General features: G+C 40.7%; 55 protein-coding genes and 1 other RNA gene (1 of these 56 cut by a window edge). 37 read left to right on the plus strand and 19 right to left on the minus strand.

The annotated features are described in order from the left end of the window. The 6 genes from BV214_RS09940 to BV214_RS09965 form a co-directional block, all read right to left on the minus strand. Positions 1-301 carry the 5' end (the start) of a rhomboid family intramembrane serine protease gene (locus tag BV214_RS09940; RefSeq protein ID WP_086477406.1) on the minus strand. It extends 581 nt beyond the left edge of the window, so only the first 301 of its 882 coding nucleotides appear in the window; the start codon lies at positions 299-301; its stop codon lies off the left edge, out of view. Beyond that, positions 301-1,047 (minus strand): rhomboid family intramembrane serine protease, encoded by a 747-nt coding sequence (locus BV214_RS09945; RefSeq protein ID WP_086477356.1) that lies wholly within the window; start codon positions 1,045-1,047, stop codon positions 301-303. The genes BV214_RS09940 and BV214_RS09945 overlap by 1 nt, the downstream gene beginning before the upstream one ends. After that, on the minus strand, positions 1,048-2,898 hold the full coding sequence (gene mutL, locus BV214_RS09950; RefSeq protein WP_086477357.1) for a DNA mismatch repair endonuclease MutL: 1,851 nt from the start codon (positions 2,896-2,898) through the stop codon (positions 1,048-1,050). It lies immediately after the preceding gene. Beyond that, positions 2,898-3,188, minus strand: coding sequence for a riboflavin synthase subunit beta (locus tag BV214_RS09955; protein WP_086477358.1), 291 nt, complete (start codon positions 3,186-3,188; stop codon positions 2,898-2,900). Before BV214_RS09955 ends, mutL begins: the two co-directional genes overlap by 1 nt. Positions 3,189-3,326: 138 nt before the next feature. Next, complete coding sequence (gene ribH, locus BV214_RS09960; RefSeq protein ID WP_086477359.1) at positions 3,327-3,809, minus strand: 6,7-dimethyl-8-ribityllumazine synthase; 483 nt, start codon at positions 3,807-3,809, stop codon at positions 3,327-3,329. A gap of 1 nt (position 3,810) precedes the next feature. Beyond that, the gene (locus BV214_RS09965; RefSeq protein WP_086477360.1) at positions 3,811-4,575 is read right to left on the minus strand and encodes a tetratricopeptide repeat protein; all 765 of its coding nucleotides are present in this window, start codon (positions 4,573-4,575) and stop codon (positions 3,811-3,813) included. Between the two features lie 124 nt (positions 4,576-4,699). Here BV214_RS09965 and recF point away from each other — a divergent pair, with 124 nt between their 5' ends. Genes recF through BV214_RS09980 form a run of 3 tightly spaced genes read left to right on the plus strand, consistent with a single transcriptional unit; the run spans position 4,700 to position 6,499 of the window. Next, the gene (gene recF / locus BV214_RS09970; protein WP_086477361.1) at positions 4,700-5,779 is read left to right on the plus strand and encodes a DNA replication/repair protein RecF; all 1,080 of its coding nucleotides are present in this window, start codon (positions 4,700-4,702) and stop codon (positions 5,777-5,779) included. Between the two features lie 4 nt (positions 5,780-5,783). After that, entirely contained in the window at positions 5,784-6,200 is a 417-nt protein-coding gene (locus BV214_RS09975; protein ID WP_086477362.1) for a hypothetical protein, read from the plus strand. Positions 6,201-6,202: 2 nt separating this feature from the next. Then, positions 6,203-6,499, plus strand: a complete 297-nt coding sequence (locus tag BV214_RS09980; protein ID WP_086477363.1) for a DUF721 domain-containing protein — start codon at positions 6,203-6,205, stop codon at positions 6,497-6,499. 72 nt (positions 6,500-6,571) lie between these two features. On the opposite strand, the gene BV214_RS09985 is transcribed toward BV214_RS09980, so the two are convergent. Beyond that, entirely contained in the window at positions 6,572-6,991 is a 420-nt protein-coding gene (locus tag BV214_RS09985) for a nucleoside-diphosphate kinase (RefSeq protein WP_086477407.1), read from the minus strand. 270 nt (positions 6,992-7,261) lie between these two features. Here BV214_RS09985 and BV214_RS09990 point away from each other — a divergent pair, with 270 nt between their 5' ends. Genes BV214_RS09990 through BV214_RS10000 form a run of 3 tightly spaced genes read left to right on the plus strand, consistent with a single transcriptional unit; the run spans position 7,262 to position 9,927 of the window. Further along, complete coding sequence (locus BV214_RS09990; protein WP_086477364.1) at positions 7,262-8,278, plus strand: DHH family phosphoesterase; 1,017 nt, start codon at positions 7,262-7,264, stop codon at positions 8,276-8,278. Next, positions 8,275-8,814 carry a gliding motility-associated peptidyl-prolyl isomerase GldI gene (gene gldI / locus BV214_RS09995; RefSeq protein WP_086477365.1) on the plus strand — a complete coding sequence of 180 codons (540 nt, stop codon included), beginning with the start codon at positions 8,275-8,277 and terminating at the stop codon, positions 8,812-8,814. The genes BV214_RS09990 and gldI overlap by 4 nt, the downstream gene beginning before the upstream one ends. A 12-nt stretch (positions 8,815-8,826) precedes the next feature. Continuing rightward, complete coding sequence (locus BV214_RS10000) at positions 8,827-9,927, plus strand: peptidylprolyl isomerase (RefSeq protein WP_086477366.1); 1,101 nt, start codon at positions 8,827-8,829, stop codon at positions 9,925-9,927. 131 nt (positions 9,928-10,058) lie between these two features. On the opposite strand, the gene BV214_RS10005 is transcribed toward BV214_RS10000, so the two are convergent. Next, positions 10,059-10,517 carry a CBS domain-containing protein gene (locus BV214_RS10005; RefSeq protein WP_086477367.1) on the minus strand — a complete coding sequence of 153 codons (459 nt, stop codon included), beginning with the start codon at positions 10,515-10,517 and terminating at the stop codon, positions 10,059-10,061. Between the two features lie 128 nt (positions 10,518-10,645). Continuing rightward, a complete protein-coding gene (locus BV214_RS10010) occupies positions 10,646-12,106 on the minus strand; it encodes an aminoacyl-histidine dipeptidase (protein WP_086477368.1) in 1,461 nt (486 codons plus the stop codon). Positions 12,107-12,178: 72 nt separating this feature from the next. Between BV214_RS10010 and BV214_RS10015 the strand changes: the two genes are divergently transcribed. From BV214_RS10015 to BV214_RS10085, 15 genes are all read left to right on the plus strand, one after another. Beyond that, the gene (locus tag BV214_RS10015; RefSeq protein ID WP_086477369.1) at positions 12,179-13,246 is read left to right on the plus strand and encodes a DUF3810 domain-containing protein; all 1,068 of its coding nucleotides are present in this window, start codon (positions 12,179-12,181) and stop codon (positions 13,244-13,246) included. A 138-nt stretch (positions 13,247-13,384) separates the two neighbouring features. Next, positions 13,385-16,336, plus strand: coding sequence for an amidohydrolase family protein (locus tag BV214_RS10020; protein WP_086477370.1), 2,952 nt, complete (start codon positions 13,385-13,387; stop codon positions 16,334-16,336). A gap of 13 nt (positions 16,337-16,349) precedes the next feature. Further along, the gene (locus tag BV214_RS10025; protein ID WP_086477371.1) at positions 16,350-17,648 is read left to right on the plus strand and encodes an amidohydrolase family protein; all 1,299 of its coding nucleotides are present in this window, start codon (positions 16,350-16,352) and stop codon (positions 17,646-17,648) included. A 189-nt stretch (positions 17,649-17,837) separates the two neighbouring features. Further along, complete coding sequence (locus tag BV214_RS10030; protein ID WP_086477372.1) at positions 17,838-18,647, plus strand: TrmH family RNA methyltransferase; 810 nt, start codon at positions 17,838-17,840, stop codon at positions 18,645-18,647. A gap of 59 nt (positions 18,648-18,706) precedes the next feature. Further along, positions 18,707-19,939, plus strand: a complete 1,233-nt coding sequence (locus tag BV214_RS10035; RefSeq protein ID WP_086477373.1) for a M48 family metallopeptidase — start codon at positions 18,707-18,709, stop codon at positions 19,937-19,939. Between the two features lie 44 nt (positions 19,940-19,983). Then, positions 19,984-22,188: a RelA/SpoT family protein gene (locus BV214_RS10040; protein WP_086477374.1), complete on the plus strand. Its 2,205-nt coding sequence runs from the start codon at positions 19,984-19,986 to the stop codon at positions 22,186-22,188. 42 nt (positions 22,189-22,230) lie between these two features. Beyond that, entirely contained in the window at positions 22,231-22,686 is a 456-nt protein-coding gene (locus BV214_RS10045) for a Fur family transcriptional regulator (RefSeq protein WP_086477375.1), read from the plus strand. Positions 22,687-22,702: 16 nt separating this feature from the next. After that, a complete protein-coding gene (locus BV214_RS10050) occupies positions 22,703-23,974 on the plus strand; it encodes an adenylosuccinate synthase (RefSeq protein WP_086477376.1) in 1,272 nt (423 codons plus the stop codon). A gap of 113 nt (positions 23,975-24,087) precedes the next feature. Next, on the plus strand, positions 24,088-25,815 hold the full coding sequence (locus tag BV214_RS10055) for an OstA-like protein (RefSeq protein ID WP_086477377.1): 1,728 nt from the start codon (positions 24,088-24,090) through the stop codon (positions 25,813-25,815). A 128-nt stretch (positions 25,816-25,943) separates the two neighbouring features. Beyond that, complete coding sequence (locus BV214_RS10060) at positions 25,944-27,128, plus strand: aspartate aminotransferase family protein (RefSeq protein WP_086477378.1); 1,185 nt, start codon at positions 25,944-25,946, stop codon at positions 27,126-27,128. A gap of 96 nt (positions 27,129-27,224) precedes the next feature. Next, positions 27,225-28,625, plus strand: coding sequence for a tetratricopeptide repeat protein (locus tag BV214_RS10065; RefSeq protein ID WP_086477379.1), 1,401 nt, complete (start codon positions 27,225-27,227; stop codon positions 28,623-28,625). A gap of 28 nt (positions 28,626-28,653) precedes the next feature. Next, complete coding sequence (locus BV214_RS10070) at positions 28,654-29,571, plus strand: DUF368 domain-containing protein (protein ID WP_086477380.1); 918 nt, start codon at positions 28,654-28,656, stop codon at positions 29,569-29,571. Between the two features lie 14 nt (positions 29,572-29,585). Continuing rightward, on the plus strand, positions 29,586-30,605 hold the full coding sequence (locus tag BV214_RS10075; RefSeq protein ID WP_086477381.1) for a DUF368 domain-containing protein: 1,020 nt from the start codon (positions 29,586-29,588) through the stop codon (positions 30,603-30,605). Further along, entirely contained in the window at positions 30,577-31,329 is a 753-nt protein-coding gene (locus tag BV214_RS10080) for a shikimate dehydrogenase family protein (protein WP_086477408.1), read from the plus strand. The genes BV214_RS10075 and BV214_RS10080 overlap by 29 nt, the downstream gene beginning before the upstream one ends. 151 nt (positions 31,330-31,480) lie before the next feature. Beyond that, the gene (locus BV214_RS10085) at positions 31,481-33,664 is read left to right on the plus strand and encodes a DUF349 domain-containing protein (RefSeq protein WP_086477382.1); all 2,184 of its coding nucleotides are present in this window, start codon (positions 31,481-31,483) and stop codon (positions 33,662-33,664) included. Positions 33,665-34,055: 391 nt separating this feature from the next. Here the strand turns inward: BV214_RS10085 and rny are convergent, their stop codons facing one another. The 4 genes from rny to BV214_RS10105 all read right to left on the minus strand — a co-directional run bounded on the left by rny (position 34,056) and on the right by BV214_RS10105 (position 36,441). Beyond that, positions 34,056-35,621: a ribonuclease Y gene (rny, locus tag BV214_RS10090; RefSeq protein ID WP_086477409.1), complete on the minus strand. Its 1,566-nt coding sequence runs from the start codon at positions 35,619-35,621 to the stop codon at positions 34,056-34,058. A 53-nt stretch (positions 35,622-35,674) separates the two neighbouring features. Next, positions 35,675-35,784, minus strand: a non-coding RNA gene (gene ssrS, locus BV214_RS10095) — 6S RNA. A 54-nt stretch (positions 35,785-35,838) separates the two neighbouring features. After that, positions 35,839-36,135, minus strand: a complete 297-nt coding sequence (locus tag BV214_RS10100; RefSeq protein WP_086477383.1) for a cell division protein ZapA — start codon at positions 36,133-36,135, stop codon at positions 35,839-35,841. Between the two features lie 15 nt (positions 36,136-36,150). After that, positions 36,151-36,441, minus strand: a complete 291-nt coding sequence (locus tag BV214_RS10105; protein WP_086477384.1) for a hypothetical protein — start codon at positions 36,439-36,441, stop codon at positions 36,151-36,153. 196 nt (positions 36,442-36,637) lie between these two features. Between BV214_RS10105 and BV214_RS10110 the strand changes: the two genes are divergently transcribed. Together BV214_RS10110 and BV214_RS10115 are read left to right on the plus strand one after the other, a co-directional pair. Then, the gene (locus tag BV214_RS10110) at positions 36,638-38,329 is read left to right on the plus strand and encodes a M23 family metallopeptidase (protein ID WP_086477385.1); all 1,692 of its coding nucleotides are present in this window, start codon (positions 36,638-36,640) and stop codon (positions 38,327-38,329) included. Positions 38,330-38,536: 207 nt separating this feature from the next. Next, positions 38,537-39,190 (plus strand): hypothetical protein, encoded by a 654-nt coding sequence (locus tag BV214_RS10115; protein WP_086477386.1) that lies wholly within the window; start codon positions 38,537-38,539, stop codon positions 39,188-39,190. Here the strand turns inward: BV214_RS10115 and BV214_RS10120 are convergent. Beyond that, the gene (locus BV214_RS10120; RefSeq protein WP_086477387.1) at positions 39,187-40,335 is read right to left on the minus strand and encodes a cysteine desulfurase family protein; all 1,149 of its coding nucleotides are present in this window, start codon (positions 40,333-40,335) and stop codon (positions 39,187-39,189) included. The two genes, BV214_RS10115 and BV214_RS10120, sit on opposite strands and share 4 nt — an antisense overlap. Before the next feature lie 135 nt (positions 40,336-40,470). Between BV214_RS10120 and BV214_RS10125 the strand changes: the two genes are divergently transcribed. Then, positions 40,471-40,980 carry a hypothetical protein gene (locus BV214_RS10125; RefSeq protein WP_086477388.1) on the plus strand — a complete coding sequence of 170 codons (510 nt, stop codon included), beginning with the start codon at positions 40,471-40,473 and terminating at the stop codon, positions 40,978-40,980. A gap of 25 nt (positions 40,981-41,005) precedes the next feature. On the opposite strand, the gene BV214_RS10130 is transcribed toward BV214_RS10125, so the two are convergent. Both BV214_RS10130 and BV214_RS10135 read right to left on the minus strand, forming a co-directional pair. After that, the gene (locus BV214_RS10130) at positions 41,006-41,548 is read right to left on the minus strand and encodes a Smr/MutS family protein (RefSeq protein WP_086477389.1); all 543 of its coding nucleotides are present in this window, start codon (positions 41,546-41,548) and stop codon (positions 41,006-41,008) included. After that, positions 41,538-41,747, minus strand: a complete 210-nt coding sequence (locus tag BV214_RS10135) for a hypothetical protein (protein ID WP_086477390.1) — start codon at positions 41,745-41,747, stop codon at positions 41,538-41,540. The genes BV214_RS10130 and BV214_RS10135 overlap by 11 nt, the downstream gene beginning before the upstream one ends. An 88-nt stretch (positions 41,748-41,835) precedes the next feature. On the opposite strand from BV214_RS10135, the gene BV214_RS10140 reads away from it, so the two are divergent. From BV214_RS10140 to BV214_RS17190, 4 genes are read left to right on the plus strand one after another with little or no spacing between them, the layout of a single operon-like run. After that, positions 41,836-42,108 (plus strand): DUF2752 domain-containing protein, encoded by a 273-nt coding sequence (locus BV214_RS10140; protein WP_086477410.1) that lies wholly within the window; start codon positions 41,836-41,838, stop codon positions 42,106-42,108. A 9-nt stretch (positions 42,109-42,117) separates the two neighbouring features. Next, on the plus strand, positions 42,118-42,456 hold the full coding sequence (locus tag BV214_RS10145; RefSeq protein ID WP_086477391.1) for a CCC motif membrane protein: 339 nt from the start codon (positions 42,118-42,120) through the stop codon (positions 42,454-42,456). Positions 42,457-42,477: 21 nt separating this feature from the next. Continuing rightward, positions 42,478-42,774 carry a CD225/dispanin family protein gene (locus BV214_RS10150; protein ID WP_245806773.1) on the plus strand — a complete coding sequence of 99 codons (297 nt, stop codon included), beginning with the start codon at positions 42,478-42,480 and terminating at the stop codon, positions 42,772-42,774. Further along, on the plus strand, positions 42,764-43,180 hold the full coding sequence (locus tag BV214_RS17190; protein WP_176328493.1) for a DUF2752 domain-containing protein: 417 nt from the start codon (positions 42,764-42,766) through the stop codon (positions 43,178-43,180). Before BV214_RS10150 ends, BV214_RS17190 begins: the two co-directional genes overlap by 11 nt. Before the next feature lie 59 nt (positions 43,181-43,239). On the opposite strand, the gene rocD is transcribed toward BV214_RS17190, so the two are convergent. Then, positions 43,240-44,484: an ornithine--oxo-acid transaminase gene (gene rocD, locus BV214_RS10160; RefSeq protein WP_086477392.1), complete on the minus strand. Its 1,245-nt coding sequence runs from the start codon at positions 44,482-44,484 to the stop codon at positions 43,240-43,242. 369 nt (positions 44,485-44,853) lie between these two features. On the opposite strand from rocD, the gene rlmD reads away from it, so the two are divergent. From rlmD to BV214_RS10175, 3 genes are read left to right on the plus strand one after another with little or no spacing between them, the layout of a single operon-like run. Then, complete coding sequence (gene rlmD, locus BV214_RS10165) at positions 44,854-46,269, plus strand: 23S rRNA (uracil(1939)-C(5))-methyltransferase RlmD (RefSeq protein WP_086477413.1); 1,416 nt, start codon at positions 44,854-44,856, stop codon at positions 46,267-46,269. Positions 46,270-46,279: 10 nt separating this feature from the next. After that, positions 46,280-46,825, plus strand: coding sequence for a DUF6452 family protein (locus tag BV214_RS10170; protein WP_086477393.1), 546 nt, complete (start codon positions 46,280-46,282; stop codon positions 46,823-46,825). Then, positions 46,806-47,612, plus strand: a complete 807-nt coding sequence (locus tag BV214_RS10175; protein WP_086477394.1) for a DUF6048 family protein — start codon at positions 46,806-46,808, stop codon at positions 47,610-47,612. The genes BV214_RS10170 and BV214_RS10175 overlap by 20 nt, the downstream gene beginning before the upstream one ends. A 1-nt stretch (position 47,613) precedes the next feature. On the opposite strand, the gene BV214_RS10180 is transcribed toward BV214_RS10175, so the two are convergent. After that, positions 47,614-47,844, minus strand: coding sequence for a hypothetical protein (locus tag BV214_RS10180; RefSeq protein WP_086477395.1), 231 nt, complete (start codon positions 47,842-47,844; stop codon positions 47,614-47,616). A 32-nt stretch (positions 47,845-47,876) separates the two neighbouring features. Continuing rightward, positions 47,877-49,040, minus strand: a complete 1,164-nt coding sequence (locus BV214_RS10185; RefSeq protein ID WP_086477396.1) for a THUMP domain-containing class I SAM-dependent RNA methyltransferase — start codon at positions 49,038-49,040, stop codon at positions 47,877-47,879. Between the two features lie 90 nt (positions 49,041-49,130). Between BV214_RS10185 and BV214_RS10190 the strand changes: the two genes are divergently transcribed. The 6 genes from BV214_RS10190 (at position 49,131) to istB (ending at position 52,996) form a co-directional block, all read left to right on the plus strand. Next, entirely contained in the window at positions 49,131-49,802 is a 672-nt protein-coding gene (locus BV214_RS10190) for a ZIP family metal transporter (RefSeq protein WP_086477397.1), read from the plus strand. Next, a complete protein-coding gene (locus BV214_RS10195) occupies positions 49,803-50,231 on the plus strand; it encodes a DUF4268 domain-containing protein (RefSeq protein ID WP_086477398.1) in 429 nt (142 codons plus the stop codon). 388 nt (positions 50,232-50,619) lie between these two features. Beyond that, positions 50,620-51,174 (plus strand): hypothetical protein, encoded by a 555-nt coding sequence (locus BV214_RS16965; RefSeq protein ID WP_245806774.1) that lies wholly within the window; start codon positions 50,620-50,622, stop codon positions 51,172-51,174. After that, positions 51,108-51,722: a DDE-type integrase/transposase/recombinase gene (locus tag BV214_RS10200; protein WP_245806775.1), complete on the plus strand. Its 615-nt coding sequence runs from the start codon at positions 51,108-51,110 to the stop codon at positions 51,720-51,722. Before BV214_RS16965 ends, BV214_RS10200 begins: the two co-directional genes overlap by 67 nt. 33 nt (positions 51,723-51,755) lie before the next feature. Further along, the gene (locus BV214_RS10205) at positions 51,756-52,175 is read left to right on the plus strand and encodes a hypothetical protein (RefSeq protein ID WP_140157745.1); all 420 of its coding nucleotides are present in this window, start codon (positions 51,756-51,758) and stop codon (positions 52,173-52,175) included. Positions 52,176-52,240: 65 nt separating this feature from the next. Beyond that, positions 52,241-52,996, plus strand: a complete 756-nt coding sequence (gene istB, locus BV214_RS10210) for an IS21-like element helper ATPase IstB (protein ID WP_086477401.1) — start codon at positions 52,241-52,243, stop codon at positions 52,994-52,996. The last annotated feature ends 353 nt before the right edge of the window (positions 52,997-53,349 follow it).

Raw genomic sequence — 53,349 nt, forward strand, 5'->3', positions numbered from 1 at the left:
TTCTATTATCAAATAAATTTAGAAAAATCCTTCCGGCAAAGTACAACATAATCATATTCCAAAAAATATGTCCAAATCCGGAATGAAAAAAGGAATAGGTAATAAGGGACCAAGGCTGGGTTAGGAACTCAAAAAACTCTTTGGGTAACTGAAACCATTGTTCCACTCCCTTGTCATTGGCAGCCCCGAAGAGCAACACATTGATGATACCTCCAATAATAAAAATTGCAACATTAAATACTATTAGCTTCTCAGCAATACTCAGTCGATTGTAATAATATGAAATGTTTTGGTTTCGCATTATAGATCCCATCTATTTTGATTAAACTGATTTTTTTTCCAATACCACATCATTATAAACCCAAACAAGGCGCCTCCAACGTGGGCAAAATGAGCAATTCCATTTCCAAAAATGGAATATCCCGTAACTCCAGAGAACAGATCTAGCCCAATAAGCACCGGAATAAAGTACTTTGCTTTTACCGGTACCGGTATAAACATTAAGAACAGCTCGCTATTAGGATAAGACATCCCAAAGGCCACCAACACCCCATAAATAGCTCCAGAGGCCCCTACTGCCGGAGTATTGTAGGCACTTAAAAAGTTGTTTATAGTATCCGTAGAGGCTATGTTATACCAGCTGGGACTGTATTTTCCACTACTGATGATTTCCATTATCTGTTCCCTGGGAATACCAGAACTCACCAAGGCCTCCATCCCCTGATTAAAATAGTAATAATTTACCCCAGTATGGATTAAGGCAGCCCCAATACCTGCAGAAAAATAGAAAAACAGGAATTTATTCTTGCCCCACATTCTTTCCAATGGCGAACCAAAGGCCCAAAGTGCATACATATTAAATAATATATGCATCAACCCCCCATGCATAAACATATGGGACAATACCTGCCAAAATTCAAAATTTCCATTTTTTGTAAACCAAAGCGAAAACCACTGGTACATTTGGTCCCCGTATAAATATGTAGCTACAAAAAACAGCCCATTTACAATAATCAAGTGCTTTACAGCGCCCGTAATTCTACCCATCTACAAAAATTTTTTATCAATATCGTCTTCCGTAATGGTGACGTATATAGATTTATTAAAAGGACTTAGTCTAGATTCCTTGCAGGCAAATAAGTCGTTCACCAGTGCCAATTGCGAATCCCTGTCTAGCACCTCCCCCGTTTTAACGGCCAAAGATTTTGCCAGAGTCTTGGACAGCACATCGGTTTGCGAAAACCCGTCTACCTCAAAATCTTGTTGATAATCCGATATCAACTGGTCTAAGATCATCTCCACTTCGCTCTCTGAGACCGATAAGGGAACCCCGGTAATCTTTATTTCCTCTTCCCCTATAGCCTCAAAATCGAATCCCAAGGAAATTAAATTTTCCTGTATCTCCATAATGATATCTCGATCCGATTTGGAGAAAGTTAAAGATAAGGGAAATAATAATTGTTGACTCACCGCTTCTTTAACGGTAATATTCTTTAAAAAGTTCTCATATAGCACCCGCTGATGGGCCCTACTTTGATCTATGACCACCATCCCAGATTTTATAGTGGTCACTATGTACTTACGCCTTAGTTGAAAGGTAGTGGTTACCGCATCTAGGCCAACCTTTTGGTCGTCAAAAATAGAACCGGTTATAGTTTCAGATTCAAAGCTAACACTACTAAAATCGGTGCTACCCACTCCTTCAGATTCCATCCCCGAGTAAAGGGACTCCCATCCTTTGGTGGCAGGTTTCTGAAAACTGGACCGGCCAGAGCTAGTTGCCATTTCATCCTTAAAGGGATTAAAGCCAGCATCCACTACTACACGCGGTTGTTCCACGGATTTGTTTTTATAATCATAGGGAGTCTCTAAATTTTGATCCCGATCAAAATCTAGGGTGGGGATAACATTAAATTGCCCCAAACTGTGTTTTACCGTAGACCTTAATATGGCATACAAGGTATGCTCATCATCAAACTTCACCTCCGTTTTGGTAGGGTGAATGTTGATATCAATGGAGCCAGGATCTACCGTTAAGTACAGAAAGTACCCTGGATGACTCTCCTTTTTTATGAGTCCGTCAAATGCCGCTACGATAGCGTGATGCAAATAGGGACTTTTTATATATCTATTATTAACAAAAAAAAACTGTTCTCCTCTACTCTTTTTTGCAAATTCGGGCTTACAGATAAAACCGTTGATAGTAACTACCTGTGTCTCCTCATGTACAGGGACCAACTTTTCATTGGTCTTCCCCCCAAAAACATTAACGATCCGCTGACGGTCGTTGGATTTTGGCAAGTTAAAGATTTCACTCCCGTTATTATAAAAGTGAAAGCCTATAGACGGATGCGCCAAGGCCACTCGGTGAAACTCATCTATAATATGCCGCAACTCTACCTGGGTAGATTTAAGGAAATTACGCCTAGCCGGAATATTGAAGAATAAATTCTTCACCATCATAGAGGTTCCCTTAGGGGCCACGGCCACTTCTTGAGAAACAACCTTGCTTCCTTCTATTTTAATATGTGTAGCTACCTCATCCTGTTCTGTCCTAGACTGCATTTCCACATGGGCGATAGCCGCTATGGAGGCTAGGGCCTCTCCCCTAAACCCATTGGTGCTAAGGTTAAACAGGTCTTCTGCCTTGGTAATCTTAGAAGTAGCATGCCGCTCAAAACTGAGTCGGGCATCGGTGGGACTCATTCCCACCCCATCATCAATAACTTGGATTAGGGTCTTGCCCCCATCCTTAATAATTAATTTAACGGTAGTTGCCCCTGCATCAATAGCATTCTCCATTAATTCCTTAACAACGGAAGCGGGGCGTTGCACCACCTCCCCTGCAGCAATCTGGTTAGCTACATGATCTGGTAAAAGTTGTATGATATCTGGCATTATTGCGAAATAAAAATAGATAGATCGAAATCTATGATGTAAAGGAACACCAGGACAAGTATCGCTATGATAATCGCCATCCGAATGTTCTGATTCCGATTGCTAGAACTTTTCAAGTCCTCAATGGCTCTGGAGAATTTACCCTTTAGGCCAGAACGACCATCCAAAGAAGGCCTAAACTTGTCAAACTTATGCTCAATCTTAAAGGGGTTCCCCTCTCCCTTATCGTTATAATAACGCGGGGTATAATTGAACTTTTTATTCTTACGTAATCTTGAAAATTTTCCCATATCCTTAGATTCCCAAAGTTACTCAAAATAGAAAAATTTGACGTACAAGTCTTGCTAAAATATGTTAACATTTCTAGGCAAGGACAGCTTTGTACGTTTGGCTGCCTTCTAATTTAAAAAAAGGAGGTATGGGAGGTACTAATTCCCCAAACTAGCCATCTTAATGGCGGCTATGGCGGCTTCTGTACCTTTATTGCCATGCTTGCCTCCACTACGGGCAATGGCTTGATCCATATTATTGTCGGTCAGCACACAAAAAATTACAGGGGTCTCCGTTCTCACGTTCAGATCCATAATTCCCTGAGCTGCGGCCCCACAAACAAAATCGAAGTGCATGGTCTCACCTTTAATAACGCTACCTATTACAATTACAGCGTCTACCTTTTTGGTGTTGATCATTTTTTTTGCCCCAAAGGCAAGTTCAAAACTACCAGGTACGTTCCAGCGAACAATATGCCCTTCCTTAGCCCCGCAATCCAATAAGGTTGCTAAAGCCCCTTCATAGAGTGCCTCCGTAATATTTGCATTCCATTCAGAAACAACAATCCCAAACCGCAAATTTGCTGCGTTTGGGACCGTTGTTTTATCATACTCCGATAAATTCTGCTTCTTAATAGCCATCTTAAATACTTTTAGCTTTTCCAATAAAGGCATCTATTGTCCTAGCCTCTTCAGAAGCTGGGAATTCGTCCTTTATTCTCTGGAAATATTTAAGCGCCTTCTTTTTATTATCCAATTCAAGCGCTGTTACTCCTGCCTTGTATAAAAACTTGGGAGTTGTATATTCATTAGTACTATGGGAAACTGCTTTCTCGTAATAATCCAACGCTTCCTTGGGTTGGTTCAATTGTAAAAAAGCATCACCGATACCTCCTTTAGCAACAGCTCCCAAAATTAAATCCTTAGAGGAGAAACCTTCTAGGTATTTTATAGCCTCGTCATATTTCTGCATGTTCAAATAGGCCATTCCGGCGGAATACTTTGCCAAGTTAGCGGCAGGCGTTCCGTTGTACTCTTCAATAATATCTAAAAATCCGTATTTACCCTCGGCACCATTCAATGCCAAAGTGAACAAAGAATCTTTTTCTGAAGAAGCATATAGGGCTTCGTCAAAGTATTGTTGCGGATACAACATCTCATTGGCAGCACTAGCAGCCCTTGGCTTTTCCACGAACTGAAAATATGCCATATATCCCAAAACAGATACGGCGATAATACCTATCACCCCTAATATATAATTTTGGTTCCTAGATACCCATTCCTCGGATTTGGAAGCACCTTCATCTAAGGAGCTAAACACCTCTGCAGTGGTACTCTCCTGCTTATCCAATAGATTTTCTTCTTCTTTATTTTTCGGTTTATAACCTCTTTTCTTGTAAGTTGCCATTATAGAATTTGATTAGTCGCGCAAAAATATAGATTTTATCCAAATCCCGCCCCCTATTTGTGGTTAATTTTAGATAATTTGCGGTTTGCTTGACTATTGGAAAATAAAAATTTTACTTCGCAGCATGTTTCTAAAGAAATTATCGCTTATTAATTATAAAAACTTCGAGTCACAAAGCTTTGAATTCGATTCAAAGATCAATTGTTTTGTAGGCGATAACGGGGTGGGAAAAACCAATGTTCTAGACGCCATCTATCACCTTTCCTTTGGTAAGAGTTATTTTAACCCCATTGCTACTCAGAATATAAGGCACGATTCCGATTTTTTTGTACTGGAAGGAGACTTCCATAAAAATGACCGGGATGAAAAAATCCTCTGCAGCTTTAAAAAGGGGATGAAAAAAGTGATTAAGCGCAACGCCAAGCCCTATGAAAAGTTCTCGGATCATATAGGATTTCTACCCTTGGTAATTATCTCTCCGGCAGATCGTGATCTAATTATAGAGGGAAGCGAGACCAGACGTAAATTTATGGACGGAGTCATCTCCCAATCCGATAAAGTTTATCTCCAAAATTTAATTGCCTACAACAAAGTGCTGGCACAAAGGAATTCGCTTTTAAAGTACTTCGCCTTTAATCACACTTTTGACGCCGACACCTTGGGAATATACAACTCCCAATTACACCAATACGGTCAAGAGATATTCAAAAAAAGACTGGCCTTTATTGAATCGTTCATCCCAATATTCCAAGAACAATACCTTGCCATTTCGGGAGGTAGGGAACCCGTAAATTTAACATACCAAAGCAAGTTACTGGAAAATAATCTACTAACTTTATTGGAGGAAAATCTGGAAAAGGACAAGGCCTTGCAGTATACCAGCACAGGGATCCACAGGGACGACCTACTATTTGCCATAGATGGTCATCCCATTAAAAAATTTGGAAGCCAAGGACAACAAAAGTCTTTTTTGATTGCCCTAAAATTGGCGCAGTTTCAATTCATTAAAAAACAGGCAGGCACAACGCCCTTACTTTTGTTGGATGATATTTTTGACAAATTGGATGAAACAAGGGTAGCCCATATTATCCGCTTGGTAGACGAGGATAATTTTGGACAAATTTTCCTTAGTGACACCCATTCCGAGAGAACTGAAAATGCCGTTAAACACACAAATCAATCGTATAAAATATTTAAGTTGTAAATAAATGAGAACAAGCTACCTTTTTTTAATTTCCCTACTCTTTATTTCCTGTAAACAAGAAGTGAGCTGGGACCAAATTCATCATTTAAACGGATACTGGGAAATAGATAAAGTAAGCTTTCCAGACGGCACTGAAAAATCATACGCGATAAACACCACCATAGACTATATAGAGGTTGCAGGCAAAGAAGGTTTCCGAAAAAAGGTTCAACCCACCCTCAAAGGCACCTTTGACACCTCCGACGACGCAGAGTCCTTTACCCTATTGGAAAGAAATGGAGGTATTAGCATGCACTATAAAAATGAATTGAGCGAATGGGAGGAAAAGATCAGCAGTTTGGAGCAAGACCGGTTTAGCACCACCAATCAGGAGCAGGTCACCTACCATTATAAACGTTTCACCCCCATTAATCTGGAATAACCATGACAAAAAGAAAAAGCAACAACCTAAACATGGGCGAAGCCCTACAAGAATTTATAAAAGCCAACAAACTCCAAAAAGGGATGGATCGGGTAAATGCCCGGGAGGCATGGAAAAAAATGATGGGCAACGGGGTAAACAACTACACCACCGCCATAGAATTGCGAAACGACACCCTTTTTGTATCCCTATCCTCCTCCGTGCTTCGGGAAGAGCTGAGCCATGGAAAATCTAAGATTGTAAAAATGCTAAACGAAGAATTGGGCCGGGAAATAGTTTCAAAGATCGTACTACGCTAGTACCCCAGCAATAAGAAATAAAAAAGGGCAACTCTGTGTTGCCCTTTTTCTATGCTACTAAAATCTTATTTACTAAAATACTTCCCTTCCTGCAAAATGAAAAGCTCCCTCAATAGCAGCATTCTCATCGCTATCCGAGCCGTGAACCGCATTTTCGCCAATGGAAGTAGCATACAATTTACGGATAGTACCTTCTGCAGCTTCAGCAGGATTGGTAGCACCGATCAAGGCACGAAAATCCTCAACGGCATTATCTTTTTCTAAAATAGCGGCTACAATAGGGCCTCTACTCATAAATTCTACCAATTCGCCATAAAATGGACGTTCTTTGTGCACTGCATAAAACTCCTCCGCGTCCCTTGTGCTCAATTGAGTATATTTCATGGCAACAATCTTGAATCCGGCAGAAGTTATTTTGTCCAAAATTCCACCAATATGTCCGTTTTCAACGGCATCTGGCTTTATCATGGTAAATGTTCTGTTTGCAATCATCTCTTTAAATTTTGGGCAAAAATACATTTTATTCTTCAACTTACAACAACAAAAAATGGGTCCACCCGCAAACACACAGCCACTTACCCCTTATAAAGCGCACCCTTTTTTAACCATTACAAAGCCTAAAACACCCCATATATACCCTCAGAAAAAGCCATAACTACTATTGAAAAACCATGCCTTTTACTCCTAAATCCGTACTAATTTTAGATTCATAATTACAAATCGGGATATTAGTATATATTTACAAATTGTATCTTTGCGCACATGAATTTAGAAATAATAAAAGCAATCGATGCGCTACTTCAAGCTCCACAGCGTATCGTAATAGTCCCTCACAAAAATCCAGATGGGGATGCTGTGGGTTCCACTTTGGCCTTATGCCACTATTTAAACAATTTAGGGCAACAAGCCACCGTAATTGCTCCCAACGACTTTCCAAATTTCCTAAAATGGTTACCCAAGAGCGAGGAAATTGTAATCTTTGAGAAAGACGCCTCCACCGCAAAGGAATTAATTGCCAATGCCACCGTTATTTTCACCTTAGACTTTAATCATTTGGGTAGAATTGGACAGCTACAACCTCATTTAGAAGCCGCTACCGCTACCTTTGTGATGATAGACCACCACCAAGAGCCGGCCGACTATGCGCATATAATGTATTCGGATGTTAGCATGAGTTCTACCTGTGAAATGGTGTTCAATGTACTGGAAGGACTTAATGGATTGGACCGCATAACCCCAGAAATCGCAATCTGCCTATATACAGGCATCATGACAGATACCGGATCCTTTAAATATGCCTCTACCTCTAGTAGAACACATACGGTAGCAGCTAAATTGATTGAAAAAGGAGCCAACAATTCCCTTGCCCACCATAAGGTATATGACACCAATTCTCCCAGCAGACTACACCTTTTGGGATGTGCACTTAAAAATATGGTGATCTTGGAGGAATTCAGTACTGCTTATATCACCCTATCCCAGGAAGAATTGGACGCCAACAACTTTAAAAAAGGGGATACCGAGGGATTTGTAAACTACGGACTTACGTTAGACGGGATTGTCTTTGCGGTTATCTTTATTGAAAATAAGGAGGAAGGAATTATCAAGATCTCCTTGCGTTCTGAAGGGGATTTTTCCGTAAACGAATTTGCAAGAGCCCATTTTAATGGAGGAGGCCATAACAATGCCTCGGGTGGCCGCAGTGAGATGAGCCTAGAAGAAACCACCGCATATTTTACTTCCCTGCTACCTGCATATAAAGACCAATTAAATAAATGAGAAAAATTTATTACCTGTTCTTACTTGTCCTAATGGCCCAATGCGGGGTACCAGAGGCCCGAAAACCCGTTAAGGTTAAATCGGGAAGCATCCTAAAGGCCTCCGTAGAACGCAACAAGGCATTATTGGAACAGGAGGAAGAACTATTCCGTACAATTATGGCCAAGGATAGTAGTAATACCTATCACGCCAGTGGTGGAGGTACCTGGTATCACTATATCAGAAAAAATGAAGGGAGCGACTATTACCCCAAGCCAGATGACTTGGTTACACTGCAATACAATGTGGTAAGCATCACCAACGACACCATTTATACTAGTCAGGAAATTGGTACGGTTACTTATAGAGTAGATAAACAACAGCTATTTCCGGGCCTAAGAAACGGTGTAAAACTGTTAAAAGAAGGGGAAAGCGCCACATTTTTAATACCCTCTTCCCTAGCCTACGGCTATCACGGGGATAAAAATAAAATTGGGACCAACGTCCCTATCAAAACCACAATTACCATCTTAAAAATCAATAAAAGTTCTAATTAAAAACCACAAGAAATGAAAAAAGCATACCTATTATTACTAATCCTATCCTTAGCACTCTCTAGTTGTAAATCTAGTAAGCACGCCGAATTGGGCGATGGGATATTTGCCGATATTAACACTACCAAAGGAGATATAATTCTAAAATTGGAATATGAAAAAACACCGATAACGGTTGCTAATTTCATATCCCTTGCCGAAGGAAACAGCCCATTTGTAAGTGACAGCCTAAAAGGAAAGAAATATTATGACGGTCTAATTTTCCATAGAGTTATAAAGGATTTTATGATTCAGGGAGGAGATCCAACCGGTACCGGTAGAGGAAACCCAGGCTATAAGTTCGTAGACGAGTTTAACGATTCCCTTAAACACGACAAAGCGGGCATCCTGTCTATGGCCAATTCCGGACCTACCACCAACGGAAGTCAATTTTTCATCACGCACAAAGAGACGCCATTTTTAGACGGAAGACACACCGTATTTGGAAATGTCGTTGAAGGCTTAGACGTTATAGATTCTATTGCCAATGTAGCAACTGGAGAGGCAGACAGACCTGTAACCGATGTTGTAATGAATTCCGTAGAAATTATTAGAAATGGCAAAGAAGCCAAGAAGTTTGACGCCGTAAAGGTAATGAGCGATTACTTTGCAAAAGAAGAAGAGAAAATTAAAGCCAAGGAAAAAGTAATTAGCGATATGGTGGCAGAGTTTTCCGAACAAGAGCCACAAGCCAAGGAACTACCCTCTGGATTAAAGGTATATACCATTAAGGAAGGCGAAGGGGAGAAACCTACCATTGGACAAAAAGTAAATGTTTTTTACGCAGGATATTTATCGGACGGTACTTTATTTGATAGTAACTACGAAGAGGTAGCAGTAAAATACAATGCTTTTAATCCTGCCAGAAAACAAGGTGGAGGATACCAAGCCATCCCTATGGATTACAGTCCAGAGGCACCGTTGATTGCCGGTTTTAGAGAAGGTTTATTAAATATGAAGGTTGGTGATAAGGTACGTCTTTTCATCCCCTCCCATTTAGGGTATGGTGAAGCTGGCGCCGGAAATGTAATTCCACCTAATGCAGATTTGGTATTCGATCTAGAAATTACCGAATAATCCAAATAGCCACTAGGCAAAAATATTAAACCGCCACTGGAATGTGATTCAATCCAGTGGCGGTTCTTTTTTATAAATTAATAATGATTCCTCTGGGTGAAAACATATCCCCATCAGGTTCCTAAACGCACTTACCAGTTTTGGGATTTTAATCTTAAAGTAGCTCTTAAAATATCTTTCTGCGAGATTTGCCCCACCAATTTTCCATTTTCAACAATGGGAAATCGCCTGCGTTTTTCATTCAAAAACTTATTGGCGGCATCAAAGATATTCATATCGCCATCAATGGTTTCCACATTTTTTATCATATGGCTTTCCACCGTTCTATTGGCGCTTGGTAGATTGTGGTATCGCTTCTCACTGATATGCTTTATGCAATCTCCTTCAGAAATAATCCCTACCAATTCATAGCGGTCATTTACCACTGGCCCTCCGGAAATCTTATATTTCAACAAAGCCTCAATCACCTCTTCCACGGATTGCTCCGGTTTAAAGGTAATTAACTTAGTGGTCATATAGTGGCGCACACGTAATAGCACCTCTTCCGGTGCTTTTTCGCTTCTAGGTCCTTGATAATTTTTAACTGCCATACTTAAAGTGTTTCTAATGTTACTACACAATATAGCAAAATTCGTCTATAAAACCTAGTTATTAATCGATAAAGGAGCCTCCATAGGAGCCCCCTTTATCATTTATCCTTACTAAGTCTAAACACTGTTTAGCTTTTTGGAATGTCCTCCAAAATACTCAGGGTATACTTCCAGAATTTCTGTACCGATGAAATACTGGCTCTTTCATCTGGCGAGTGGGCACCTCTAATGGTGGGTCCATAACTGATCATATCCACTTCTGGGTAGTGCTGTCCCAATATTCCGCATTCTAGTCCGGCATGGCAAGCCACCACATTGGGCTCTTCCTTAAATAGATCTACATACTTGGCGTGCATTACTTTTAAAATAGCAGAATCCGGATTGGGGTCCCATCCAGGATAGTCCCCACTTAACGTTACTTTATATCCCGCCTTTTCAAAAACCGATTTCAGAGATGCTGCCAACTCTTTCTTCCCAGCCTCTACCGAGGATCTGGTTAGGCATGCTATTTTCAGTTCCCCCTCCTTTACTACCACACTGGCAATATTATTGGAAGTTTCCACAAGGCCCTCCATGAACGAACTCATGGCATACACCCCGTTATGCGCCTCCTGTATGGCATGCAACAGTTGCTCTTGGGCCTTATTGCCCATTACCTTCTGCGGTGATTCTGCAGGTTGTGCAGTTATCGTTAAACTTGGCTCTGTTTCAGCGTATTCTTTGGAGAAACTTTGCACCCAACCTTGAAAATTCTCAGTAAAGGTCCCTACCTCAGCAGCGCTAAGGGTTACCAAAGCGGTGCTCTCCCTAGGAATAGCGTTTCTTAACCCTCCTCCATTTATTTCTGCAATCCTTACACCAACCGCATCGGCAGCTTTCGAAATCAGGGTATTCATAATCTTGTTGGCATTGCCTAAACCTTTATGAATATCCATACCACTATGACCTCCACTTAGCCCCTTTACCGTGATTATAAATGCTTTTGTGTCTGCGTTTACTTCCTCTTCCTTATAGTTGGCTTTGGCGGTAATGTCTACCCCTCCAGCACATCCTATATCTATTTCATCATCTTCTTCCGTATCCAGATTCAAGAGAATTTCACCTTCTAACAATCCTCCTTTAAGCCCTTTAGCCCCAGTCATGCCAGTTTCCTCATCTATAGTAAAGAGTGCTTCCAAGGCTGGGTGGGGAATATCCTTGCTTTCCAAAATAGCCATGATAGTAGCTACTCCCAAGCCATTATCGGCCCCTAGGGTAGTCCCCTGAGCCCTAACCCAATCGCCATCTACATACATCGCTATTCCTTGGGTATCAAAATCAAAATCGGTATCGTTGTTTTTTTGATGTACCATATCCAAGTGGGATTGCAAAATAACCGTTTTGCGATCTTCCATTCCCTTGGTGGCCGGCTTCCTTATAATTACATTGCCCACCTCATCTACAAGGGTGTTTAATCCTAGGTTCTTCCCAAAATCAACCATAAAAGCAATTACTCTCTCTTCTTTTTTGGAGGGCCTTGGCACTGCATTTAGATCTGCAAATTTATTCCATACCGCCTTTGGCTCCAATTCACGTATTTCTTTTCCCATAGTTATCTGTCTAAACCCCAAAAATACAGATAGAAAAATAACTAAGCGAGATTATTGGTTATTTTTGGGCAGATGGAACAGAAAATCAAAAACCTCATCGCCCTATCCCTTTTGCCGCAAATCCTTTTGGTTAAATGGGTGGGCAATTACCCCGGGGTTATAGAAAAATATTACAGTAAAGGCCTATACCCCATACTATCTGGTTTTTGGCGCACCCTTCTGGGATGGATCCCGTTTTCTGTGGGAGACCTACTCTACGCCCTACTCATCTTACTGGCCGTAGGATATCTTATTATAAAACGCAAACAGATCCGTAAAAAGCCACTCCTGTTCTTAAGGGATATAACCATGGTGGCCTCCGTAGCTTATTTTAGTTTTCATTTGCTATGGGGTCTAAATTATTACAGGGAGCCACTGGCCAAAACTTTGGAGCTAAGAGAGCAACACAGCGAACAAGATTTGGTGGATTTTGTAGATAGATTGGTAGAAAAAACCAATGCAATACATTTTCAAATAACTGGTGACACCACCAAAATGGTAGCGATTCCCTATAGTAAAAAGGAGATTTTCGAGATCACTTTAGACGGCTACCGAACATTGGAAAAGGAATTCCCCATGTTCGCCTACCGCAGACCAAGTATAAAAGAATCCATTTTTAGCACTCCCCTAACCTACATGGGCTATGGAGGGTACCTAAACCCCTTTACCAATGAAGCTCAGGCCAATGGAAGACTACCAAATTTTAGATTCCCCATTATTAGCGGACACGAAATTGGTCACCAACTGGGATATTCTGCCGAAAATGAAACCAACTTTATTGGTTACTTAGTAACCGTTAAAAACGAGGACCCCTATTTTAAATATGCCGCCTATGCCTATGCATTAAGTTACTGCCTTAACGACTTAGCCAAACGGGATCGGGATTTATTTGACCAAGCCTATCAACAGTTAAATCCGGGGGTAATAAAAAACTACCAAGAGGTCTCCAATTTCTGGAATACGCATGAGAATCCCCTTGAACCTATTTTCAAAGCAATCTTTAACACCTTTTTAAAAGCTAACAACCAAACCAAGGGTATACAGAGCTACCATGCGGTGGTAACCCTTTTGGTAAATTACTATCAAGACACTCCCCTTTAACACTTCCTTGAAGTGAAAGAAAAAACTCCCTGCCGGGATGGGCAACCCCTTGTAAATGTTAAAAAAAACTAAACATTTGACTTTATCGTAAGGGATGGGCTATTTTTAGCGCTACTAATTTAACTAACACGCTTCATTATGAAATTACGCTTATTTGCCCTCGCCACGATGTGGTGCGGTATTTCCTTGTTTGCACAGGATTATTTCCCTAAAAATGATGGTGTTAAGGCAGAAGACCAAAATTATACCGCCTTAACCAATGCCAAAATTTACGTTACCCCCACCCAGGTACTTAACAATGCTACCTTACTTATCCACAAGGGGAAGGTGGTACAAGCGGGGAAATCTGTGAGTTTGCCCAAGAATACAGTATCCATTGATTTAGAAGGAAAGTCTATCTATCCATCCTTTATCGATATTTACTCCGATTTTGGAATAGAACAACCAAAAAGGGAATCTAGCCGCGGACGAACAGCACAATATGAGCCTTCTAGGGAAGGGTTTTATTGGAACGACCATATTATGCCCGAAAACAATGCCATAGGAGTTTTTAAATACGATGATAAAAAAGCTGAAGAACTTAGGAAGATAGGTTTTGGAACGGTTAACACCCACATTCAAGACGGAATTGCCCGTGGTACCGGCGCCCTCATCGCCTTAAACGGCAAAGGAAATGATGCTGAACGAATTTTGGACGACAAATCGGCTCAGTATTTCTCCTTAAAGAGAAGTGTTGAAAAATCGCAATCCTACCCTAGCTCCCTTATGGGATCCTTGGCCCTTTTGAGACAAATGTATTACGATGCAGAATGGTACGCCAAAGGAAACGTGACTACCAAAGATCGCTCCTTGGAATCTTTACTCAACAATAAAGACTTGGTTCAAATATTTGAAGCGGGAGATAAAGACCATATACTACGTGCCAATAAAATAGGCAACACCTTTAATATCCCCTACGTAATCTTAGCTGGGGGTAACGAATATGAGAACATAGCCGATATAAAGGCCACCAATGCCAGTTTAATTGTTCCCATCAATTTCCCAAAAGCTTATGACGTATCCAATCCTTACCAAGCGCAATTAATTAGCTTAAAGGATATGCGACTTTGGAACCAGGCCCCCTCTAACCCCAAAGTTTTAGAGGAAAATAAAATCACTTTTAGCTTAACCCTGCACGACCTAAAGTCACCCGCAGAATTCAAGAGTAAACTGGCCACTGCTATTGAGTATGGACTTTCTAAAACTAAGGCCTTAGAAGCATTGACTACTATACCAGCAGCCACCTTGGGAAAGTCTGCGGAAATAGGTTCCCTACAGCCTGGCAGTTATGCCAACTTCCTAATAACCTCTGGAGATATTTTTGACAAAGGTACTACGCTGTACGAAAACTGGGTACAGGGACAGCCACACATCATCAATGATAGAAATCTTAAAGACATACGTGGAGATTATAACCTAATTGCTGCAGGTAAGGAGTATAGCCTCTCTATTAGCGGTGAAACCAGCAAGCCTAAGGCAGAAATTAAGCAAGCCGGTGAAAAGCGCACCACCAGCATAGATTACGACCAGCAGTGGTTAAACTTAACCTTCCACAATAAAGAAGGAGACAAAGTACACAGGTTGGTAGCTAAGGTAGATCCAGCTTCCAATGATATTAAAGGCAAGCTTATATTGCCTAATGGAACAGAAACTAGCTTTACGGCCAACAGAACTGCGCCACACTCTGAAAAATCAAAAGAAGAAAAGCAAAATCCAAAACCAGAGGTACAACCCGTAACCTACCCCAATATGGGATACGGCTATGCCAGCAAACCAAAACAAGAAACCATCTTGTTTAAAAATGCCACGGTATGGACCAGTGAAGATGCTGGGATCTTAGAAGCCACCGATGTACTGGTTAAAAATGGTAAGATTGACAAGATTGGAAAAGATCTAAAGGCAAGAGGTGTAACCGTAATAGACGCCACTGGGAAACACCTCACAGCGGGGATTATTGACGAGCATACGCATATTGCGCTCTTATCCGTTAATGAAAGTGGACACAACTCTACCGCTGAAGTAAGCATGGAAGATGTAGTGGATCCAGAGCACATAGGAATCTACCGTAACTTGGCTGGAGGTGTTACCTCTGCCCAGCTATTACACGGTTCTGCCAATCCGATTGGCGGAAGATCGGCTATAATAAAATTAAAGTGGGGGTCTAGCGCCGAAGATATGATCTATGACAACTCCCCTAAATTTATAAAATTCGCATTGGGAGAAAACGTAAAGCAATCTAACTGGGGTAGCTACAGCAGATTCCCACAAAGTAGAATGGGTGTAGAGCAGCTATTCATCAATTATTTTGAGCGCGCCAAGGAGTACGACCGCAAGAAGAAAAGTGGGGAGCCCTATAGAGTGGATGAAGAAATGGAAACCCTAGCAGAAATTTTGAATGGGGAGCGTTTCATTAGCTGTCACTCCTATGTGCAGAGTGAAATTAATATGCTGATGAAAGTTGCCGAAAAATTCAACTTTACCGTAAACACCTTCACCCATATCTTGGAAGGATATAAGGTAGCAGATAAAATGAAGGCCCATGGGGCAGGTGCATCTACCTTTAGTGACTGGTGGGCGTATAAGTATGAGGTGAACGATGCCATCCCGTACAACGCAGCTATTCTACAGAGCCAAGGAGTGACCGTTGCGCTTAACAGTGACGACGCGGAAATGTCTAGAAGACTAAACCAGGAAGCGGCAAAAACCGTGAAGTACGGTGGAATGTCCGAGTTGGAAGCTTGGAAAACAGTAACCATCAATCCGGCAAAACTCTTACACATAGATGATAAAGTAGGTAGTATTAAGGAAGGTAAGGATGCAGATCTAGTGCTGTGGAGCCACCACCCATTGTCTGTTTACTCCAAGGCAGAGAAAACCTTGATAGACGGAGCAGTCTATTTTGACTTGGAAAAAGACAAGCAACAAAGGGAAGCCATTAAGGAAGAGAAAGCCAAATTGATCAATTTAATGCTTAAGGAAAAGAAAAAAGGCAACGCCACCCAAGAACCAAAGAAGAGCAATAAAGAAGAATTTCATTGTGACAGCCTTTAAAAACCGATACAAAATGAAAAATATTAAACTTACTATAATTATAGCACTCGTACTGTGCGCCATTCCCATTTATGCCCAACAAACACCAGCATCCGAGCAAAAAACAGGATTTAGCATTGAGGGCGCCGTTGCCCATTTGGGCAACGGGGAGGTTATTGAAAACTCCTTAATCATGTTTGAAAATGGCAAACTCACCTTTGTGGGCGACGCCAACACAAAAATTGCTAGAACCGGTACGGTGATAGATGCCAAAGGACAACACGTATACCCAGGATTTATCGCTACTAGCACTTCTTTAGGGCTAATAGAAGTAGATGCGGTAAGAGCTACCAATGACCGGACAGAGATAGGGGATTTAACTCCGCACGTTAGAAGTCTTATCGCCTATAATGCCGAATCCAAGGTAGTAGAGAGCATGCGTCCCAACGGAATCCTCCTAGGGCAGGTTGCCCCTAGAGGAGGTACTATTTCTGGATCCTCTTCCGTTATGCAGTTTGACGCGTGGAATTGGGAAGATGCCGTTGTAAAAGTAGATGACGGCATACATCTCAACTGGCCCAACAGCTTTAAGCAGGGCCGTTGGTGGCTAGGTGAAGACCGAGCATATAAACCCAATAAGGAATACCCCACGGAGACGGCAACTATTGTGCGATTCCTCAAAAGTGCCGAAGCCTATGGCAAAAGCACCAATGCGGAGCACCATCCTGCCTATAGTGCTTCCCAGGGCTTGTTTGAAGGCACGCAAAAATTATATGTGAATGCCGATGGCGAGAAAGAAATTATGGACGCCATTACCACTCTTAAAGGATTGGGAATTAAACATGTGGTATTAGTAGGCGGATATGACGCATATAAGATCACTGATTTCCTTAAGCAACATGAGATTCCTGTTTTGGTAAGGGCAACCCACAACCTGCCCAGACACGATGATGATGACTACGACCTGCCTTATAGGATTCCAAAGATCTTGTCGGATGCCGGCCTCTTGGTAGCCATGCAAAACATGAGCGCCATGAATTTCCAAAACAGAAACCTACCGTTTTACGCAGGTCAATTAGTACAGCATGGTATGTCTCCAGAGGAAGCACTGAAACTTATCACCTCCAATCCGGCAAAAATTCTGGGAATAGATCAAGACTACGGAACCTTGGAAGTAGGTAAAAGCGCTACCCTTTTCATTTCTCAAGGGGATGCCCTAGACATGCGCACCAACCAATTGTCTCGCGCCTTTATAGACGGAAGGGACATCTCCCTAGAAACGCACCAGACCAAATTATGGAAAAGGTATATGGGGAAATATGAAAGCAAGTAATCTATTTAGATAGTTATTATAAAAAGGGCTTGGAGACCGTAGGTGATTCCAAGCCTTTTTTTATTGTTCCCTCCTTGCCTCCCCCAACCATTATTTGGCGTACTACTCCATTTCGGTTACCGTATTCTAGGGAATGGAGCGTGGGAATTTGGTCATGATAATTGCCATCAATAGCTTATTTTTGTCACAATGAGCTATACAAAGGAAATTAACAGCGTTCAGAATCCACTGGTAAAACAAACGCTGGTTTTATTGGAAAAATCGAGAGAGCGAAAGAAAAAGGGACGCTTTGTGATTGAGGGAATTAAAGAATTGGAGCTGGCCATAAAGGGCAACTATCAACTAGAAACTCTTTTTTATTATCCCGAATTATTTTCTAGGGAAACTGTTTTGGAACACCTAAAAACGATAGACTCCCCACCCGAATTAATATCCATTTCCAAGGAGGTTTTTAAGAAATTGGCTTATAGGGAAGGAACTGGGGGAGTTTTAGCCATTGGCAAAACTAAAGGCCATTCGCTAGAACAACTAAAGCTAGAGAAAAAGAATCCATTAATCTTAGTTGCAGAAGCCCCCGAAAAACCTGGGAACATTGGGGCACTCCTAAGAACAGCAGATGCTGCGGGATTAGATGCAGTGATTATTGCCAATGCCAAAGGTGATCTCTACAATCCCAACATTATTCGCTCTAGTGTAGGCTGCTTATTCACCACCCCAATTGCCCTAGGTACCACCCAAGAGGTAATTGAATACCTCAACAACAAGGACATCGGCATATACTGTGCAGCACTATCTGCCTCCAAGGCGTATACCTTAGTAGATTTTAAAACCCCTACGGCCATTGTGGTGGGTACGGAGGCTACTGGATTATCGGAGGAGTGGCTACAAAATTCTGACCAAAATATAATCATTCCTATGCAGGGTGAAATAGATTCTATGAATGTTTCCGTCTCGGCAGCAATACTTATATTTGAGGCCATAAGACAGCGAACGCCCTAACGGCAGCCATCAAAAGCTTCTATCTTGCGTTGCAATCCATAAAATTCCATTTAATTAAAATGAACACCCATATTCTTTTCTATAGTATCATTGCCATTCTAATCATCCAGTTTATCATAGACCGGGGATTGGAATATCTAAATGCAAAACGATCCAACGATAGTATTCCACCAGAACTGAACGATGTCTTTGATAAGGAGGAATACCGGAAATCCCAAGAATACAAAAAGACCAATTATAGGTTTGCGTGGATTACCTCCTCGTTCTCCCTAATAGTTACCTTAGCATTTTTAATTTTAGGCGGATTTGAATGGGTAGATTCTATTGCCAGAAGCATAAGTTCCAGCTCCATCGTCACCGCATTGCTATTTTTCGGAATTATTACCATTGGGAATGATATACTCACAACACCATTTTCCTATTACCGTACTTTTGTGATCGAAGAAAAGTTTGGTTTTAACAAGACCACCAAAAAATTATTTTGGTTAGATAAGGCTAAAGGATGGGTCATGACCATTATTCTAGGCGGTGGAATACTGGCCTTAATTATACTATTCTTTGAATGGGCTGGCACCAATTTTTGGATCTACACCTGGATATTGGTGGCCGCAGTGTCCCTCTTCATGAATTTATTTTATAGCAGACTCATTGTCCCTATCTTTAACAAGCAGACTCCCTTAGAAGACGGTAGCCTTAAACAGATGATAGAGGCATACGCCAATAAAGTTGGATTTGAGATAAAGAATATTTTTGTTATTGATGGTTCTAAACGCTCTACCAAAGCCAACGCCTATTTTTCGGGCTTTGGAAGGGAAAAGCGAATTACGCTGTACGACACGTTAATCAATGATTTAGAAGAAGAAGAAATAGTGGCCGTCCTGGCCCATGAGGTAGGTCACTACAAAAAGAAACATATCATTTACAACCTCATTATCTCCCTTTTGCTAACGGGACTAACCCTCTACGTGCTTTCCATATTTATTAATACACCTGGGATCTCGCTGGCAATTGGGGTTACCCAGCCTAGTTTCCACGCAGCACTGATAGGTTTCGGAATTTTATACAGTCCCATTTCGGAAATAACTGGTCTAGTAATGAATATGATGTCTAGGGCTTTTGAATATCAGGCAGACAATTATGCCAAGGAAACCTTGTCTCCACAGCCGTTGATTAGTTCCCTAAAAAAATTATCCAAAAATAACCTCAGCAACCTAACACCACATCCCGCCTATGTTTTTATGCATTACTCTCATCCTCCGCTAATAGCACGGATTAGAAACTTAAAGGCATAGATTTTGTTGTGTTTTGTTTCAGTTTGTATTAAATTTAAGATATGATGACCGAAGCTGCAATAGAACAGGAGAATAAAAAGATTGCCAAGCAATACAAGGAGTTGCTTCGCATAAGCTATCAGACCCTTACCGATGAGGATAAGAAACTGATACGCTCTGCCTTTGACGTTGCCGTGGATGCCCATAAAAACCAAAGAAGGAAGTCTGGGGAAGCCTATATTTTCCATCCCATAGCGGTTGCTAAAATTGTAGCCTCCGAAATAGGGTTAGATGCGGTCTCCATTGCTTCTGCCCTTTTGCACGATGTGGTGGAGGACACGGAGTATACCCTAGCGGATATTGAGCGTATGTTTGGGGAAACCGTAGCCCGTATTGTTGATGGACTCACCAAGATTGCCCACCTTAACAAGGACATGAACATCTCCCAGCAGGCAGAGAATTTTAGAAAAATGCTCTTAACGCTGAATGATGATGTACGGGTTATTATCATAAAAATTGCGGACCGTTACCACAATATGCTCACCATGGATTCCATGCCAGAGCACAAACAGGTAAAAATTGCCTCCGAAACCCTATACATCTATGCCCCCTTGGCACATAGAATAGGGCTATACAATATTAAGACAGAATTAGAAGACCTTAGTCTAAAGTATACGGAACCCGAGGTTTATGCCGATATCTTAAGTAAAATTGAAGAATCTAAGGAAGACCAAAAGGCCTATATAGACGCCTTTTCACAGACTATCAAGGATTCTTTAGACAAGGAAAACCTCAACTATCAAATAAAGGGGCGAATGAAATCTATCTTCTCCATTCGCCGCAAAATGAAGGTTCAGAATGTAACCTTCGATGAAATTTACGATAAGTTTGCCCTTCGAATTATCTATGAGTCGGACCGGCACAACGAAAAGTTTATCGCTTGGAAGATCTATTCCATCGTTACCGATCACTACACTCCCAATCCAGTGCGACTAAGGGACTGGATTTCCTCACCCAAATCTACCGGCTATGAAGCCCTACATATTACCGTCATGGGCCCTAAAGGAAGATGGGTAGAGGTACAAATTAGAAGTGAAAGAATGCACGAGATCGCCGAAAAGGGATATGCCGCGCATTTTAAATACAAACACGGTGATCAAAAGGAACAGGGAATTGAAGGTTGGCTAAATAAGCTTCAGGAAGCCTTGGAGAATGCCAATTCTAATGCGGTAGATTTTGTTGAAGAGTTTAAACTAAACCTATATTCCAAGGAGATTTTTGTCTTCACCCCACAGGGAGAGTTAAAATCGCTGCCCAAGGGAGCTACCCCACTAGATTTCGCATTTAACATCCATACGGAAGTAGGCATGCATACAAGGGGCGCCAAGGTAAACGGCAAATTGGTTCCGTTAAACACCACGCTTCAGAGTGGAGATCAGGTAGAGATCATCACCTCAAAATCTGCCTCCCCAAATCAAAGCTGGTTAGACTATGCTACTACGGCTAGGGCCCGGTCCAAAATTAAATCTTCTTTGCGCGAGGAGAAGAAAATTGCGGCCATGGAAGGGAAGGAAGTACTTAGGCGTAAACTTAAATCCCAGAAAATTAACTTAAACGAGGATACCATTAATAAAATGGTTATCTACTTTAAGCTAAAGACCAGCCTAGACTTGTTCTATAGGGTAGCTATAGGCGCAATAGATAATCAGATGATCAAGGACTTTGCTGCTTCTTATAGCAATGCCTTTATCAGCTTCTTCAAAAATAAGATTCGGAGAACCCCTGCCCCAGTCGATGTTAACAAGGAGGAGATTACCGATAAATTTGACACCCTTGTATTTGGAAAGGAAGAAGATAAGCTAGAATATAAACTTTCTAAGTGCTGTAACCCGATACCTGGGGATGAAGTGTTCGGGTTTGTAAGTGTTAACGAAGGCATTAAGGTGCATAAGAAAAATTGCCCCAACGCCATATCCCTTCAGTCCAATTATGCCTATCGGATCATCTCTGCCAAATGGATCGATTCTTCCCAGGAAGAATTTACTGTTGAGATTAAACTGACCGGAATAGACAACTTAGGATTAATCAGTGATATCACCGCTGTTATTTCAGGGAATTTACATGTCAATATGCGTAATTTAAACTTTAGCACGGACGGAGGTACCTTTACCGGACGGATAACTCTTGTTGTAAAAAACAATATTATACTAAAAAGGGTTATAGAAAAGCTAAAGCAGATCAACGGCATCGATAAAATATCCAGAATTTAAATTTTAACTGTACATTTGTATTTTAATGCAGGGTACTTTTTTATGGGGGACAATAATAATCAAGAAATTGTAAAAGGTGTGTTCACTGCTTTCCTTGAGGAAAACGGACACAGAAAGACACCGGAGCGCTATGCCATTCTACAGGAAATCTATAAAAGTGAGGATCATTTTGATATAGAGTCGCTCTACATCAAAATGAAAAATAAGAATTATAGGGTCAGTAGGGCTACATTGTACAATACCATTGAGCTTTTATTGGAATCCAAATTGGTAAGGAAGCATCAATTTGGGAAGAACCAAGCTCAATATGAGAAATCCTATTTTGATAGAAATCACGATCATGTGATTTTAACCGATACTGGGGAGGTCATGGAATTCTGCGATCCCCGTATCCAAGCAATTAAACAAACCATAGAGGAAATTTTTGATATAAAGATCAATACACATTCCCTCTATTTTTATGGGACCCGAAATAAAGAAGAGAACACAAATAATTAATCCAATTACATAAAGAATGGCAGTAGATTTACTACTCGGACTCCAATGGGGAGACGAAGGGAAAGGGAAAATAGTGGATGTTTTAACCAAGGAATACGATATTATTGCACGTTTCCAAGGCGGACCCAACGCAGGTCATACGCTGGAATTTGATGGAATTAAACATGTTTTACACACTATCCCATCGGGTATCTTTCACAAGAACGCTATCAACATTGTAGGCAATGGTGTGGTTATCGATCCCGTTATATTCAAGAAAGAGCTAGAAAACTTAAAGAGATTTAACCTAGACATTAAATCCAAACTTCTCATTTCGAGGAAGGCACACTTGATACTTCCTACCCACCGTTTATTGGATGCGGCCTCGGAAACTTCCAAGGGAAAAGCCAAGATAGGATCTACCCTAAAGGGAATAGGCCCCACTTACATGGACAAAACAGGAAGGAACGGCTTACGTGTTGGCGATCTAGAATTCTCTGATTGGAAAGAGAAATATAGAGCTTTGGCTAATAAGCACGAGGCTATGATTGCCTTTTACAACGTAGACATCCAGTACAACCTAAAAGAGTTGGAAACAGATTTCTTCCTAGCTGTAGAGGAGTTGAAAAAACTAACCTTTATAGACAGCGAGGAGTACATATTTAACGCCCAACGTGAAGGAAAAAAGATCTTAGCCGAAGGAGCCCAAGGATCCTTACTGGATATAGACTTTGGAACCTATCCGTTTGTAACCTCTTCTAACACTACTGCAGCAGGTGCCTGCACCGGTTTAGGAGTAGCTCCCAATAAAATAAAGGAGGTGAAGGGTATCTTTAAAGCCTATACCACTAGGGTAGGTAGCGGACCGTTCCCCACCGAGCTTTTCGATGAAAATGGAGAGAATATGGCCCGTATTGGAAACGAGTTTGGCGCTACCACCGGAAGGGCTAGACGTTGTGGTTGGTTAGACCTTGTTGCCTTAAAATATGCCGTGGAAATAAATGGAGTTACAGAATTGATGATGATGAAGGCCGATGTCCTCAGTGGATTCGAAACCTTAAAAATATGTACTGCCTATAATTATGAGGGAACCCAAATAAAACACTTCCCTTACAACATAGAACCAGAACATGTAACCCCGGTGTACACCGAAATGAAAGGTTGGGCACAAGACCTAACCAAGATGAGCAAGGCCGAGGAGCTTCCAAAAGCCCTGTTGGACTACATTTCCTTCTTGGAAAAGGAATTGGAAGTCCCCATCAAAATTGTATCCGTTGGGCCAGACAGGACCCAGACCATATACAGATAACACTAAAAAGCCATCCTAGAGATGGCTTTTTACATACTGCACTTTACTAAATCTATCCCAAACAATATCTTCCTCATTCAAAATATATTATTTTTGATCAAAATTTTAATGATTTGCACAAATATATTCTCTTATTAGTTGCCCTATCTGTCCTTGGGAATGGCTATACACAAGAAACGCCTTCCGATAGTAAACAGATAAATATTGTGTATGGAGGAACCTTTACTAAAAATGAGGACCGATACCCGGGTGCAGCAATTTTCAGCAAGGACGACCAACAGGTACAGTTTGAACATGAGGGCGCAGATCTCTGGTGCGATCTTGCTATTTATTACAGAAATGAGAATAAACTTAGGGCGGTAGGGAACATCCGACTTCAACAAGGAGATTCGGTTCAACTTACCAGTGGGTATATTGATTATAACGGCGACAGCAACCTCGCCAAAGCTTGGGACAATGTAATTCTTAAGCATACAAGTATGACCCTCACCACAGATACCCTTCGGTTTGACAGGAATAACCAGGAAGCCTTTTATCAAGATCATGGCACTGTGGTAGACAGTAGCAATACCCTAAAAAGTAAAATTGGCCGATATTTTACACAATTAAAAAAATCCCAATTCTTAGATAGCGTAAACCTTACCAACCCCCAATTTAAATTGGTCTCTAAGCAGTTGGATTACTATACCGAATCTAAGAACGCCTATCTATACGGCCCTTCCACCATTACAGGGGAAGGATACGAAATATACTGCGAACGCGGATTCTATGACACCAATGTGGAAAGTGGATACGGCATAAAAAACACTCGAATAGATTACAACAACCGCATTATCCATGGGGACAGTGTCTTTTTTGATAAAAAGACCGAGTTTGCCTCGGCCACTAATAACATTATCATCAAAGACACCATTAACAATGGGGTGATTCGCGCCCATTATGCAGAAGTCTACAAGGCCCAAGACTCCGTTTTCGCCACCAAAAGGGCAGTCGCTATAAATCTTGTAGAGCAAGACTCCCTGTACATCCATGGGGATACCCTTATGCTCACAGGAAAACCGGACGAACGAATTTTAAGGGCATTTAAAAATGCGAAATTCTATAAGACAGCGCTAAGCGGAAAATGTGACTCTATTCATTTTGACCAAAAAACCGGCATCACCCAACTGATTACCAGACCCATCATATGGAATGGGGAGAACCAGATGACCGGGGATAGTATCCATCTACTTACCAATACAAAAACAGAGAAGCTAGATTCCCTAAAAGTTATCAATAATGCCTTTATTATTGCCAAGGACACCATTGGAAAAGTTGGCTTTAACCAAGCCAAAGGCAAGGACCTATTTGGGCAGTTTATAGACAACGAACTGCGCATCATAGATCTGGTAAGGAACACGGAAGTAATCTACTACCTCTACAACGACGACCAAGAGTTAATAGGGATAGACAAGACCATATGCAGCGCTATACAGATGACCATGGCAGATAATGAAATAGAGGATATTACCTTTATCACCGAACCAGATGGCGATATCTTTCCCGAAAAAGAATTGCCCGAAAATAGTAGACAGCTGAAGGGGTTTGTCTGGCGAGGGGATGAGCGTATCCTAAGCAAGGATGATATCTTTGACGAAGATGACAACAATCTTATTCTCCCCATTATACAAGGGATCAACAACCCAATTGATGTTGATATTGATCCTACGGAAGCTCTGGAGGAAGAAAAGAAACGCGATTCCATAAATCTCTCTCGCCCAAGAGCTACCCCTCCAGTGGTAAACCCTAAACATCCAAGAAAACAACTAATCCCCATAGAAAAAGATTCTACCGTAAACTAAGTCGCCCCACTCCTTTTATTGGCATTATTAAAATGTCATAAAAGGAAGGTATACATAGAGTGTATAAAATTGAAGGGTATATTTAGAAACTAACGGTTATTGAAAAATGTAAAAAATTAAGTACGATGATGACGAAAGAGGATTTTTTTAAACATCAGGCACAAACGTCCCCACACCCATTGGCTTTGGAAGTTTCCCATGCCAAGGGTAGTTATATTTACGATACCCAAGGTAAGGCCCATTTAGATTTTGTTGCAGGAGTATCTGCTTGCACTTTGGGCCACTGCCACCCAAGAGTGGTAAGTGCTATCCAAAACCAGGCAGAAAAATACATGCACGTTATGGTGTATGGGGAATATGTACAGCAACCAGCGGTAGAATACGCCAAACTATTGGCAGACAACCTCCCCGCCCCTTTAGAGACTACTTATTTGGTAAACTCTGGAACAGAAGCCATGGAAGGCGCCTTAAAGTTGGCACGAAGGTATACGGGAAGGAGCCAAATAATAAGCGCTAAAAAGGCCTATCACGGCAATACCATGGGTAGCCTCAGCATCATGGGATACGAAGAACGAAAGAGTGCCTTTAGACCCTTGATTCCTGATGTGAGTTTTATCAACTTTAATGAGGAGGAAGACCTAAAAATGATCACGGAAAAGACCGCTGCCGTAGTTTTGGAAACCATTCAAGGGGGCGCCGGATTTATACTTCCGGAGAATAACTATTTAGAAAAGGTACGGCAGCGTTGCAACTCGGTGGGCGCCATGCTGATCCTAGACGAGATACAGCCGGGATTTGGACGTACGGGAAAGCTTTTTGCCTTTGAACACTTTAATTGCACTCCAGATATTTTGGTGATTGGAAAGGGAATGGCCGGTGGTATGCCCGTAGGAGCTTTTGTGGCATCACAGAAAATGATGCAGTCCCTACAAGACAGCCCAAAATTAGGGCACATCACCACCTTTGGGGGAAACCCAGTTATTGCGGCGGCCAGTTTGGCTACCCTTCAAGAGCTTACCGAGACAGACCTAATAGCGGAAACCTTGGAAAAAGAACGATTATTTAGATCGCTATTGGTGCATCCCCTCATAAAAGAAATTAGGGGTAAAGGTCTTATGTTGGCCCTGATATTGGAAAACGAAGAAGTGGTAAACAACCTGATCCTAAAATGTGCCGAAAATGGTTTAATACTCTTTTGGCTACTATTTGAACCCAAAGCGGTCCGAATTTCCCCACCATTAACCATTTCCAATGAGGAGATTAAGAAAGGTTGTAAGCTGATTCTTGACCTACTAAACGAATCCCAACAATAATTTGTTAACTATTTTGTTAATAATAAAGCCCCAGTCCATGGGGTTTCAAGTAGTGTAAAGACTATTTTAGTTCCAAATGAATAACAAGAAGATCCTATGCCGTTAGAACCAAATGAAAGATCTGGACAGCCCATTGCCAAGTTTGAATCCATGCTGAAGACCGATGATATCTACTTCTTTGATGCCGAAGACTTTCAGGATATTATTCACCATTATTTAAACAAGGGCAAAATAGCTTTGGCTAAGAAAGCCATAAAAATAGGACTGCAACAACATACCGATAGCGTCCCATTAAAACTACTTTCCATTGAGGTTATGGTTTTTGAAAATAACCTAGAGCAGGCAGAATCCATGCTCGATGAGCTACAGGCAGTGGACAGCGGCAATGAAGAGATTTTTATCCAACGCGCTAATATCTACTCCAAAAAAGACAATCACGAGGCCGCAGTATCTCTATTACAGCATGCCTTAAAGCTTACGGACGATCATTTTGACATTCATTCCCTCTTAGGCATGGAATACTTGTTTATGGACAAGTTTGAAGAGGCGAGGAATAATTTCATGAAGTGCGTTGCCTTAGACGAACACGATTACTCTTCCCTTCACAATGTAGTTTACTGCTTCGAATTCTTAGAGGATTATGATGGCGCCATAGCTTATTTAAACGACTACTTAGAAGGAAATCCCTATAGCGAAGTAGCATGGCACCAACTTGGAAAAATGTATTTCTATAAAGAAATGTACAAAGAGGCATTGGTAGCCTTCGATTTTGCCATTATTTCCGACGACAGTTTCATTGGAGCCTATTTTGAGAAAGGCAAAGTCCTAGAAAAATTAGGTCGCCACAAAGAGGCTATTGAAAATTATGAGACTACCATTGCCATGGAAGATCCCACTTCTTACGCCTATTTAAGGATTGGTAGATGCTACGAAAAATTAGGCGAGCACGAGCAGGCAAAGTCCTACTACTACCGCACCGTACACGAAGACCCTTTATTAGACAAGGGATGGCTGGCTATTACCGGATATTACTTTAGGAGGGAAAATTATGAAAAGGCCCTTCATTACATCAATAAGGCCATTAATATTGACGGTGAAAACGCCAAGTACTGGAAGAAGTGTGCTAAAATCCATGCCGCATTAAAAAATAACGATGAGGCATATTACGCTTATCAACAGGCAGTTGAACTAGGAAACTACGAGTTTGATACTTGGTTCCATTGGGCAGATGTAGCGGTACAGTCACTAGATGTACATGCAGCAATCCAGATCCTCCTTCAAGGACACGAGTTTTACCCGCATAATAGCGAAATGCAATACAAAATGGCAGGGTACTATCTATTGATCAGCGACTACCCCAGGGCGCAATACCGTCTAATAAATGCCTTAAAGATAGACATGGATAAATTACATTTATTCAAAGACGAATTTCCACAGTTCGCCGATTCTGAATGGGTTACAAACTTAATTGAAGATGTGAAAAAAGCTTCCAGATAATTACACTATTTTTGTGGTTTTATCATTTATGGAAAAGCGCAATTTTATCAGTTACCTTATCATCTCATTAAAAGGAATGGCCATGGGAGCCGCAGATGTTGTTCCCGGTGTTTCTGGGGGTACCATCGCATTTATCTCAGGTATATACGAAGAACTGATTACCAGTATCAATAATGTTAACGCCTCACTTTTTAAAACCTTAAAAACCGAAGGGCTAAAAGCGTTTTGGCCCCAACTGAACGGCAACTTCCTAGTAGCCCTACTTGTGGGGATAGCCATCAGCGTGCTTTCCCTAGCAAAATTCATAAGCTGGTTACTAGAACACCAACCCATTCCCCTATGGTCTTTTTTCTTTGGATTGGTATTGGCCAGTATTTTTTTAGTGGGCAAGGAAATTAAAAAATGGAATCCGGCCACCATACTTATATTATTATTGGGTGCAGCCATCGCTTATTATGTGACCACTCTTCCCCCCTCGGAAAACATTGATTCCCTCCCTTACCTTTTTCTTTCTGGGGCCTTGGCAATCTGCGCCATGATCTTACCCGGAATATCGGGTGCATTTATACTAGTATTACTGGGATCTTACAAAACGATATTAGATGCGGTTCACGAACGTGACCTTAAGATTGTCCTTACCGTAGGTTTGGGTGCCATATTTGGGCTACTGAGCTTTGCCAAACTTTTAAAATGGATGTTTACCCATTATAAAAACATTACCCTGGCCTTACTTACGGGATTTATCATTGGCTCTTTAAACAAAATTTGGCCGTGGAAACAAGTTCTGGAAACCAAATTATATGGGGAAAAGCTGGTTGTTTTAAAGGAGGAGAACATCTCTCCCTTTTCCTTTGAAGGCGATCCGCAAATAATATTGGCCATTCTCTTAGCCATCACTGGTTTTTCCCTTATTTTTATCCTAGAGAGATTAGCTGCAAAAAAGTAAATGGCCATCGCTACATGAAAAACCCCAGAACTTTTACGGATAAGTTGTTTTTGGTGATCAAAGGCCTTTTTATGGGTGCCGCCAATAAAGTTCCTGGAGTTTCTGGTGGTATTGTAGCCTTTGTGGGCGGATTTTACGAGGAATTTATCTACTCCTTGCAAAAAGTAAACGGAAAAGCCTTTAAATTGTTAATAAATGGAAAATTTAAAAGCTTTTATCAGTATACCAATGGACAGTTTTTATCCCTGTTAATTATAGGAATGCTAATCAGTTATTTTAGCATTTCCAAACTACTGGATTATTTCCTAGAACATCAAGAATTATTTGTGTGGGCCTCTTTTTTCGGCATGATCCTAGGCTCTATTTATTATATATCCAAGGATTTTTCCCATTGGGGTAAAAAAACCGTACCAGCAGGTATCATCGGTCTGTTAATTGGGGTATCTATTAGCTTTTTAAATCCGGCGACAGAGAACGACAACCTATTGTTCATCTTTTTCTGTGGCATTATCAGTGTTTCAGGAATGACACTCCCAGGGCTCTCTGGCTCATTTATACTGATACTATTAGGAAACTACGTACTTCTTTTGGTAGACTCCGTAAACGCATTATACGACACTATTGCCGAAGTCTTGATGGGAGATTTCAGCTTCATAGACAATACAAAGCGACTAAACACCCTTAAGGTATTGGGCGTATTTACTGCCGGATCGGCCATTGGACTAGTAAGCCTTTCTCACCTACTGAGCTATGTATTAAAACATTTTAAACACATTACCACTGCAGTAATCATTGGCTTCATCACAGGCTCCTTGGGGGTTGTATGGCCATGGAAACGCAGTCTGTACAAGACAGATGGACAAGGGAATGTTCTTAAAGATAGCAATGACAACCCCATAATTACGAATTATGAACGCTATTGGCCAGATATGACCGATGGAGAGACCTGGTGGGCCATATTTTTTATCATTTTTGGAATTTTTATATTATTAGCTTTGGATTGGTATGGAAAAAATAAACAGAGAAAGGCATAGATACGGACTGATTGGAAGAAACATCTCCTATTCATTTTCCCGTGGATACTTTTCCAATAAGTTCTCGGAGTTAGGTTTGGAGTCCCATAGTTATGAGAATTTTGATCTAGATAGTATTGATCAATTTCCAGATATTCTGGAGCACACCAAAGATATTAAAGGCTTTAATGTCACTATTCCTTACAAGGAGAAGATTATCCCTTTTTTAACCCAAATAGATCTTGAGGCTAAAGCCATTGGGGCGGTAAACACTATAAAGCTAATAGAGGGTCAAACTGTGGGCTATAATACGGATGCCTATGGATTTTATAAATCCTTAGCGCCCCACTTGGAAAAACACCACAAAACAGCATTGATTCTAGGTACAGGAGGAGCTTCTAAAGCCATTGCCTATGTATTGGGGAAATTAGACGTCAAATTCAAGTTTGTGTCTCGAAATCCGGAAGAGGGCCAGTTAAATTATACCGATCTGGATGCAGCAATGGTGGAAAAATACAGCATTTTAATCAATTGCACCCCCTTGGGCACCCATCCCAATGTAACGGATAAACCTGCTATTCCCTATGAAGGGATTACGACCAAACACCTATTATACGACCTGATATACAATCCCGAAAAAACAGCGTTTTTAGCAGCTGGGGAACAAGCTGGGGCAAAAATCTGCAATGGGGCAAAAATGCTTCAGTTACAGGCAGAAAAAGCATGGGAAATCTGGAACTCTTAGCATTAATCGCCCTAACCCACTGATTTTCAATAGATGCATTTCATATTATTAAGGTCGCACTCTTAAACAGAAGTTTCCTTATCTTTGTTAATGAATAGGTTGTAATATTATTATTGTACATTACGGCCCAATAGCTATAAACATTCAGAAAATGTTAGAAGACAAAGAAAATAAACTACAGAACAATGTAGGGGAGGAAGATACTTCAGGGAACGTAACACCCTCGAATAACTTGGAAGAAAACCATCATGCATCCCCAAATTCCACAAACGGAAAAGAGGCGACAGATGCCCCAGACGGTTCAACGGACTCCAATAAAATAGCGGAACCTCAGCTTGATGATGTTAAGGGAGTAAATAGTAGCGAAGCTGAGGGAAATAATAAAGAAGATGGCAACAGTTCGGCAGCGGAAACAACAAAGGATATAAAGACACCCTCCGAAACATCGGACGCCAAGGACAGTGCAACTGAAAAGGAAGCGGATATACTGGACGAAATCGATGAATCTAACGCGGAGGATGCCGAAGATACAGACAATCAGCAACGTCACCATATTCCTATGCCAGACTACCACTCCATGTCCATGGAAAACTTGGTGGGAGAATTGCAGCGATTGGTACGTAATGAGAAAGTACAGGCTATAAAAAAACACGTAGATTCCATTAAATATGAGTTTGATCAAAAATTTCAGGAATTCCTGGAAGAAAAGAAGGAGGACTTCATAGCAAGTGGAGGAAATGAAATAGATTTCAGATACAACTCCGTAACCAAAAGACAGTTTAATGAGGTATACTCGGATTACCGAGAGAAAAGAAATGCCTATTATAAAAATTTAGAACAAGGCCTTAAATCCAATTTAACGAAAAGGTTAGAAATTATTGAGGAGCTTAAAGGTCTTATAAATGTAGAGGAGGATATAAACACTACTTATAAGAATTTTAAGGATATCCAAGAGCGATGGAAAACCGCAGGTCCTGTACCGCGCACCAATTACAATGATGTTTGGCGAACCTACCATCACCATATAGAACTTTTCTACGATTTCCTTCATTTAAATAGGGAACTTAGGGATCTGGATTTTAAGCACAATTACGAGGAAAAGCTAAAAATTGCAGAACGTGCCGAAGCTTTGGCAACGGAAAAAGACCTACATAAGGCCTTTCAAGAGCTCCAAAGCCTGCACAAAATGTGGAAAGAGGAAATTGGCCCCGTAGCCAAGGAGCACAGAGAGGAAATATGGGAGCGCTTTAGCAAGGCTACCAAGCAGTTGCACCAGCGTAGACAAGAATACTACAAGGACCTTGAAAAGGTATATGAAGCCAATTTGGAGAAGAAAAATGAAATAATCAACTCCATAAAGAAAATAGCTTCCTCCACCGCCAACAAGCATAAGGAATTGCAGCAACAGATACGGGAGATTGAAAGCCTTCGCGAACAATTTTTCAAAGCAGGGAAGGTTCCTCAAAAGGTAAATGAGCAAACTTGGGCTAGTTTTAAAAGTGCCGTTAGAGAGTTCAATAGAAACAAGAACAACTTTTACAAGAACCTCAAGAAGGAACAGCAGATTAACCTAGATAAGAAACGAGCCTTATTAGATCTAGCAGTTTCCCTAAAAGACAGTGAAGAATGGGAGCAGACCACACAGGAGATGAAAAGGATCCAAAGTGAATGGAAAAAGATAGGCCATGTACCACGAAAGTATTCAGATAAAATCTGGAAGGAATTTAAAGCCGCGTGCAACCATTACTTTGATCGTTTCCATGCCTTGAAAAACGAGGCTCAAAAAGAGGAGTTAGAGAATTTTGAGAAAAAGAATGCCTGTTTAGACCGACTTAAGGAATTTGAATTAAGTGGGGATAAGGATAAAGACTTGGCTACCATCAAAGAATTCATTGCCGAATGGAAGGAATCTGGAAGGGTCCCTTACAATAAAATGAGCATCAATGCCAAATTCAATAAGATATTAGATGCTATTTTTAAAAAGCTCGATATTAGTAAACAAGAAGCCGAGCTATTAAAATACGGAAATAAGATTCAGCGCTTGGCTAATAATGACAACGATTACGCCATTGCCAACGAACGCACCTTCATTAAGCGAAAGATAGATGAGAGCAAAAACGAGATCAGACAGTTAGAAAACAACCTCCAATTCTTCTCCAATGCCTCCGAAGACAATCCGCTAGTTAAAGATGTGATCAAAAAAATAAACAAGCACAAGGAATCCTTAGCTACCTGGAAGGCGAAGTTAAAAAAACTGAATATTTTAGCCCATAATTTAACCAAGGAAGCCCAAGAGGCCGAAGAGGAGCAAAACAACGAGGAAAAAGAGGCCTAGTTGTAGTGTTTCTAAAAATCACCAAAACCCCATTTACCTAGCGGCAAATGGGGTTTTTACGTAAAAGGGCACTGCACAGCAACAGATAATTTTACCATCTATAACAAAGCGCTTCTATGGCACTTTAATAGATATAGTACCTAGGGTATATTTTCCCGCTAATCCCAGCATGTAAGGTAGAGAAAGGCCATGGACTATTCATTTAATCTTGGATATGAAGAAGCACAGATGCCAGCCAGTGAGATCCGTTTTACAACACTCTATAATCAGCACTATTTACCCCAACTAAAAAAGTCACTCTAAACACAGGGCAACCCCCTATATCAAGAATGACTTTTTAAAAGAAATCACTAAGCAGCCAAATGCCCCTAATGATAACTTCCCACTAAAATTATTTTGCAACGTTCACCGCCCTTGTTTCTCGGATTACGGTAACTTTAACCTGACCAGGATAGGTCATATCGGTCTGTATTTTCTGGGAAATCTCAAAAGATAACTGTGCTGCCTTATCATCGCTTACACGCTCACTTTCAACAATCACTCTGAGTTCCCTTCCTGCTTGGATGGCATAGGCTTTTTGAACCCCACCAAATCCAAGTGCAATCTCTTCTAAATCCCTTAGCCTTTGTATATACGAATCTAGCACCTGTCTTCTAGCACCAGGCCTAGCTCCACTAATGGCATCACACACCTGCACAATAGGTGCAATCAGGTTTTTCATTTCAATCTCATCATGGTGCGCACCAATAGCATTACAAACGTCTTCTTTTTCACCAAACTTCTCGGCCCATTGCATTCCAAGAATAGCGTGTGGTGTTTCTACTTCGGCTTCGGTATTGGGCACCTTACCAATATCGTGCAACAGTCCTGCTCGTTTCGCCATTTTTGGATTTACGCCAAGCTCGGCCGCCATAACCCCGCAGAGTTTTGCCACCTCCCTGGAGTGCTGCAATAAGTTTTGGCCATAGGAAGACCTATATTTCATTCTCCCCACCGCTTTAATCAATTCTGGATGCAATCCGTGTATCCCCAAATCTATTACGGTACGCTTTCCAATTTCTACGATCTCCTCTTCTATTTGTTTTTCGGTCTTTTTCACAACTTCCTCGATCCGTGCCGGATGTATCCTTCCATCGGTCACCAATTTATGGAGCGATAATCTTGCTACTTCCCTCCTAACGGAATCGAAACAAGAAAGAATAATGGCTTCTGGGGTATCGTCTACAATAATCTCTACTCCTGTAGCAGCTTCTAAAGCCCTAATGTTTCTTCCTTCCCTACCAATAATTCTACCCTTAACATCGTCTGACTCTAAGTTAAATACCGAAACACAATTTTCAACGGCCTCCTCGGTCCCAATACGCTGAATGGTATTAATCACTATTTTCTTGGCCTCTTGTTGTGCGGTAAGCTTGGCCTCCTCCATGGTAGTTTGTATAAACGACATGGCATCAGACTTAGCAGTTTCCTTTAGGGATTCTAATAGTTGGGACTTTGCATCATCAGCAGATAATCCGGAAATAACTTCCAATTGTTGCACCTGACTTCTGTGCAGTTTTTCTAGCTCGGCCTGCTTTTTATCAAAGAATTCACTTTTATTCTTTAACTCCTTTAATTTGCCTTCTAGCTGCTCGTTCATTCGCTTACCCTTCGCTAGCTCTCCACTAACCTGCGATTCCTTATCCCTGGTACGTTTTTCGGACTCGGCAATCTTCTTATCCTTATTGATGATCACCTTTTCGTGTTCGGCCTTCAGCTCTAAGAATTTCTCCTTGGCCTGGAATATTTTGTCCTTCTTTATATTCTCCCCTTCAATTTTAGCTGCCTTAACGATATTGGCTGCTTCCTTTTTTGCGTTGGCAATGATCTTGGACGCCTTGCCTTTTTCCATCATCTTGGCTATGGCAAAACCGATCACCAGTCCAACTAAACCCATTATTATTGCTATACTCTCCATATGTATGTTAAAAATTAGTAAAAAAAAAGCCCACATTGACGGAAGATTTGTACAAACCCCTATAAACAGGTTTAGGGCTACCAGACTGATCAAGGATCCTTATACTAGTAAGGCCTGCTTTTACAATCTAAACTCACCCTTTTCAAACAAATTAGTGTTGAGTTTGTCAAAAATTAATTACCAATGTGGGCAGTAACTATATCTATTTAAAAGAACGTTATTTTATTCCTAGCTTGGAATCTATCAAATCATTCAGTGCATTGAGTCGCTCTGTGGTCTCTGCAACCCCTTCCGATTGATCTATTCCTTGTTGCTCAATTTTAGAGGCAAATTGGAGTGCGCACATGGCAAGCACATCCTGTTTATCCCTAACGGCATAATTTTGCTCAAATTTTTTCGCCAACTGATCTATATTCTTAGCGGCCTTTCTTAGACCTTCTTCCTGAGAAGGGTCTATAGTTAACGGATATACCCTATCTGCTATAGAAAGCTTTATTTTGAGCTTTTCTGCCATATTATTTACATTACATTATTCCGAAAGTTGCACTATACAGTGGTCCAACTCGCGTATTAATGTATTTATCTTAAGCTTAGCTTCAGTCTTGTTTGTATCACTGCCCAGTATTGTATTTGCCAACTTCAGGGAATTGTATTTGTCCTGCCATTCCTCTACGGAAGCAGTCATTACTTCGTATTCGTTTTTTACGGCTATCAATTCTTCTTCCAACCTAATGTTTTGGTCTTGCAAAAGCGCTAACTGGTGCAATAACTTACTAACTTTATTTTCTAAAGAATCTACAATTTCAATCAATTCACCCATATGCAAATAGCAATGCATTTTACACAAAGTTAATATACCTCGTCTTACTTAGCAATTCTTTTTTCAATTATTCTAAAAGTAATGTATTCCCTACCGAAGCAGGCTGAACTCTTACAACACGTAACGTATTTAAAACTAAGACTTTTTTTTCAATTTGAACGGTATTAATTACTTTCGCTTCAATTTACGAATAATTATGAGAGGGATACAATTAGGATGCTATTTATTACTAACACTTATGGTTTATGGACAAAAAAATTATCCTACGGATGCCTTTAGACCTCCCTTGGATATTCCCCTTATTCTATCGGGTACCTTTGGCGAATTACGTGCTAACCATTTCCATGCAGGAATAGATATAAAGACCCAACAAAGGGAGGGGCTTCCTGTCTATGCCATTGGTGATGGTAGGGTTTCTAGGATAAAGGTGTCGCACTGGGGGTACGGAAAGGCCCTGTATATAGTTCACCCTAATGGTTATACCTCTGTGTATGCCCATTTACAGAAATTCTCTCCAGAAATAGAAGCCTATGTAAAAAAGGTACAGTATCAAAAGAAATCATACGAAGTAGAGATTTTCCCTAGCAGCACTGATATTCCCCTCAATAAAGGGGAACTTATTGCCTATACTGGAAACACCGGAGGTTCTGCCGGTCCCCATCTCCATTTTGAAATAAGGACCAGTGCATCGGAAATGCCCACCAACCCACTATATTATGGCTTGGAGGTTAGGGATGCCACCAGTCCCACCCTACTGGCTGCCTATGCATATCCCCTATCGGAAAATGCCCAAGTAAATCAGAGTCAGGAAAAAGTACAGCTAAAATACCACAGGCAGGCAGATGGTACTTTTTTGGCTGACAAGGTAACTGCTTCCGGACTCATAGGGTTTGGCATCAATACTTATGACCGACAAGATTTGGCGGCCAACAAAAATGGCCCCTATTCCATAAAAAAATCCGTAAACGGCAGGGTTTATTCCGAATATAGGTTTGAGACTTTTTCTTTTCCAGAGAGCAGGTATATCAACACCCTAATAGATTATCCGCACTATGCCACCTATGGTGAAAGGATTCAAAAGACCTATAAAAAGTCCAGCAACCTATTGGGGATCTATCAAAATTTATACAATGACGGAAAGGTGGAGATCAATGAAGGACTTTCATACAATGTAGAAATCCAAATCAGTGACCTAGCTGGCAACAACACCAAATTAATCATTCCAGTAGAAGGTAAAAGACAAGAAATACTGATCCCTAGAAAGGAAGAAAAGACCGATTACTACATCCTTGCTAAAAAACCGATGAATTTTGATCTTGGGGGAGCCAAGGTATATTTCCCCGCGAATACTTTTTATGACAACTTCTTTATAGACCTTAAAAAAGGACAAGATACTGTTACCATCCACAATAATACGGTGCCGGCACACAGAAATTTCACCATCACTTTTGATGTTAGCAAATACACCAATGAGGAAAAAGCGCAGTTATTTATAGGGAGATTGGATAAAGACCTAAAACCCAGTTATTCCTCTACCTATAAACGAGGTACTACCTTTACCACCAGAACCCGTAATTTGGGCACTTACACCCTGGCAAGAGATACAGTGGCCCCTAGCATAGAACCAAAGAACTTTAGGGACAAACAGTGGCTTTCCAACTACAATTACCTAAGCCTTCGGATAGATGATGACCTAAGCGGCATTAACACCTATACCGCTACCTTGAACGGTAAATGGATCTTAATGGAATATGAACCCAAAACCAAAACCCTAACCTATAACTTTGATGATTTAAAATTGGATCAGACACAGGGCGACCTAAAGGTTGTTGTAACGGATAATGTAGGGAATAGCAGCACTTTTACCAGTACCTTTTATAGAAAATAATCGCTATCCATTTAACAAGCTTATGTTTACATAGAATTTTAGCATGAACTATAATAAACTCCCACATTATAAGAATATTAAGAACAAGATTTTGGAAAATATGATATTTTTGTGTGAACATATTATAGAAGCCACTCTCAATTTCTACAATCAATTGGGCTTACCCATTCAAGGTTGTAATAATATCCAAAAAAACAGAAGCATCGGATGAAAAATAAACTCGCCATTTTATTAGCTCTCATAGGCCTTACCCTAAATGCCCAAAAAAATATATACGAGAGTGCCAAATTTGATGATTTAAGCAAATCTCACCAAACATTGGCCATCATCCCGTTTCTTACCAGCTTACAGTTAAAGGGCGAAGTTTCTGATGACGAATTAAAGCAATTAGAAGAAAAAGAAGCCTACGAGGTTCAAAACGCTTTGGAAACCTATTTTTCCAAAAGGAAGAAGAAAAAGAAATTCTCCGTAACCTTTCAGAACATCAAGAATACCAATGCCATATTGAGTCAGCAAAACATAACCTATGAAAATATAGACATCTATACGGTAAGGGAGCTATCCGAGATTTTGGGAGTAGACGGAATCATAAGTGGCAATCTAGATCTAAACGTGCTCTTATCCAACGGCGTACCCACTAAATTCAGCATTATGGACTATATTAATGGAGATGCCAACTACGGTAGGATAGGGGTTAAAATAAGTGACGGGACCAGCGGTAAATTACTTTGGAAGTACGAAAAACAGATCAATAAAAAATCTGGCAAAAACACCACCGACCTTATCGATAAAATGATGAAAATGGCATCTAGAAAGTTCCCGTACGACAGGGAACGTCCCCGCGACCGAAAAGACAATTAATCTTTTTGGTAGTCTTCCAACACTTGGATTACATAGTCCAAGTCTTCCTTGGTATTGAATTTAGAAAATGAAAACCTCACCGATGGCTTTTTTCTATCCGCTCCGGAAAGTATCTCCGTGAGCACATGTGAGCCTTGGTCACTACCAGATTGACAAGCACTTCCTGCAGAACAAGCAATTCCATTTATATCTAAGTGAAACAATAGCAACATGGCTTTTTCTGGATCAAATGGAAGTAGGATATTAACCAATGTATAAGTACTTTTCTCCATATCTCCGGAAAGCCCGTTAAACTGTACCCCCGGAATTCTCAGCTGTAATTGCTCCATAAAATAGCGCTTTAATTCGCTAACATATTTCTTCTCCTCCTCCAGATTTTCATAGGCCGAAACAAAGGCTTCCTCCAAACCTACAATATTGTGAAATGGTTCCGTTCCCGCTCTAAATCCGCGTTCTTGGGCGCCACCAAAAATTAAGGGCTTTAATCCAGAATTGCGTTTTATATAGGCAAACCCAATTCCTTTGGGACCGTGAAATTTATGGGCAGCGGCAGTGAGGAAATGAAGTTGCGTCTTTTTTAAATCCCAAGGAAAATGACCAATAGATTGTACGGTATCGGAATGAAACAAGGCCTGGTGATCCAAACACAGCTTGCTTACCGCCTCTACATCCAACAAATTTCCAATTTCGTTATTCACATGCATCAGGCTAACCAGCTTTTTATCATCCCCATCCCTTAATAAGGCCTCTAAATGTGTTAAATCTGGGTTTCCATAACTATCTAAGTCTACATATTTAAGCTGCACTCCATATTCTTTCTCTAACTCACAGGCAGTATGCAATACCGCATGGTGCTCTATACGCGAAGTAATCAAGGTTTTAATTTCAAGGTCTCTTACCGCACAGCGCAGTATCATATTATCTGCCTCGGTTCCTCCAGAGGTAAAAACTATTTCCGAGGGATGGGCGTTTAGGTGTTTTGCAATGGTTTTTCTCGCCTTTTCGATACCCGTTTTTGCCGATCTACCAAAACTATGGCTAGAAGAAGGGTTCCCATAGCAGGTAGACAAAGCCTCCTGCATTCTTTTAATTACTTCGGGTCTAACCTGTGTGGTGGCAGCGCTATCCAAATATACCTTTCTCATTAAAAAAACATTGTAATTATTTAAACTCCTAAACTAAAAATAGATCTGGCAAAAATACTTGAAATAAAGTTAATTTCCTGCAAAATACGGGGAAAGCTCTAGGTTTATGAGTTATTTTTCAATTAAATTTGAGGCATGAGAAATTTGCTATTATTTGTTTTTGTGATAAGCTTATATTCCTGTGATGACGGGGACTTACAGATTGAGACTATCAATTTTGATGACAGCACCATCCAGTACTGCGGGAGCTCCCCAACCACAGAAAGCACCCTATTTTTTAAGATATCGGGCAGTGAGGCGTTGATTCTCACTTTAGCAAGTGGCACCTTAAAAAATGAAGTATCTAATGGGGAGATTCAAATTCCGGTTACGGGTAACACCAAGGTTACGTATCGCATTTTTTCCGACAAAGTGAGTAAGGATTATTTTTGCAATCCCCTTCCTCCAGCAACCCCTATTGTAACCGAGGAGATTGAGGCCCAAGGTGGATTTGTTCATATTACTACCACGGCTAAAACGGAAGGCGAAACCACCTCCTATGAACACAATATTAGGTTAAGTGAAATATCGTTGGTAAACAAAACCAACGATCAGCGTATAACAGACTTAAGAATCAATAATTTTGGAACTGTTACCACCAAGTAAGACAGTTTGTATTTAACAACCTGTCTTACTTCTGAGAAATATAAACTTCTGTGGCACCAGAGCCGTATTTTTGGTAATCGGCATCGTAATATTTTACCTGCTCGTATTTTCTGAATAAAAAATAGAGCTCCTCCTTTAGCACTCCTTCCCCTACCCCGTGAATAAACACTACTTTTTGTATGCGCTTACGGATGGCAAATTCCAGTTGCCGCTCTGCCGTTTCCATCTGGAGGTTTAATATATCAAAATTGGACATCCTTTTTGCTGTCTTGGTCAATTTCTCAATATGCAGATCTACCTCCATCTTAGGGGCATTTCGTTCTTTGGGTTTGGGTGCTGGTTTATGGCGTTTTTTAGGGATTTCTTTTTCCGCTTTTACTCGGGCAACCTCAAAGTTGGAAACCGATATTTCCTGATTTGCCGGTATGGAAAGCAGCTCTGAAGGGGCATAATTCAATAAAAATCCATCGGTGCTTTCCACCGTAATTTCCTGCCCCTTAATTTTTACGATCACCCCTTGTATGGTATCGTCAATAGCTTCTACCCTATCGCCAATTTTAAAGTTCATCGTCCTCATTTTTTAGATCCCGATCTCGCTCCTCGGATTGCCCGATACTCCATGATTGCGTGGTTTTATAAATTCCGAACATCATCAACACAAAGCCTATCATTAGAGCAATTTCCTCTTCCATAAATCCATCTCCAAACCCCGCAATTAGGGCTCCGACTCCGATCAATATTAAATAAAAGTTTCGTTTCATTTTCATTGCCCAAAAATAATAGTAATTTACCTTAAACAATTATATTAGCACTTTAAAAGCAGTTAAAATGTTCTTGCTCCAGTTGGAAAATTACATGTTACCTTGTTTAAATAAACAGATTTTCGGCATAGACTGTCCTGGCTGTGGTATACAACGCGCTATATCCTTTATATTAAATGGCGATTTTGTTGCCGCTTTTTACATGTTTCCTGCAATTTATACTATTATTCTATTAATTGCGTTTTTAGGACTTAGCCTTTTTATCGACATAAAAAACAGCTTCAAAATTAAATTATACCTGTTATATCTAAATGCAGGTATCATTATCGTTAGTTATATATTAAAAATGCTACAAATAATCTATTAAAATCAAACCATGGAACAACAAAAACTACCCAATGCAACGCTAATTTTAGTTTTCGGTATCATATCTATAGTAACTTGCTGTTGCTATGGTATTATTGGACTTATTTTTGGAATAGTAGGGTTGATACTAGCGAATAAGGCTACTAAACTCTATGCAAGTGCCCCTGAACTCTATGAGGGTTACAATAATGTAAAGCTGGGAAAAACCCTATCTATTATCGGGATTGTACTAAACATTCTGGTAGCTATATTTTTCATTTGGATCATTTCTATCATTGGGTGGGATGCCCTGCAAAATGAAGAGCTTATGAGAGAGCGCTTAGAAGACTACTTACAGAATATTGAATAACCCCTACCACAACTAACATCAATGACCAATACATTAATGGAAAACGTCCAACGCCCCAAACCAAGTAACTATTTAATTCTTGCGATATTCACCACTGTTTGCTGCTGTATTATCCCAGGTGTGGTCAGCATTGTTTATGCTGCCAAAGTAAATGAGGCCTATGCCCAAGGCAACTATGATGCCGCAGAAAGAGCCTCTAAGAACGCAAAAACATGGGCTTTTGTAGGCATCGGAATCGCCGCGCTCTTCTTACTTATTTATATTGCCATATTTGGATTTGCAATTGTTGGCGGCATATTGAGTGGTAGTGATTTCTAAAAAATACAATAAGCTATTCATACTTGCAATAGGAGTACTATTCTCAGGAATAGTACTCCTATACTATTTATTGGATCCCAGCAACTCCCCCTATTTCCCCAATTGTCCGTTTTACCAATTTACCGGGTATTACTGCACAGGATGTGGCAGCCAGCGGGCACTGCATGATCTTTTGCACTTGAATCTCGTTGGAGCTATTAAACACAATGCACTATTTATTCCGGCCCTACTATTGGGCACGTATCATTTTAGCATAAAATACCTCCCCATTAAGAATGCCGATACGTTTCCAGATATTGTTTATCACCCCAAAACTCCTATACTAATATTTACAGTTTTGATACTTTTTACCATTTTAAGAAACATTCCAAAATTCCCCTTCTCACTCCTTGCCCCTCACCTTTAACAAAAAAAAGCCTGCAAGGAAGATGCAGGCTCTATATAATATATATCAATGTATCCGGTCTATTTCTGAAATTGTTCCAGAGTCCTGATAATTATCGATACACAGTCTAGTAATTGCTCACGTGTCATCACCAAAGGAGGTGCAAATCTAATGATGTTACCATGGGTAGGTTTGGCCAATAGTCCATTATCTCTTAAGGCCAAACAAATATTCCAAGCTGTTTCGCTATCTGGGGAATCATTAACCAAAATTGCATTTAGCAACCCTTTTCCACGCACCGAATTTACGAGGTCACTTTTTTCTATAAACTTATTAAGCGCTGCCCTAAAAAGCTCTCCCAATTCATGTGCATTCTCTGCCAACCCCTCTTCTTTAACCACTTCTAACGCAGCAATTCCCACAGCTGCCCCTACTGGGTTTCCTCCAAAGGTACTTCCATGGTTTCCAGGCCCTATCACCTCCATGATTTCATCATCTGCCAACACAGCGGAAACGGGATAGGCGCCACCGGAAAGTGCCTTTCCCAAGATCAACATATCGGGTTTAACACCTTCATGATCCACTGCTAACATCTTCCCCGTTCTTGCGATTCCCGTTTGTATTTCATCGGCAATAAAGAGTACATTGTACTTTTCACAGAGTGTTTTGGCCTTGGTTAGATACCCCTCGGAAGGCACATTAACTCCTGCCTCCCCTTGTATGGGCTCTACTAAAAACCCAGCTATATTAGGATCGCTCTTTAATGCCTCCTCCAAAGCCGTTAAATTGTTATACTCAATGGCAAGGAAGCCTTCTGTATAAGGACCAAAATTTTTCCTAGCCACCGCATCATTGGAAAATGAGATAATAGTAGTGGTGCGTCCGTGGAAATTATTCTCACAAACAATTATTTTTGCCTTATTAGAGGCTACTCCCTTTTTTTCATAAGCCCATTTTCTACATATTTTTAAAGCCGTCTCCACAGCCTCTGCTCCAGTATTCATGGGTAAGAGCTTATCATAGCCGAAGGTTTCGCAGGCATATTTCTCAAACTTCCCCAACTGGTCATTGTAAAAAGCCCGGGAGGTTAGGGTAAGGGTTTGTGCCTGACTCGTCATGGCATTTACAATTTTAGGATGACAGTGTCCCTGATTAACGGCCGAGTAGGCCGACAGAAAATCGTAGTACTTTTTTCCTTCCACATCCCAAACATACACTCCCTCTCCCCTGCTTAGGACAACGGGCAGCGGATGGTAATTATGGGCTCCATATTTATCTTCCAATGCGATAGCACTTGTGGATGTTATTTTTTCCTGTTGTAACATGTACATAAAAAATTTAAAATAAAACTAATGCAATTCCTTCTTAGGGGAGAGAAATCATCCTTTGTAGAATCGCTAAATTACTAAATTTTAAATTTCTATAATCTCATTATTTCCTATAAAAATAGGGCACAATGTTAATTTTGGTTCATCAGCTCCATATCTGGGCAAGACCAACGATTCCATAAATCACTAATACCCCCATAAAACTTATTCTAAAACACCTTTATTACTAGACAACTCTAGGAAAAGGGCCAACACCAGGCACCTTAATCTGCCAGCCAGGGATGGCAGCAACCACAAGCTTTCCACTTTGACTAAAGTTCCTTTAAAATGCGTTTAAATCCTGAAAAAATCCCCTATTTTTGCGCTATGCGAAGAAAGAAGAAACGACAGGTTTTTGAGAAGGTATCAGTAGTTGATGCCGGTGCAAAGGGTAAAACAATTGGAAAAGCTCCCGATGGAAGAGTAATTTTCCTTACCAATACCGTTCCAGGGGATGTAGTGGACGTACAAACCACCAAAAAAAGAAAATCTTATTTTGAGGGTGAGGCGACATATTTCCATACTCGATCCCCAAAAAGGGTAGATCCGGTTTGTGAGCACTTTGGGGTATGCGGAGGATGCAAGTGGCAAGATATGGGCTACGAACATCAGTTGTTTTACAAACAGCAGGAGGTAGAAAACAATCTTCGTAGGATTGGACATTTAGACCTCCCTGAAACCATGCCCATTTTGGGATCTAAAAAACAGTATTTCTATAGAAATAAAATGGAATTCTCCTTTTCGGACAGTCGTTGGCTTACTTTGGATGAAATAAATTCTGGGGAGGAAATTAAAGATAAAAATGCCCTAGGTTTTCATATCCCTGGTATGTGGGATAAAATTCTAGACATAAAAAAATGTCACTTACAAGAAGACCCTTCCAATGCCATTCGTTTGGAAATAAAAGAGTTTGCTGAAAATAATGGGCTCTCATTTTTCAACCCTAGAGATCAACATGGATTATTAAGAACCGTAATGATTCGTACTTCCTCTACGGGTGAAATTATGGTAATGATTCAATTTTTTGAGGAAGACCAAGAAAAGCGCTCCCTGTTAATGGATCACTTAGTGGCTACTTTTACCGAAATAACTGCCCTATTATACGTAGTAAACCAGAAGAAAAACGACACTATTTACGATCAGGAAGTGATCTGCTATGCGGGAAGGGATCATATTTTTGAGGAAATGGAAGGATTACAGTTTAAAATAACGGCAAAATCTTTCTACCAGACCAATTCGGACCAGGCCTATGAACTCTACAAAATAACACGGGACTTTGCCGGACTAACAGGAGAGGAATTGGTATACGACTTGTATACCGGAACTGGCACCATAGCTCAGTTTGTTGCTAAGAACGCTAAAAAGGTAGTTGGTATTGAGGCAGTTCCAGAAGCTATTGCCGATGCAAAAGCCAATGCCGAGAGAAATAATATTGCAAATGTCGATTTCTTTGTTGGGGACATGAAAAATGTATTCAATGAAACCTTCATTTCCACCCATGGTAAGCCAGATCTTATCATTACCGATCCCCCAAGGGATGGCATGCACAAGGATGTGGTACAACAAATCCTGAACATCTCTCCAGAGAAAGTAGTATATGTTAGTTGCAACAGTGCTACCCAAGCAAGGGATTTAGAATTGATGAAGGAAGACTATGAGGTTGTCCAAGTACAACCTGTAGACATGTTCCCTCAAACCCATCATGTGGAAAATGTTGTACTTTTGAGAAAACGTAAAAATTAGCCCTATCCCAATGAACCACACCAAACTTCCCTTTAAATTTCTCTTGGCCCTTATTGTAATTGCTACAATAGGAATCTTGGGATGTGAAAAAGACGATATCTGCATAGATGGGAGTACACCATTATTAATAGTGCGGTTTTACGACGCGGCTAATAGGACCGAATTAAAAAAAGTTCCGAAATTCCGAATCGTAGGCGTCGGTCAAAAAGTAACAGTCCTTGGCGTTCCCGATAGGACCGATTTAGATTCTATAGCCGTCCCCTTGAAAGTCGCGGAAAGCAGTACCGGATTTTACTTTATCGCAAATTCTGTAGATGAGGAAGCCCAAAACCAAGCCGGAGACACCATTATGGTGGAAGGCGGGAACATAGACAGTCTATACTTTAATTATGACCGAATAGATAAGTTTGTATCCAGGGCCTGCGGTCATATCGCCAATTTCGACAATTTAGCGGCCGATTTAAAACAGGAAAATGAACACTGGATAAAGGATATAGAAATTATAACTCCCTTGGTAGCTAACTCCACTGAAGCACATGTTAAAATATATCATTAGTAGTTTTTTATTTCTTGCGGTAATTGGGGGATATTCCCAAACAAAGCCCATAGACCTACAGCCTAAGGATACCGTAAAACGTACCGATCCCTATGGGATAAGACTGGGTTTGGACCTAAGCAAGCCGCTTATTTCTACCTTGAAGGATGAATATACCGGATTGGAAGTTGTAGCCGATTATCGCCTGACCAATAACTGGTATTTAGCAACAGAATTAGGAAACGAAAAGAACACCAAGCAAGAGGACCTTTACAATTTTACCACTTCTGGCAGCTACCTTAAACTAGGAGCAGACTATAATACTTATGGAAACTGGTACGGGATGCACAATTTAATCCATGTTGGAGGAAGATATGCCTTTAGCAGCTTTAGTCAGACGCTTAATAATTACCATATTTTTGATACCAACAGATATTGGACCGATCCCCAATATCAACTAAATCCGCCTACCACCACCCCCAGCGATTTTCCAGTGGGCGCCACCGATCCAAAAGAATTTAATAGCTTAAATGCCAGTTGGCTGGAAGCCGTGGTAGGAGTAAAAGCAGAACTTTTCGCCAATATCTATTTGGGTGCCAGTGTTAGAATAGGTTATTTGATAACCAATAAGGAACCAGAAGGATTTCGTAATTTATGGATACCTGGATTCAACAAGGTAACCGATGGCAGCAGATTTGGTGTGGGATACAATTACACGCTCACCTATTTCTTACCACTTTATAAAAAGGCTAAAAAAATTAAAAAGGAGGAGGAACCCGATACAGAAGAGACCTCCCCGTTAAATTAGTCTATAATTCGCGTACCCCTTTCAGGAAAATCCAACTCATCATCAATTTTTTTCCTTTTGGAGTTTTTACTACAGCGAATTTTGGTGCCAACACTATAGTCACAACTCCTGCTATTATAGCTAGAAGAATGGTCTTTAAGTCTAATAACATACCAACTAGGAAACGGATGGCTATAAACAGAATGGCAAATCCTAAAAAGTTATATACTAAGGCTTTGTTTTTTGGTTTCACGGTACAAATAGTATTTGATGTTAGGCAACAGCCTATTTTTCTTTATTGAACTTAGCTTTCTTACTTCCTTCGTACATCACATATTTCACTAGGCGCGATTCTAAGTGACTGTTGTAAACTTTTATCCTTCTAGAAGGACGAAGTCCAACAAATTTTAAAGCTTCCAAATTAGAGGTGATAAACCAGGCATCGGTTCCTGGATAATTTCTTTTTAAGGTATCTCCAATTTCGCTATAGAAATTTTCCATTTCTATATCTAACCGCTCACCGTAAGGCGGATTGAATACCATGTGCAAAGGCCCCTCTGACACTTTCTCTGTATCAAAGAAATTCTTTCTTTCAATGGTAATATAATCCGATAAATTAGCGTTTGCAACGTTCTCTCCTGCTTTTCTAACGGCAGAGGGGGCTTTATCATACCCAAGAATCTTATATGGAAAATCTTTCGTCCTATTGAGGCTACTATCAATAATTTTCTGGAAAAGATCTTCATCAAAATCGGGCCACTTTTCAAAAGCGAATTCCTTTCTATTAATATTTGCAGGAATATTACAAGCTATCATAGCGGCTTCGGTTAAAAACGTACCGCTACCACACATGGGATCTAGAAAATCACTTTGGCCTTCCCAACCACTTAACATCAATAAACCAGCAGCCAACACTTCATTGATAGGTGCAATATTGGTGGCGGTTCTGTAGCCCCTGTGGTGCAATGATCTCCCTGAAGAATCCAAGGATACATTACATTGATTTTTCTGTATATGGATATTAATTCGCATATCTGGAAATTTAATATCCACACTAGGTCTGCTGCCATCGGTATCCCTAAATTTATCTACAATGGCATCCTTGGTTTTTTGGGATACATATAAGGAGTGGGTAAAATTATCCGAATTTACGGTAGCATCAATAGCAAAGGTAGTATCCGTAGATAAGTAGTTGAACCAGTCCATGGAATAGATCTTTCTATATAGATCATCTTCATTTCCAACTTTAAAAGAATGGATAGGCTTTATAATTTTTATAGCCGTTCTTAAACATAAGTTCGCCTTGTACATAAATCCGGTATCCCCTTCAAAGGACACACTTCTAATCCCCTCTTCTATGTTACTAGCACCTAGCTCTTTTAACTCCTTGGCCAAAATTTCCTCGAAACCGAACATGGTTTTGGCTACCATTTTAAAATTATTGTTCATACCTACTCTTAAAATTACCGCAAAAATACATTAATTTTATCCCCTATTAGGTAATTATCCCTAATAAGTACAACACCAAACCCATCGTACATGATCTATTTACTACCCATTCTTGCGGTTATGCTAAGCTTTCTATTTGTTTACGTCACCAAACCCAAGAATAAAGAGGGCTTTAAGCTTTTATTGGCCTTTAGTGGGGCTTTTCTATTAGCCATTACCGTTTTTGAACTATTCCCTGAAGTATACATGGAATCTGATTCGAAAACCGTAGGGGTGTTCATAATGTTGGGGATTTTACTACAAATATTTCTGGAGTTTTTTTCCAAAGGGGCAGAGCACGGACATGTCCACATAGACCCGGAGAACCAAGAATTCCCTTGGCTGCTATTCATTAGTTTATCCATACATTCCGTCTTGGAAGGAATACCTATAGATAATCACCACAACATTCTATATGGAATCTTGGTTCATAAGCTACCGATAGCCATTATTTTAAGTTTCTTTTTACTAGCTTCCAAAATTAAGTTGGTACCCGCCATATTATTTATTAGTCTTTTTGCGCTAATGACGCCCCTAGGCACGTTATTAGCCGCAAATCTCCCCATTATGGAAACCTATTCCGTATATTTAAATGCAGTAGTAATAGGGGTGTTTTTACACATTTCAACAGTTATTTTATTTGAAAGCTCACAGGCACATCAGTTTAATCTACGCAAACTATTGGTCATTATAATAGGTGTTGCGATAGCATATGTATTTTAAATGTTCAGTAAGGCCGAAGCAAAACAATTACGACAAGATTTTTGGATCTCTTTTGGAAAATCGTTTCCAAGGAAATGGATCTTACATCGCACGAATATAAAAGACTTTTCATTTAAGTTTTCTTTTGATGTAAAGTACGCCATGGTTTCCCTCGATATTGAAAATCAGGATTTGGAAAAGCGAATTGAGCTATGGGAAAATTTGATGTCCCTACGCACCATATTAACGTCGGAGTACCTACCCAAGGCCCAATTCGATGATAGCTACATCCTGAGTAATGGAAAGGAAATTTCTCGAATATGGGTTAGCTTACCTAATGTTTCTATCCATAACAAAAACACCTGGCAGGAGACCATGTCATTTTTAAGAGACTCCATGAATAAGTTAGAAATGTTCTATAAGGAGTACGAGGACGTAATTAAGCCTTAAAACCCCAACCAAAAACTCCCTATGCTAATAGTACGACTTTCCTAAAAAACCCTTGCCGTTAAGGCGATTCTATCATATTAACTCCATTTAGGAAGAAAATGTTTTGTATGCGTAGTAAGTTCCGTTTAACGGACCTAATGATTATACCTTTTTAGATCTTATAACAACATACCTTCTAATATGAGGTTTATCGTTTAACTATATAAGGAGGTACATGAGGAGGACATATGGAAGTCAATAATTGTAATCGAAAATTAAATCTGCACAGTTTTCGGTAAATAGGAATACACAGAAAATGGCAACATGAATACACAATTAAAAGACCATTTGGGGCATGCCCAAATGGTCTAAAAGCTAATATTGCCGGTTCACCAAAACCAGCAATTCTATGAATGTGTATTTAGCCAAATTTATGATTTATTATGAAATCCATCGAATGCACCGTGAAGGGCATTCCAAAAGCAGGATCAGTGAATTCCTTTTGCTCGATAGGCGTACGGTATCAAAGTACCTGGCAATGAGCGAATCGGAATACGAAGAATTCCTTACCAAGCAGACCAATCGTGGGAAGAAACTACTTCCCTATGAGGATTTTGTCAAGAAGCGCCTCGAAAAATACAGGAATACCTCTGCAGCCCAGATGCATGACTGGCTAAAGGAGAGCCATCCCGATTTTCCGCTGGTATCCCAAAAGACGGTCTTTAATTTTGTATCGTGGGTCCGGAAGGAACACCGGTTACCCATAATCAAAACCGAAAGACAGTTCCAGCAGCTTGAAAAGGCTCCTTACGGGAAACAAGCTCAGGTAGACTTTGGGGAATACAATATGAGAACTACCACCGGTACCAGGGGAAAGTCTTCTTTTTTACGATCGTTCTGTCGCGTTCCCGTTTTAAATATGTCTGGTTCACTGATCGGCACTTTACATCGGAGACCGCCATAGAGGCCCATGAGAAAGCCTTTGAATATCTGGGAGGTATCCCTGATGAGATCGTTTATGACCAAGACAAGGTCTTTGTAGTGAGTGAAAACAGCGGGGACATTGTACTGACCGACGCCTTTCGCAAGTATACCAGGGCCCAGGGCTTTGATCTGTATTTTTGCCGCAAGGCAGATCCCCAAAGCAAAGGAAAGATAGAGAATGTGGTAAAGTATGTAAAACAGAATTTTCTTTATAATAGGGCCTACCACAACATCGAAACCCTTAACGATGAAGCGTTGGGATGGCTTGGACGTACTGCTAACAGCTTGCCCCATGGCACTACCCAAAAAGAACCGTGTACCGAGTTCAATATCGAACGTTCCTTTTTAAAGCCTTACAGGGCCCATGTGGACCCGGTTGCAACAATCGCCACCTACACGGTGCGAAAGGACAATGCCATCTCATACAAAGGGAATTTCTATTCCCTGCCCTTGGGCACCTATAAGGGAAAAGGTAGTTTGGTAGCCCTACGCGTGGAAGGTACCTCCCTTATCATCACCGACCCGTAGGGTGAGAAGCAAATCTGCCGCCACAAAATTCCTTTGGGCAGAGGGAATAAAGTTGTTAATACCGATCACAAAAGAGATAAAAAGGCTGCCATTGGGGAGATGATGGCGGAAACGGCTGCATTGTTCGCGCATCCCGCTAAGGCCCGGGAGTGGCTTGAGATGATCAAAGCCGACAAACCCCGTTACATAAGGGACCAGCTGAGTATGATAAGGCAAACGGCACTGCATACAGCTTCAGCTCATCTGAACCAGGCGATGGGATATTGCCTGTCCCATAGAATCTACAGTGCGGCAGATTTCAAAAGTATCTTGGCATCCACAGAGCAGCATCCAAAAAAACGGACAAAAGTCGTGAGGCTTAATCCGCTAAGCGGTGAGATCCCGGACAAGGCCAACATCCGGCCCCACAAAAGCTCCTTAGAAGATTTTGAGCTCATCCTTAAAAAATCATAGACCCAATCCGCCCTGAAGGACTTTAGGGCCCCTTCAGGGCATTAACTTTCAATAAAAACAATCATATGGAAACAAAAGAACAGATCACTGATTATTGTCGAAAATTTAGGACCGCCGGTATAGCCAACAACCTGGAGGTGCTGGTAAAAGAAGCCGAGGACAACGCCTTTGGTTTTATGGAATTCACTTTGCACCTGTTGAAGACTGAGGCAGCACACCGTTATCAAAATGAAGTGAAAAGAAGACGGAAAGTGGCCAAGCTGCCCCTTCACTGCGATCTGGACCATTATGACCACACCTTCAACAGTGGCGTTTCAAAGACCCGCTTGAACCAACTCAGGGAGCTAAACTGGCTGGACCAAGGTTACAATCTTATGCTGATGGGGCCCTCCGGCGTGGGCAAGACCCTGCTTGCCTCCGGTCTTTGCAGCGATGCCATCGACAAAGGGTACAAAGCCTATTTTAGAACAATGGAAGACCTGGTAAATATGCTGAAAATGAAGGATATAACCCGAGCCGCCACAGCCGATTACAAACGGCTAACAAAGGCCGACCTCATTGTCATTGATGATATCATGCTCTTCCCAGTGGAAAAGAACCAGGCGGTAGCTTTGTTTAATTTTATCAATCAATTATATGAAAACACCTGCTTTATCATTACCACAAACAAAATGGCCGCCGATTGGGCCAGAATGCTGGATGACGAAGTGCTGGCTACAGCGCTACTTGATAGATTGCTCTACCGATGTGACGTAATGAACCTCTCTGGAAAAAGTTACAGAATGGAGAATAGAAAAACTTTTTTTGAACAGAAGGAATAACCTCTTTATATTTACAAAAATTGTGCATTCTTGTTGCCAAAAACTGTGCACTCTTATTTACCATTTTCTGAGCATTGTTACTTACCGATTACAAATATGAGGTTTTATCGTTTAACTATATAAGGAGATACATGAGGAGGACATATGGAAGTCAATAATCTACGTAGCTCCTTAAAATAGGTGTTAATTTCCTAAGCTATCTTCCTTAAAATGGGTCAAAAAAAAAAAAAAAAGAGGCGGAAGCTTCTACAGTCATCAGTAGGCAGTAGCAGTTGTTTCAGCCATCAGTAAACAGTAATCGGTAATCACTAGTCTTCAGTAGGCAGTTCAATTTAAGGCAAGTTATGGTTGAT

Origin of the sequence: Arenibacter amylolyticus, assembly GCF_002150785.1 — a bacterium.
Classification (GTDB): Bacteria; Bacteroidota; Bacteroidia; order Flavobacteriales; family Flavobacteriaceae; genus Arenibacter; species Arenibacter amylolyticus.

Bases quoted from the DNA above. Each gene is read 5' to 3' on its own strand.
- BV214_RS10005 (WP_086477367.1), bottom strand. From the start codon at position 10,517: ATGGCAGTTAAAAATTATCAAGGACCTAGAAGCGAAAAAGCACCGGAA.
- BV214_RS10025 (WP_086477371.1), top strand. From the start codon at position 16,350: ATGAAAAATATTAAACTTACTATAATTATAGCACTCGTACTGTGCGCC.
- BV214_RS10075 (WP_086477381.1), top strand. From the start codon at position 29,586: ATGAAAAACCCCAGAACTTTTACGGATAAGTTGTTTTTGGTGATCAAA.
- BV214_RS10015 (WP_086477369.1), top strand. From the start codon at position 12,179: ATGGAACAGAAAATCAAAAACCTCATCGCCCTATCCCTTTTGCCGCAA.
- BV214_RS10135 (WP_086477390.1), bottom strand. From the start codon at position 41,747: ATGAAAATGAAACGAAACTTTTATTTAATATTGATCGGAGTCGGAGCC.
- ribH (WP_086477359.1), bottom strand. From the start codon at position 3,809: ATGGCTATTAAGAAGCAGAATTTATCGGAGTATGATAAAACAACGGTC.
- BV214_RS10050 (WP_086477376.1), top strand. From the start codon at position 22,703: ATGGCAGTAGATTTACTACTCGGACTCCAATGGGGAGACGAAGGGAAA.
- rlmD (WP_086477413.1), top strand. From the start codon at position 44,854: ATGCGAAGAAAGAAGAAACGACAGGTTTTTGAGAAGGTATCAGTAGTT.
- BV214_RS10040 (WP_086477374.1), top strand. From the start codon at position 19,984: ATGACCGAAGCTGCAATAGAACAGGAGAATAAAAAGATTGCCAAGCAA.
- BV214_RS10115 (WP_086477386.1), top strand. From the start codon at position 38,537: ATGAAAAATAAACTCGCCATTTTATTAGCTCTCATAGGCCTTACCCTA.
- BV214_RS10175 (WP_086477394.1), top strand. From the start codon at position 46,806: ATGTTAAAATATATCATTAGTAGTTTTTTATTTCTTGCGGTAATTGGG.
- BV214_RS10085 (WP_086477382.1), top strand. From the start codon at position 31,481: ATGTTAGAAGACAAAGAAAATAAACTACAGAACAATGTAGGGGAGGAA.
- BV214_RS09955 (WP_086477358.1), bottom strand. From the start codon at position 3,188: ATGGGAAAATTTTCAAGATTACGTAAGAATAAAAAGTTCAATTATACC.
- BV214_RS09990 (WP_086477364.1), top strand. From the start codon at position 7,262: ATGAATTTAGAAATAATAAAAGCAATCGATGCGCTACTTCAAGCTCCA.
- recF (WP_086477361.1), top strand. From the start codon at position 4,700: ATGTTTCTAAAGAAATTATCGCTTATTAATTATAAAAACTTCGAGTCA.
- BV214_RS09975 (WP_086477362.1), top strand. From the start codon at position 5,784: ATGAGAACAAGCTACCTTTTTTTAATTTCCCTACTCTTTATTTCCTGT.
- BV214_RS10140 (WP_086477410.1), top strand. From the start codon at position 41,836: ATGTTACCTTGTTTAAATAAACAGATTTTCGGCATAGACTGTCCTGGC.
- BV214_RS10190 (WP_086477397.1), top strand. From the start codon at position 49,131: ATGATCTATTTACTACCCATTCTTGCGGTTATGCTAAGCTTTCTATTT.
- BV214_RS10070 (WP_086477380.1), top strand. From the start codon at position 28,654: ATGGAAAAGCGCAATTTTATCAGTTACCTTATCATCTCATTAAAAGGA.
- BV214_RS10185 (WP_086477396.1), bottom strand. From the start codon at position 49,040: ATGAACAATAATTTTAAAATGGTAGCCAAAACCATGTTCGGTTTCGAG.
- BV214_RS10030 (WP_086477372.1), top strand. From the start codon at position 17,838: ATGAGCTATACAAAGGAAATTAACAGCGTTCAGAATCCACTGGTAAAA.
- BV214_RS10170 (WP_086477393.1), top strand. From the start codon at position 46,280: ATGAACCACACCAAACTTCCCTTTAAATTTCTCTTGGCCCTTATTGTA.
- istB (WP_086477401.1), top strand. From the start codon at position 52,241: ATGGAAACAAAAGAACAGATCACTGATTATTGTCGAAAATTTAGGACC.
- rny (WP_086477409.1), bottom strand. From the start codon at position 35,621: ATGGAGAGTATAGCAATAATAATGGGTTTAGTTGGACTGGTGATCGGT.
- BV214_RS10105 (WP_086477384.1), bottom strand. From the start codon at position 36,441: ATGGGTGAATTGATTGAAATTGTAGATTCTTTAGAAAATAAAGTTAGT.
- BV214_RS10100 (WP_086477383.1), bottom strand. From the start codon at position 36,135: ATGGCAGAAAAGCTCAAAATAAAGCTTTCTATAGCAGATAGGGTATAT.
- BV214_RS10120 (WP_086477387.1), bottom strand. From the start codon at position 40,335: ATGAGAAAGGTATATTTGGATAGCGCTGCCACCACACAGGTTAGACCC.
- BV214_RS10065 (WP_086477379.1), top strand. From the start codon at position 27,225: ATGCCGTTAGAACCAAATGAAAGATCTGGACAGCCCATTGCCAAGTTT.
- BV214_RS10045 (WP_086477375.1), top strand. From the start codon at position 22,231: ATGGGGGACAATAATAATCAAGAAATTGTAAAAGGTGTGTTCACTGCT.
- BV214_RS10020 (WP_086477370.1), top strand. From the start codon at position 13,385: ATGAAATTACGCTTATTTGCCCTCGCCACGATGTGGTGCGGTATTTCC.
- BV214_RS09965 (WP_086477360.1), bottom strand. From the start codon at position 4,575: ATGGCAACTTACAAGAAAAGAGGTTATAAACCGAAAAATAAAGAAGAA.
- BV214_RS10010 (WP_086477368.1), bottom strand. From the start codon at position 12,106: ATGGGAAAAGAAATACGTGAATTGGAGCCAAAGGCGGTATGGAATAAA.
- BV214_RS16965 (WP_245806774.1), top strand. From the start codon at position 50,620: ATGAATGTGTATTTAGCCAAATTTATGATTTATTATGAAATCCATCGA.
- BV214_RS09980 (WP_086477363.1), top strand. From the start codon at position 6,203: ATGACAAAAAGAAAAAGCAACAACCTAAACATGGGCGAAGCCCTACAA.
- BV214_RS09945 (WP_086477356.1), bottom strand. From the start codon at position 1,047: ATGGGTAGAATTACGGGCGCTGTAAAGCACTTGATTATTGTAAATGGG.
- BV214_RS10125 (WP_086477388.1), top strand. From the start codon at position 40,471: ATGAGAAATTTGCTATTATTTGTTTTTGTGATAAGCTTATATTCCTGT.
- BV214_RS10080 (WP_086477408.1), top strand. From the start codon at position 30,577: ATGGAAAAAATAAACAGAGAAAGGCATAGATACGGACTGATTGGAAGA.
- rocD (WP_086477392.1), bottom strand. From the start codon at position 44,484: ATGTTACAACAGGAAAAAATAACATCCACAAGTGCTATCGCATTGGAA.
- mutL (WP_086477357.1), bottom strand. From the start codon at position 2,898: ATGCCAGATATCATACAACTTTTACCAGATCATGTAGCTAACCAGATT.
- BV214_RS10060 (WP_086477378.1), top strand. From the start codon at position 25,944: ATGACGAAAGAGGATTTTTTTAAACATCAGGCACAAACGTCCCCACAC.
- BV214_RS09985 (WP_086477407.1), bottom strand. From the start codon at position 6,991: ATGATTGCAAACAGAACATTTACCATGATAAAGCCAGATGCCGTTGAA.
- BV214_RS10110 (WP_086477385.1), top strand. From the start codon at position 36,638: ATGAGAGGGATACAATTAGGATGCTATTTATTACTAACACTTATGGTT.
- BV214_RS10035 (WP_086477373.1), top strand. From the start codon at position 18,707: ATGAACACCCATATTCTTTTCTATAGTATCATTGCCATTCTAATCATC.
- BV214_RS10130 (WP_086477389.1), bottom strand. From the start codon at position 41,548: ATGAACTTTAAAATTGGCGATAGGGTAGAAGCTATTGACGATACCATA.
- BV214_RS10145 (WP_086477391.1), top strand. From the start codon at position 42,118: ATGGAACAACAAAAACTACCCAATGCAACGCTAATTTTAGTTTTCGGT.
- BV214_RS10195 (WP_086477398.1), top strand. From the start codon at position 49,803: ATGTTCAGTAAGGCCGAAGCAAAACAATTACGACAAGATTTTTGGATC.
- gldI (WP_086477365.1), top strand. From the start codon at position 8,275: ATGAGAAAAATTTATTACCTGTTCTTACTTGTCCTAATGGCCCAATGC.
- BV214_RS10150 (WP_245806773.1), top strand. From the start codon at position 42,478: ATGACCAATACATTAATGGAAAACGTCCAACGCCCCAAACCAAGTAAC.
- BV214_RS10000 (WP_086477366.1), top strand. From the start codon at position 8,827: ATGAAAAAAGCATACCTATTATTACTAATCCTATCCTTAGCACTCTCT.